We start from the raw sequence: 57169 nt of genomic DNA on the forward strand, positions 1-57169 counted from the left end.
CATGCAGCACCGGCCCGAACACCTCGCGCTCCAACTCCTCGATGCCCTTGACCCGAAAGACGTGCGGCGCAACGAAGCGGCCGTCCTTTGGCGCTTCGAGCTTGGCGATCAGCCGGCCCTGCAGGCCCATTTTGGTGCAATAGTCACGGATCGACGCTTGCGCCTCGTCATCGATGACCGGGCCGACATCGGTCGATATCCGCCACGGGTCGCCGAGGCTGAGCGCTTCCATCGCGCCTTTCAGCATCTCAAGCATCTTCTTCTCGACGTCCTTCTGCACATAGAGAATGCGCAATGCCGAGCAGCGCTGGCCGGCGCTCTGGAAGGCGGAGGCCAGGATGTCGCGCACCGCCTGTTCGGGCAGCGCAGTGGAATCGACAATCATGGCGTTCAGGCCGCCGGTCTCGGCGATCAGCATGGCGTCGGGCGCGGCGGTGTCGGCGAGCTGCTTTTCGATCAGCTTGGCGACCTCGGTCGAGCCGGTGAAGCAGACGCCGGCAATGCGCGGGTCAGCGGTCAGCGGGCCGCCGACCGAGGGGCCGTCGCCGGGCAGAAGCTGGATGACATCCTCCGGCACGCCGGCCTCGCGCAGCAACTGGACAGCGCGGAAGGCGATCAGCGGCGTCTGTTCGGCCGGCTTGGCGATCACCGAATTACCGGTGACGAGTGCCGCCGCGATCTGCCCGGTGAAGATGGCGAGCGGAAAATTCCACGGCGAGATGCAGGCGATGGCGCCGCGCGCCTCGGTGCCCGCCTCGGCATTGGCGGCCTCAGCCGCATAGTAGCGCAGGAAATCGACCGCCTCGCGCACTTCGGCGACGCCGTCGGCGAGCGATTTGCCGGCCTCGCGGGCGGAGAGTGCAAAGAACTCGACGGCGTTTGCTTCGTAGAGATCGGCCGCCCGGTTGAGGATGGCAGCGCGCTCGGCGACCGGCCGTCTTGCCCATGCCGGTTGTGCCTCGACGGCGATGCGCACGGCGGTCTCGACCTGCTTGGCGCCGGCCTCGCTGACCGTGCCGACCACTTCCGAAGGTTTCGCAGGATTGACCACCGGACGCTGCTTGCCATAGCCGGCAGCGCGGCTGACCGGCTTGGCGTGCCAGCGCTCCGGCCCGGCGAACTCGGCCCTCGCCTTGTCGATCGCAGCCAGCGTCAGCGTGTCGGTGATATCGAAGCCCTTGGAATTGCGCCGGCCTGGACCGAAGATTGCCGACGGCGGCACGATCGCTGGATTGGCGGCGGGACCTTGTTTCTCCACCGTTTCGAGCGGGTCGCGGGCAATGTCCTCGGGCTCGACTTCCTCGTCGGTGAGCTGGTGGACAAAGGAGGAATTGGCGCCGTTTTCGAGCAGCCGGCGGACCAGATAGGCGAGCAGGTCGGAATGCGCACCGACCGGCGCATAGATGCGGCAGCGCGTGCCTTCGGCCCGCCGCACCGTCTCATGCAGCGCCTCGCCCATGCCATGCAGCCGCTGGAACTCGAACGTATCGCGCTCCGTCGTCATCGACAGAATCGCGGCGACGGTGTGGGCGTTGTGGGTGGCGAATTGCGGATAGATGCGGTCGGTCATCGCCAACAGCTTCTTGGCGCAGGCCAGGTAGGAGACGTCGGTGTTGGCCTTGCGGGTAAAAACCGGATAGCCGTCGAGCCCGAGCGTCTGCGCGCGCTTGATCTCGGTGTCCCAATAGGCACCCTTGACCAGCCGCACCATGATGCTGCGGTCGTATTTCCTCGCCAGCTCGTAGAGCCAGTCGATGACGAAGGCCGCGCGCGGGCCATAGGCCTGCACGACGACGCCAAAACCGTTCCAGCCGGCAAGCTCCGGTTCGGCCAGCACCCGCTCGATGACGTCGAGCGACAAATCGAGGCGGTCGGCTTCCTCGGCGTCGATGTTGAGGCCCATGCGCGAATGGCGCGCCGCCAGCGCCAGCGACAACAGCCGCTCGGCCATGACGGGCAGCATCTTTTCCTTCTGCGTCACTTCATAACGCGGATGCAGCGCAGACAGTTTTACCGAGATGCCGTGGTTCTGGCGGATGTCGGGGCCGTTGGCGCCGGCATCGAGCGAAGAGATGGCATCGGCATATGCCTTGAGGTAGCGCAGCGCGTCGGCCTCGGTGCGGGCCGCCTCGCCCAGCATGTCGAAAGAATAGAGATAGCCCTTCTGCGTCATCGGTCGGCCGCGCCTGACCGCCTCGGCAATGGTACGGCCGAGCACGAACTGCTCGCCCATTTCGCGCATGGCGGCGGCGACGGCCTTGCGGATGACCGGCTCGCCAAGCCGGCGCACCATGGCGCGCAGCGTGCCTTCGATGCCGCCCTCGCCCTCGTCGAGCACGCGGCCGGTCAGCATCAGCGCCCAGGTCGACGCATTGATGAAGATCGAGCTCGAGCCGCCCGCATGCGCCGACCAGTCGTGCGGCGCGATCTTGTCGGCGATAAGGTCGTCCATCGTCTCGGTGTCTGGCACGCGCAGCAGCGCCTCGGCCAGGCACATCAGCGCCACGCCCTCCTTGGTCGACAGGCCATAGGCGGACAGGAACACCTCCATCAGCCGCGGATCGGACGAGCCGCGCACCGCGCGCACCAGATCGGCGGCACGCGCCGAAATCGCCTTGCGGTCTTGCGCGGACAGCCCGGCCGCCTCGGCCAGCCGCTTCACCGCCTGGTCTTCGTCGGGCAAATAATTGGCACGGATCTGCTGGCGGATGGTATCGAGCGCTGGCATGGCGGTCCTGTAGAGCGAGCATAAGGGAGCGGGCCGACGGTCACCGGACCGAACGGCGCAAGCTAACATAAGTAGGGATTGCAGTCGGTCCAAAGAAGTCGACAGAACAGATCGATCGATCTATCATTAGGACTGATCACCTCCAATTCGACCAGGAATTCAGTGACGGAAGACCAATTGGACCGCATCGACAGGAACATCCTGTCGGCTCTGGGCAGCAATGGCCGGCTTTCCATGTCGGAACTGGCGGCGAAAGTCGGCCTGTCGAAGACGCCGGTGCAGGCACGAGTCAAACGGCTGGAGAAGGACGGCTTCATCAGGGGCTACCAGGCGATCATCGACCGTGAGCGCATGGGCGAAGGCCATGTCGCCTTCGTCCAGGTGAAACTGTCCGACACCCGCTCGGCCGCGCTCGACGCCTTCAACCGCGCCGTGCAGGCGGTGCCGGAGATCGAGCAGTGCCACATGATGGCATCGAGCTTCGACTACCTGCTGAAGGTCCGCACCACCGACATCGCCGCCTACCGCCGCGTACTCGGCGAGCGCATCTCCGCCCTGCCGCACGTTGCCCAGACCTCGACGTTTGTCGCGATGGAGACGGTGAAGGATCGGTAGGAGAGCGCTGTTGTTGTCCCGCCACCCTCACTCCGCCAGTGTCTTCAAAAACGCCACCAGCGCCGCGCGTTCGCGGTCCGAAAGCTGCAGCGGGTGGATCTCGGATGTGCCCTCGACGCTTGCCGGTGCCTTCGAATAATGCGCCACCACCTCGTCGAGGGAGGAAAACTGCCCGGCGTGCATGTAGGGCGGCCGGGTGGCGGCACCCCGCAGCGACGGCGTCTTGTAGGCGCGGACGAGTTCCGGCCCGGTCTTGACCATGAAGCGCAACTCGCGGCAGGCGCTGGCATCGCCGTCGCGAAAGGCGCCGAAACAGTTGAACGGATCGGCCTCGACCTGCGCCACCGCGTCGACGCGGCCGCGATCCGGCGGCAGGCCCGCGACCGGCGGCACGCCGGTGTTGTGGAAGCTGCCGTCGGTAAAACGCGGGCCGTTATGGCAGGTCACGCAATTGGCCTTGCCGATGAACAGCTTCAGGCCGAGGATTTCCTCCGGCGAAAAGGCGGCGTCGCCTTTCGGCTCGGCGCCCGCAGCCAGGTCGATGGCGAAGCGGTCGAAGCGTGTCTGCGGCGGCGCGATCGAGCGCTCGAAGGCGGCGATCGCCTTGCCGATGTTGGCAAAGACGCGGTTGACCTCCTCGGCTTGACTGGCGGGCATGGCGTTCCAGGCCGCCTTCTCGGCATCGGTGCCGAGCGGGCCGGCATTGGCCGGCACGCCCGAAAGGTCCGGCAGCGGCCCGAAGATGCGCTCGTAGCGCTCGCCGAAGCGGGCCTTGATGTAATGCGCGAAGGCGGCGCGGTTGCCGGCCTGCTCCAGCGGATTTTCGAGCGGTGTCAGCGCTTGCGCCCACAGGCTGTCGCGCCGCCCGTCCCAGAAGAACCAGGGATCATGCGCGACGCCGGCCAACGGCATGGTACGACGGTTGGTGCGGCCGACGGCGACCGCTTGCGGCAAGTCGTCCTGGAATTGGCGGTCGATCTTGTGGCAGGTCGAGCACGATACCGTGCCGTCGCCGCTCATCCCGGTGTCGAAGAACAGCGTCGAGCCGAGTGCCGCGGCGGCCGGCACATCGGCGAAGCGATTGGTGGTGTCGGGCTTCAGCGGCGGCAGCTTGGATAGTGCCAGCGAGGCGATGGTCTGCTTTTCGGCATCGGAAAACTCCGGTCTGCCGCAGCCGGCAAGCAGGGCCACCACCACCAACGCGAGAAGACTGGGAAACCGGCTCATCAGTGGCTCACAGCACCACATTGAAGACGACAGTGTCCGAACCGGCCGCAGCGGAAATGGCAAAATGCAATTGCCACCACCCGCTCATCGTGAATTTGACGCCGTCGATGCGATAGCGCCCCGCGCCGAGGTAATCGGTCGCCTGCGGGCTGGTCGGCAGACCGTGCTTGTGCTGCGGCATGCCGCCGGAAATCGTTATCGCAGCACCTTCCACCGGCGCACCCTCGACGGTTTTGAGCGTGAGCAGCCAGGATTCCAGTTCGCCCTGCCGGATGACGCCTTTCTCGGGCTCGAAAGTCGCCACGAACAGCTTGTTCGCCGTCGTCTTGGAACGGCCGACGTCCGAACTTGGTTGGGGTGCATGCGGCGCCGTCAGATAGACGATTGCCAGCACGCCGGCGAGCAAGGCAGCCAGGCCGAGGCCTCCAAGAAGATAACGCCATAACGATGCCAAACCCATTCCTGTTCTGCGGATAACGTTTCGCTGGGCAGATCGCGTCCCACGCCCCTGTGGGAAATCGAGCCCAGTGCAAGAATCCGCCGTCGCCAAGCATGGCGCTGCCGGCTGCAAAAAGCTACAGCACCGCAATTGCAGGATGGAGGAGTGCTTCATGGCAGGAAACGGCATCGCCTCGATCGGCGAGTGCATGCTCGAGCTTTCGGGCCAGGCCGGGCCGAACTGGCGCATGGGCTTTGCCGGCGACACGTTCAACACGTTATGGGCGCTGCATGCCTTGAGCGGCGAGCGGCCGGCGACCTATGTGTCGGCCTTCGGCGACGACCCGTTCTCGCGCGACCAGATCAAGTTCCTGGCCGAGAGCGGCATCGGCATCGGCGCCAGCCCGGTGATAGCGGGCGCCCGCCCCGGCCTCTATGCGATCACGCTGACCGGCGCCGAACGTTCTTTCACCTATTGGCGGGCCGATGCGGCCGCAAGGCAGTTGGCTTCGGACCCAGCCGCATTGCAGAAAAGCCTTGAAAACCAAGCGCTTGTCTATTTTTCCGGTATAACTTTGGCAATCCTCGACGAGGCTCCACGCAAGGTACTGCTGACGGCCGTGGCCAAGGCGCGCGCGGCCGGCTCGCTGATTGCCTTCGACCCCAATTACCGGCCGAGGCTGTGGCGCCAAAGCGAGGAAGCGCAGGCCGCGATCCTCGAGGCGCTCGCCGTCGCCGACATCGCGCTACCGACCTTTCCCGACGAGCAGATGCTGTTTGGTGATACAACACCGCAGAAAACAGCTGAACGGCTGCGAAACCTGGTCGGCGAAGTCGTCGTCAAGAACGGCGAGGAACCGGCGCTGATCGCGCAAAACGGAACCTCGCAATCGGTGCCGGCGGTACACGTCGCCACCCCGGTCGACACCACCGGCGCCGGCGACTCCTTCAACGGCGCCTACCTCGCCGCCCGCCTTGCCGGCCATGCCCCGGCAAAAGCCGTGCTGCGCGCTCATCGCGTCGCCGCCGCCGTCGTGCAGGTGCGCGGCGCCCTGGCGCCGTTCGAGACGCTCAAGGCTGCGTTCGAGGCACCCGCTATCTGACCTTGATGACGACCTTGCCCTTGGCGCGTCCTGTTTCGACATAGGCCAGGGCGTCATTGGTCGCTTCGAATGGAAAGACCCGATCCACAACCGGGCGGATCGCGCCGGCTTCGATGAGAGCGGTGATTTTGCTCAGCTGATCGCCCTGCGCCCACATGAACAGGAACGAAAACTGCACGCCGCGGCGCTTGGCTTTGGCCCGAATTCCGCGACTCAGGAAGCGCAGCACCAGCCTCAGCATCAAGTTCAGTCCCTTTTCCCTGGCAAATTCGGCATCCGGTGGACCGGAGATGGAGATGAGCTTGCCACCCGGTTTCAGCACCCTCAGGGATTTTTCCAGTGTCTTGGCGTCCTGGCTGTTCAAAACGACATCGTAGCCCGACAGAACTTTCTCGAAGTCGTCTTTCCTGTAGTCGACGACGACATCGGCGCCGAGACTTTTGACCAGATCGGCACTTGCCGCGCTCGCGGTTGTCGCAACGGTCGCGCCGAGGTGCTTGGCCAACTGAATAGCAAATGTCCCGACGCCGCCGGAACCAGCCTGAATGAAGACCTTCTGTCCCTTCTTCAGGTTTGCCCGTTCGATGAGCGTCTGCCAGGCGGTGAGACCGACCAGGGGAATCGACGCCGCCTCTTCCATACTGAGATTCTCGGGCTTCAAGGCTACGTCGGCCTCATTCACGGCAATGAATTCGGCGAATGTCCCAATCCGGCCGTCGCGCGGCCGCGCATAGACCTCGTCGCCGGCCTTGAACTTGCTGACTTTCGATCCCACGCGGATAACCTTTCCAGCCACGTCGTGGCCCAGGATGAAGGGCCGCTGGTAGGACAGGATGAGCTTGAATTCTCCGGTTTTGACCTTGGAATCGAGCAGGTTCACCCCTGCGGCATGGACCTCGACCAAGACATCGCTGTCCTGGAGCTCCGGCTCCGGCATTTCGGCCAGCCGCAGGGCGCCCTTTTTATTATACTTATCGACAACGAATGCCTTCATGGCAGTTACTTTCCAAGAATGTCTGTTGCTGTTCGGGACGAAACAAGCCGAACGTTTTCAGCTGCATGGCCGCCCTGCGGCAAGGCCTCAGCCTCGAGGAAGGACAGCGCCTTCGGGACAAAAGCGGCGTGGTTCTGAAATACCCCGCCATGCCCGGCATCCGGATAGATGACCAGATGCGCCCCCGGGATACGCCCGGCGAGATCGTAGGTATTGCTGCTCGGCACCATCCTGTCCTGGTCGCCATTCGCAACCAAAGTGGGAATGCGGATGGTGCTCAGGTCTTGTGGCGCCTGGAGTCCGTAGGCCTTGATCGCCTTGAGTTGCGCGCCGAACGCGCTCAGCGATATCGCCTTGTCCCGGTTGTTCCGGCGCTCCTTCAGCCGTTCCAGAAATGCGTTTGCGGCGCGGCGCCCATTCGGCGTTCTTGTGAAGAAGAGATAGTACTTCGGATCCCGAAAAGTCAGCGCGCCCTTGATCATGTCCACGATCGTCAGCGGCGTCACCTTGTCGATGCCTTGCCCACCGGCCGGCCCCGTGCCAGCCAGGATGAGTTTGCGCACAAGCTTGGGCTCGGTCAGCACAATCTCTTGCGCCACGAAGCCGCCGAGTGAAAAGCCGAAGAGATCGACTTCTTCGAACCCCAGCGCCCGGACAAAGGCGATTGCATCCCGCGCCATGCCGGAAATGGTCGACGGAGTTTTGCCACCCGAAGCACCGATGCCGCGATTGTCGAAGGCAATTACCCGCCGGGTCGCAGCGAGGCCATCGACGATGCGCGGATCAAAATTGTCCAGCTGAGCAGCCAGATGGTTGAGCAGGATCACTGGCACGCCCGTCCTGGGCCCGAGTTCCCTGTACGCAAAAGCTATGCCGCCGACATCGACGGAGCGCGTTGGCGCGTCCTGGAACAACGCCGGTGAACGCGGCGACCGATTGGATCTATGTGTCATGCTTGGCGCCTCCGTTTCGTAGGGCCTGGCCAAATGTGTCGTAGTTGCTAGTCGCATGTGCGTGAAATCCTCTGCCTCGCCGTTGTTCAGACCGGCAAGCGGAACTGCTTGCGCAGGCTCTTGTCGAAAATCCCCGCGGGGGCAAAGCGGCGCAGCAGGCTGACCTGGCGCGCTGCGTTGCCAGCGGTATAGCGCCGTCGCGGGCGGGCATCGGTCGCTGCCTTGACAACCACATCCGCCACCACTTCCGGCCGATCGGCTTTGGGCATCACATCGCCCAGCAGCGCCTTGAGCCCGGCTCGAGCCCGATCGTATTCCTTCAACAGCGAATCCGGCTCGATGCCGTTCTGGTCGAAGACGGTGCGAACGAATGCCGGCTCGATGACGGAAACGCGGACGTTGAAGGCGCGCACCTCGTGGTCGAGCGATTCCGAATAGCCTTCGAGCGCGTGCTTGACCGCCGAGTAATGAGCTGAGTATGGCGCGGGTACCAGTCCCAGAATGGAGCCGATATTGATGATGCGCCCTTCGCCGCGCCGCCGCATCGACGGCAACACCGCATTGGTCATTCGCATGACGCCGAACAGATTGACGTCGAACAGGGCTTGTACCTGGGCGACCGAGGATTCCTCGGCGCCTCCTAGCAGACCGACACCGGCATTGTTGACCAGGAGGTCGATCCGGCCGGTCTGCGCGAGCACGGTGGCAACGAGCGCATTGACGGCCGCATCATCGGTCACGTCGCATGCCAGCATGGTCACTCCGCCCGGACCATTACTGGTCTTGCGGCGACTTGTCCCGAAGACAGTGAAACCCGCCCGCGCCAAGGCCTCGGCGCTGGCGCGGCCGATGCCGGAGGAGGCTCCGGTCACGATTGCGGTCTTTTCAGAATTCCCATTCATTTTTGATGTTCCAGGTTCGAGAGGTCTAGCTTATTTCCACGAGTTGAATTATGATCGTAATATCAGATTATGAGCATAATGCAATAGCAGGACAGGAAAGAAAGACCATGCGCTACGAAAAGGGCCGAAAAGACGCGTCACGCAGCCGGATCATGGAGGTCGCCGCCGAACGTTTTCGATCTGACGGCATCGCGGCGTCCGGGCTGGCAACCATCATGAGCGACGCCGGGCTGACGAACGGCGCCTTCTATCCGCACTTCCAGTCGAAGGCGGAGCTCGTCCGTGAAAGCGTGGCGGCGGCCTTGGACGCGCAGTCGCATGAAGTGCAGGAAGCATTGGCCGCCGGCGGTCCGGAAATGGCCATAGAGACGTATCTATCGGCCGAGCACCGGGACAATCCTGGAAAGGGTTGCGCTTCGGCCGCGTTGTTGCCGGAAATCGCGCGGCAGCCGCCTGAAACGCGAGCCCTCTATGCCGAGCGCGCTCAATCCCTGGTGCGCCAGATAGCTGAAGCTCTGCCGCAGACGAACGATCCCGAGGGCGCTGCGTTGGGCATGTTTGCAACGCTCATCGGCGCGCTTCAACTCGCGCGCGCCGTGGAAGGAACGGAATTATCGGATCGTATCCTAGCGGCGGGAGCAGCTGCCGCAAAGGCGCTGATCCGGCCGGTTCAAGACGAGGTGGCCTCCTGAGGGCAGCCCGGACTATTCGGCCGGCTCGAATCTGCCTTGCACCAAGACTGTCTCCACCGGCCCAAGCGGATTGATGATCCGGCTCTCCAGGACTTCGATAAGTTTGCGTCCAACACCCGCCATATCCACGGAATGAACTCCGATCTTTGCCGGCAGGAAGCGTGCCAGCCGCGTGCTGTCACGGGTGACAATGTGAACGTCGCGGCCTGGTGTGAGACCCCGCTTGCCGAGAGCGTGCAACGCTCCCAGAAGGCCCAGTTCGTTGGCGCACGCCAAGCCCGTTGGCGGATCTGATGACGCCAGCAAGCGATCGAACCAGCCTGCGCTCGATTCCATGGTGAACATGCCATGACCGATCAACGATTGGTCGATCGGAATACCAGCCTCGGCCATTGCCCTTCCATACCCGGAAAGACGCACGGCACTCGCCTGGTCCTCCGGAACGAGAAGTTGCAGCGCAATGCGTCGACAGCCCTTATCCATGAGCCGCCGGGTCGCCTCATAGGCAATCTGTTCATTGTCGACATCGACGTAAGGATACGCGATATCCAAGTCGGTTCTTCCAAACGCGACGAACGGCATGCGTTTATCCAGCAGCAGCTTGACGCGCGGATCAGCCGACACCAGGCGCGTGATGACCAGGCCGTCTGCGCTGTGCGCCTGAAGCTGCCGCTGCACACTCTCAACGGGATCGTCGTCGGGAGTGGTGGAATAGATGGACAGACTATAACCGGCTTGCCGCGCCGCCAGCGTCATGCCTTCGATTAAAGGAAGCTTTAATAGATCGGACAGATGGTCTCGTGTTTCCATCGGGAGTACTGCCGTCAGCGTCTGCGTTCGACCGGTTTTGAGCGCGCGACCATGATGATTTGGTAGATAGCCGACCCGCTTGGCCGCCTCCTTGACGCGGGCTATGGTCGAGGGCTGCACCTCCGGCCCATCCTTCAGAGCGCGGGATACCGTGGTCACCGACAGGGAAAGTTCAGCGGCGATCTGCTTTAGATTGGCCATTGTTCGCCCGACTTCATTTGCGAAAGCGCCGGCTGATTTGCTGACCGCCATAACGTTACCGAATTCGACATCCCGGTCAATCCAAACTCCCGCAGGAAGCAGCTTGACTCCGGCGCATTCAGATGCAATCGTAACGTTACGATTACAAAATAATGGCTCTTTCAAGCGATATTCCATAAAAGTTGGGGAGGAGAACCTATGTCCTGGCTACGCATTTCCTTAACAGCATTCGCAATCTCGGCTGCCCTGCCCGTGCATGCGCAGACGGTCACAATCACGACCGCGGGTGGCGACTATGGCAACGCCATGAAGGAGGCCATGTGGGCCCCTGCTGCAAAAGAGCTTGGCTATGATGTCCGCGAGGAGACCCTAAGCGACGGCCTGGCCGCCTTGAAGATGCAGGTCACCTCGGGTGCGGTCACGACCGACGTCATTCACCTGGGCTCACCGGAAGGTGCCCAGGCGGCCGCACAATCGCTGCTGGAGCCACTCGACTACAAGATCATCGATCCGAAATCCGTGCCGGAGGGTGCGAAGTCCGACTACTGCTATCCGTTTGACTCCTATGGCACCGTCATGTCGTGGAACACCAAGACCTATGGCGAGAACCCGCCGAAGACGTGGGCGGAATTCTGGGATGTTGCCAAATTTTCTGGCCGTCGCGCGTTGCGCGCCAATGCGCAAGACTCGATCGAGATCGCGCTTCTCTCCGATGGCGTGGCACCGGCGGACGTCTATTCCGTGCTCAGCACCCCGGAAGGGCTAGAGCGCGCCATCAAGCGGCTTGAAGCGATCAAACCAGATGTCGCCGTGTGGTGGACCTCGGGCGCCCAGTCGGCGCAGTTGCTGAAAGACGGCGAGGCGGATTTGGTCATTACCTGGAACGGACGCGCCCAAACCGTGAAAGCAGATGGCGGCGCGGCTGACTACACGTTCAAGGGTTCGGTCATCGGCACGGACTGTCTTGGGGTGCCGAAGGGAGCGCCGAACAAGGAAGCCGCGATGAAGCTCATCGCAGCGATGACGCAGCCCGCGCGGGTTGCCAAGCTGACCGATTTCATTGCCTACGGCCCAGTCAATCCTGCGGCATATGAGGGTGGCCTTATTCCCGAGGACCGTCTGAAGACCCTTGCGACCGCACCTGAAAATGCTGGCACTTCGGTGTTTTCCAATTCAGAATGGTGGGTCAAGAATGGCGAGGCTGCCCAAAGAGCCTTCGATGAAATGATGGCTCGCTGACTCTCAGCTCTGACGCATGTCGCGCAAAAATGTGCAGCGCGCGACAATGACATGCATGAAAACAAGAACCTAAAGCGCGTCGCGTGAAGCCGGTCGAACGCGACGCGCTTCAAGGCTGGAGCACATGATGAAGTCGCTCGCGATCACCGTCGAAAGCGTGCACAAGGCTTATGGGTCCTACGTCGCACTGGATGATGTTTCGCTCGACATTCAGGCTGGCGAATTCCTCACGCTGCTAGGGCCATCGGGATCGGGCAAGACCACGTTACTCATGGCTCTGGCCGGTTTCGTCCGGCCGGATTCCGGTAAACTTTTCTTGGGCGATCGAGACATCACCCGCCTGCCGCCCAATAAACGAGACATCGGCATAGTATTCCAGAATTACGCCTTGTTTCCCCACATGAATGTCCTGGCGAACGTCGCGTATCCGCTGGTGCTGCGCAAGGTACCGAGAGCGGAGGCGCGTCAGCGGGCGCTTGATACCTTGGCCCGCGTGAAGCTGGATGGTCTGGCGGAGCGCAATATTGCCGCATTATCCGGCGGCCAACGTCAACGGGTGGCATTGGCGCGGGCTATCGTCTTCGAACCGCGCGTGATGTTGATGGACGAGCCGCTGTCGGCGCTCGACAAGAACCTGCGCGAGACCATGCAGTATGAGATCCGGCGTCTGCATGATCATCTACGGATCACCACGATCTATGTAACCCACGACCAGCGCGAAGCGCTGATTATGTCTGACCGGATTGCGGTGATGAATTCTGGCCGCATCCAGCAGATAGATACGCCGCAGCGGATTTATGATCGTCCATCGACCCGCTTCGTCGCGGAGTTCATGGGCGAGGCCAACATTGTGGCCCCGGGCTCAGCGCGCAGAATCGACGGCGCCGAAGCATCACGCGAAACCCTGATGATCCGCGCCGAAAGCTTCCATCTTGATGCGAAGCTCGTCGGGGGAGACGGAGTGGCTCTCGAAGGAATACTGCGCGCCAAAGCGTTCCGCGGCGAGAACTGGCTTTTGACGCTGGCGCTTGACGGCGGGCAAGAGGTTCTTGTCTGCATTCCGGCAGCGCTGGCCGGCGGCTGCGCCGAGCTTGCCGCCGGTCAGCGGATGACCGCATATGCACCGGCAGCGAAGGTTCACGCGATACCGGGAGCGATGGCGTGACCGTCGTCCGAGACCCGGCGCTCGCGGCGGATGCGCGGCGCGAGCGGCGGTTTTTTCTTTCACTTTCGCTCCCGGCGCTGTTCATCGTTGGACTGGCGGCGATACTGCCCATCCTTTGGATCATCCGGCAATCCTTCCTGACCACCGGGGGTGAGTACACCGTCGGCAACTACCAGAAGGTCCTTTCGAGCGGACTGACGTGGTCGGCGCTCGTCACGACCCTCGAACTGTCCTTGGGTACGCTGGCGGGCTGCATACTCCTCGGTACTCCTCTGGCGCTGGCGCTGGCCAGCGTCAGACCAAGGCTGGCCAACGTGCTCATGGCGTTCGTCATGCTGCCGCTGTGGACCTCTATTCTGGTGCGTACCTATGGTTGGCTCGTGCTCTTGCGGCGCGACGGCCTGATCAACGCGGCTTTGACCGGTTCAGGCCTGACGGCGGAGCCATTGCCGCTGGTCTACAACTTCACGGGAACGCTCATCGGCATGGTGCACTACATGCTGCCACTTTTTCTGCTGCCTGTTTATGCTGCGATGCGCGATATCGACCCAAATCTCATTCGCGCGGCTGCGAGCATGGGAGCCACTCTCAGGCAGGTCATCCGCACAGTCATTATGCCGCTTTCGGCGGGCGGCATCTTCTCGGGTTCGATCATCGTCCTCATCTACGCCATAGGTTTTTTCATCACGCCGGCGGTGCTTGGCGGCGGCAAGGTAAATCCGCTCTCTACCCGGATCGAGCGTACACTATCGACCTTTCAGGACTGGGGGTCGGCAAGCGTCCTGGGCATTCTGCTCCTCGTTCTTATGGCGCTGATCGGTGTGATGTTGCTGGCGGCACGCCGTCTGGTGGCCCAGAACCCCGTGGAAGCCTCCCATGCTTGAAGCCTATCCGCAAAACAGGCTCGCCCGCATTTTGCTCTGGAGCTTTGCCGCTCTTGTCATGGCATTTCTGATGCTGCCGACGCTCGTGGTGGTGCCGCTTTCCTTTTCGGCGTCGAATCTCCTCGAGTTTCCGCCGCACGCCTACTCGTTGCGCTGGTACGAGAACTTCTTCGGCTCGGCAACGTGGATGGCCGCGCTGAGAACGAGTTTGATCCTTGGGACGTTGACGGCGTTGATCGCGGTGCCTTTCGCGCTGCTCGCCTGCATTTCAATGAATCGGCTGGGCGGAAAAACCGCTGCGGCCATCCAGAGCGTCCTGCTGACCCCCTCGATCACCCCCGGTATCCTGCTTGCGATCGGTCTCTTCTTTGTGTTGGCCGCACAACATCTGATCGGAACGCTATTCGGTGTGCTGGTCGGACATGTGGTGCTGGCCGTTCCGGTCGCCTGCATTGTGTTGCTACCCGCTCTCGCCCGCTTTGACTGGAACCAGGTTCAGGCGGCGCGCAGCCTCGGTGCAAACTGGGCCAGGTCCATTGGCGGAGTCATCGTTCCGCAACTTCGGATCAGCTTGCTGTCAGCGACATTGATGGCGTTCCTGACTTCGCTCGACGAGTCCGTGATTTCGATCTTCATCGCAAGCGGTCGCAACAGCACGATGCCGAAGCTTATGTTCCTGTCGCTGCGCGATCAGATCGATCCGACCATTGCGGCGATCTCGACATTGTGGACCGTCATCGTCGTGGCCGTGGTCCTGATTGTGACCCTTCGCCAAAAATCCTGACCGAGACTGGAAACATGCCCACCAATTATCATGCAGCCGACGATCTGACGGATCATTCGACGGACATCCCTCAGGTAGGGTTGGCCATCATCACCGGGTCGGCAAACTGGGGGCTTGCCTTCCCGGAAGATGTCGAATTCGATGGTGTGCGCACCTTGCGGCGCGACATGAGTTTTGAAACACCTTTCGGTCGCACCGACAACTGGAAGCTGCTCGAGTTCGATGCGTCGATCACAGCGGAAGGGAGAGCAAAACGCGCGCTGTGCATGTATTCGCACGGCAATCCCCGCGACCGTATCGACCATTCCTGCCATCGCCGCGCGTTCTGGGTATTGATGCGGGCGGGTGTACGGCAAGTTCTCGCCTGCTCGACTGTAGGCGCCGTCAACAAGGCGATCCAGCCGGGCGACATGGTGGTGACCGCCGATATCATTGAACTGACGCAGACCCCGTTTTCACTGCTTCCTGACCGTCAGAGCTTTGACTGTTCGGGCAAGCAAATCGTGTGTCCAAGATGTGCGGCGGTTCTGGTCGAAACGGCCCGCCGTCATTGGCCAGCCGAATGCCGCGTTTATGGCATCGAACAGCAGTTGGTGGCTGCCCATTGTTATGGGCCCCGGCTGACAACGCCTGCCGAAGCCTTGGCATATCGTGGCATGGGGGCGGATGTACTCAACCATTCCATCGCCCCTGAGGCGACCTTGTCGCGCGAGATCGGCGCGTGTTTCGTGCCTTGCGCGTTCGTGACGGCGGGCTTCAACGACTACATGGATCGCAATCGCCAGAAATTGCTGCAGGAGGACGTGCTGCCCAGTCTCTCCATGACAGCCTCGCGGGTCGCGCTGGAGACCGCCGCGCGACTTCCCGCTGATCCGGAATGCTCCTGTCACGGCTTGAAGTCGCCTCAGCCGAAAGAACGCTCCAGCCGGTTCTGAGACGACCTTGGTGCGCCGGATAGCTGAAGCTCTGCCACCGACCAACAATACCGAGGGCGCTGCATTGGGCGTGTTTGCGACGTTCGAAACGTTGAGGGCGGCGTTTGAGGATTAGGGTCAAAACTCAATCAGACTGGCTGCCGCCAATGGCCCAGATGGGCGGAACTTGCCGTTTGAATTAGTCGGCGGGAATGAGCACAGAGCGCCATGAGCGGAAGCTTAGCAGGGGTCACGCCAGCGCCCAGTTAGCGCTACGAAGCAGACCTTCAGCCTGTGCCGGAAGCGAGCCCCGGCTTACCAAGTGGCATATCCAGGAAGCGCGTCCCCCTCCTCAGCTAGGCACCGTTTTCGGCTCTACGCTATGCCTGCGCGACGAGCCCCTTCCTCAATCGCAGCGAGGGCCAGAGGATTGGTGACGGGATAGGTTCGGATGAAGTTCTCGACGGTGAACCTTGGAAACTCGACGGCAATCCGCCTGGCGATCGACTGCGCCTGCGCCGACTCTTCGAGCAGCGCGTGGCACAGGGCACGGAACATCAGAGTGACGGGAATATCCGGCGGACTTTGGCACAGCGACGACAGACTGTCGGCATAGCGACCGGCGACGAACCGCGCCCGGGCGAGCTGCGCGTAGTACCAACTCGGAGCCTGCGGATTGAGGCGAAGCGCCCGTTCGGCGAGAGCACAGCCTTCTTCCGGATTTCCACACACGAGAGCTCGGCTTGAGGCGAGCATCGACAGCACATCGGCGTCATTGGGTGCCAGGGCCAGCGCCCGGTCGTATTCCTCTGCGGCCCCGCTGATATCGCCGTCAATGGCGCGGAGAGCGCCCATGTAAAGGCGCGTCATCGGATCGGTAGGGTCGAGCGCCAGAGCCTTTTCCACGCATTCTCGCCAGCGCTCGACCGAAGCGGCTGAATCTGGCGTGAAGGCATTGAAGGCATCGACCGCATGTGCCAATCCCAACGTCATCCAGGCCCGCGCGAAGCCGGGGTCGAGTTCCACGGCGCGGGACAGCATGCGTATGGCTTCTGCCCTCGCATCGGTCGTGAATCTGTCGTGCAGTTCCACCCCGAGCAGATAGCAGTCGTAAGCACCCAGGCTCGAGGGAGGCTTCCGCCGAGCCACCTCACGCCCGAGATTGGCAAGCTTGCCGAAAGTGCCTGCCAGGGCGTTGATAACGTTCTGTGTGATGCTGTCCTGCATGAGAAAAAAATCATCGGTCGACTCGTCGAACCGCGCCGACCAAAGGTTGGCTCCGGTCCGGGTGTCGACCAGCTGCACCGCGACGCGGACACGCTGTCCGATCGCCTGGAGGGTGCCTTCCAGCAGGTAATCGGCGTTCAGTTCCCGTCCAACCGAGCGTGTGTCGCTCGCCCGTCCCCGATAGGACTGCATGGTCTGGCGCGAAATGACCGCAAGGTCGGGATAGCGCGCTAGGTCGCCGATCATGTCGGCCGACAGGCCGTCTGCCAGCCGCGTCCAGCCGTCGTCGGCGCTCAGGTTTTCGAACGGCAAAACCGCAATTACCGGCGGCTTACTGTCGTCGCCGGAAGAAAGGCGTGGTTTGGCACCGACGATCTTGCCCGCAGTAGCAGGGTCGATCAAGACACGGTACACGCGAACCGGTTCGGCGATACTTTTCATTTTCTGCACGCCGAGTGAGGCAAAGCCGATCGGCACCTTTCCCCTCACATGGTCGCAGGCGGTGGCGGAAATCGCGATTCCTCCAGGTTCCGCCAGCCCTTGCAGCCGATCGGCGATGTTCACCGCGTCACCGTGGATGTCGTCACCCTCAACGATAACATCGCCCAGATTGATGCCGATGCGGAAATCAAGCCGCCGTTCTGGCTGCGTGAAAACGTTCACCTCCGCCTTCTGTTGCTGGATTTCGACCGCGCAGCGTAGGGCGTCGACCACACTGTGGAACTCGACCAACATCCCATCTCCCATGGTTTTCACCAGTCGACCATGGTGCGCAGCGATCCTTGGCTTGAATACTTCGTTCAGGTCGGTTCGGAAAAGCGCACGCGTACCCTCGTCGTCGATCTGGCTCAAGCGGCCATAGCCGACGACATCGGCAATCAGGACGGCTGCGAGATGACGTTCCATCCCCCAATCCTTCGCGGATTGTTACCCGCTTTCCAAGCTTACAGCAGGTCGCAGGTTGATGCCATTGCCGCCGCCCCTGAAAGACAGCTTTTCAGGTCTGTGTACTTTGCTGCATGAGAGCCCGAATGTCGGATAAGGGTCAACTTGCGTCGTCAGGGCTCTCGGCGTCAAAGGTCCAAGAGAGTTCGAAGTCGGTCGTTCAGAGTGATTGCGTTTTGACTCCAGTGCGCCGCGCGTCATTGGACGCGCAAAGGACGCTATAACACTTTGAATTTTGCATGACCCTTTCCGAACCGGAGGTCAGCGCAGCAAAACCATGCCGGTTTCCGGGGGGTCCCGCCCTAAGGCAGCCTGAACCGGTATTCGGTCACGTGATGGTAGATCTGCCCGGGCCACAGCGTGGCTTGCGGGAAATACGGCCGGTTCGGCGCATCCGGCCAGATTTGCGGCTCCAGGCAAAAGCCCGAAAACGCCTTGTACTGGCGTCCGCCCAGTCCAGGCGAGGACGGCGCCAGATACTGGCCGGTATAGAGCTGGACGCCCGGCTCGGTCGTCCAGAGCTCCATCTCGACGCCGGAATTCGCGCCTTGCGCCCACGACGCCTGCTTCAGCGGCCCGCGCGTTGAGGCGAGGCAGAAATTCTGGTCATAGGGGAGCTGTTCGCCCTCGGTCTCCATGCGCAGCGGCCGCGCCTGGCGAAAGTCGAAAGGCGTGCCGTCGACCGGCTTTACCGTGCCTGTCGGAATGAGATCCGCGTCGACCGGCAGATAGGCGCCGGCATTCAGCATCAGCCGGTGATCGAGAATGTCGCCGGCGCCGCCGTCATCCAGGTTGAAATAGGAATGCTGGGTGAGGTTGCAGAGCGTCGGCTCCTCGCAGGTGGCGGTCAGTTCGACGCTGAGCGTGCCGGGGATCTTGAGCCGGTAGGTGCAGGTCACGTCGAGCGCGCCGGGAAAGCCCATCGTGCCGTCGGGGTCGTGCAGGGTCAGCGTGACAAAATCCCTGCCATGCAGCGAAACCGCCCAGGCCCGGCGCGAAAAACCTTGCGAACCGCCATGCAGCGTGTGCTTTTCGAGGAAATTGCGCTCGGTCTGATAGCGTTTGCCGGCAAGTGTGAAGCGGCCGTCGCGGATACGGTTGGCATAGCGCCCGACGACGGTGCCGAAGAAGGCGGTGTCCGTCTCATAGTGCTCGAAACGATCATAGCCGAGCACCAGCGGCGCGTCGTGCCCGGCCAGACGCAGATCCTGGATGATCGCACCCAGCCCGATGATGTTGGCGGTGAGGCCGCCGCCACGGATGGTGAAGCGGCGGACGGCCTCGCCCGCCTGCGTCGTGCCGAAAACCTCGCCGTCCTTCATTGCCATGCTCGCAAGTTCATTGATCGATGCCAGCCTGGCCTTTCGAAGCGGCTCAGGGTCTTCTTCGGTATTACCGCATCAGGCTTCTAGAGACCAAGTCCGCCGATGCAGACATATTTGGTGTCGAGATAATCCTCGATGCCCTGGTGGCCGCCTTCCTTGCCGAGGCCCGATTCCTTGACGCCGCCGAACGGCGCTTCAGGGGTGGTGATGAGCCCTTCATTGACGCCGACCATGCCATATTTGAGCCCTTCCATGACCCGGAATGCGCGGCCGAGATCGCCGGTGTAGAAGTAGCAGGCCAGCCCGAACTCGGTGTCGTTGGCGAGTGCCACGGCCTCTTCCTCGGTCTCGAACTTGAATACCGGCGCCACCGGGCCGAAGATTTCTTCCTTCATGAAGCGCATCTTCGGCGTCGCATTGGCGATCACCGTCGGCTCGAAGAACGAGCCGCCGAGCGCGTGGCGCTTGCCGCCGGCGACGACCTTGCCGCCCTTGGCGGTAGCGTCGGCAATCAGCTCCTCGACCTTCTCCACCGCCTTTTCGTCGATCAGCGGTCCCTGCTGGACACCTTCCTCGAGGCCGGAACCGACCTTCAGCCCGTTGCTCGCAGCAACCAGCTTTTCGACAAACTGGTCGTAGATGCCGGCCTGCACCAGGAAGCGGTTGGTGCAGACGCAGGTCTGGCCGGAATTGCGGTACTTGGCGGTGATGGCGCCGGCGACGGCCCGCTCGAGATCGGCGTCATCGAAGACGATGAACGGCGCATTGCCACCGAGCTCCATCGACACTTTCTTGACCGTCACCGACGACTTCTGGATCAGGATCTTGCCGACCTCGGTCGAGCCGGTGAAGGTGATCTTCTTGACCAGCGGGTTGGCACAGATCTCGTCGCCGATCTCGCCGGCAGCGCCGGTCAGGATATTGATCACGCCTTTGGGGAAGCCGACTTCCTCGGCAAGCGCGCCCCAGGCAAGGCCGGAGTAAGGCGTCTGCGACGCCGGCTTGACCACGGCGGTACAGCCGGCGGCAAGCGCCGGACCGAGCTTGCGGGCCAGCATCGAGGACGGGAAATTCCATGGCGTAATGGCGGCGATGACGCCGACCGGCTCCTTGGTCACCAGGATACGGCGGTCCGCCCAGGGCGACGGCACGACGTCGCCATAGGTGCGGCGGCCTTCTTCGGCGAACCACAATATGTAGGACGCGGCCGAGCCGATCTCGCCCTTCGATTCGAACAGCGACTTGCCCTGTTCGATGGTCAGCAGTTCGGCCAACACGTCCTGATTATCCATCATCGCGTCGTGCAGCTTGCGCAACAGCTTCGAGCGTTCGAGCGCGGTGGTCTTGCGCCATGTCTGGAAGGCCGCGTCGGCGGCTTCGATGGCGCGGCGGGTCTCGGCCTTGCCCGACTTCGGCACCGTGCCGATCTTGAGGCCGGTGGCAGGATTGTTGACGTCGACCGTCTGGCCTGAATCGGCCTGCACCCATTCGCCATTGATGAGATTGGCCTGCCGCATGAAATGGCTGGTCTTCTGAAGCATGATGTCGCCTCCGTTCGGCACCTGGCGGGCCGGTCGCTGATTTCGTGAATGGACGTGCGCGATAGCATCGCTAGAGCCACTGCTCTTAGCCCAGGGCAAGCCCCGCAAGCAATCACAAGATGGCATATAGGGTTTGGGCCAGCCAAAGCGAGAGGCGATGCAGCCGGGTTCTTATCCAAAAACCCGGATTCTTATCCAAAAAACCCGAGTTCTTATCCAAAAACCCGAGTTCTTATCCAAAAACATGGACGACCACTGTCAGCCAAAACGCAGTGGTCACGACCGCACAGGCGGTGGCGATGGTCATCTGGTTCGACGCCAGCGCCTGGCCGGTGTTGAACTGCACCGCGATGAGATAGGAATTGATGCCGGACGGCAACGCCGCAACCATGACCGCCACCTTGGCCGTCAATGGCGGCAGGCCGATCAGCCAGACCAGGCCGAGAACCAGCGCCGGCATCAGGAACAGTTTCAGCGCCGACAGCGCCAGCGCCGGCCTTACATTGCCAGAAATGCCGAAACGGCGCAGGCTGAGCCCCATGGCAAACAGCGCCACCGGGGCGGCCGTGCCGGCCAGCGCGTCGCTCAGCCGCGTCGCAAGCACCGGCAGCGGCGCACCGGTGAAGCGCCACGCCAGCCCGGCCAGTATGCCGATGATCAGCGGATTGATGAATACCCTCCTGAGAAAGCTCCTGACGACGCGGAGCGGATGCACCGGCTCGCTGCCGCCGCGGCCGAACATCTCGAACAGGATGATCGAGGCCATCATCATCACCGGCAGGTGAATGGAGACGAGCAGTGACAGCACTTCGAACCCGGCCGGCCCGAACACGCCGATGATGAAGGGCGCGCCGAGCAGGACAACGTTGGAGTAGGACGACGACACGCCGCCGACGACGCCGGCGCGGGCGTCCCGCCCGAAGATGCGCGTAATGACCAGATGGCCGGCAGCCCAGGTAAGCGCCACCGCCGCGAAATAGGCGCCCCACAGCGACCACGGCGCCACGCCGTGGAAATCAGCCTTTACCATGGTCTGGAACAGCAAAAGCGGCATTGCCACGTTGATGGCGAATTCGGATACGCCCTCGCCGCTCGCCGGCTTCAAATAGCCGGTCAGCCCGGCAAGATAGCCGAGCCCGACAAGACTGAAAACGAAGAGGACGGTTTCGGTAAGCGGAGACATTTTTCCCGTGATAGGCGAGGCTCGGCGGCGGCGCAATCGCCCTTCCCTCGCGAATGTACCGGCCAACAATCCGGCCGCTCGGATCTGCCCGAATTTGCTCATGGTTGGATGCCAGCGCTATACAGGGTTGTCGGGGGGGCACGCGGCGAATGGGCCTTGTCGGAAATCAGCACTTCTTGAAGCAGGCGTGGCTGACGGCTTTCGTCGGCGCCATGCTTTGCCTCGTGGTGACCTCGGCTCATGCCGCGGAGCCGGCGAGCCTCAAGGGCGTGGCGCTGATTGTCGGCCAGTCGAAATACCAGCACATAGCGGCTCTTCCCAACCCCGCCAACGACGCCCGCGACATCGCCAAGATGCTGACCGATCTCGGCTTCGACGCGCGCAGCGTCACCGACCGCGGCACGGCAAAGCTGAAGCGCGACCTCGAGCGTTTCGCCGAGGATGCAGAGGACGCCGACGTCGCCTTGATCTACTATTCCGGCCACGGCATCGAGGCCGGCGGCGAAAACTATCTGGTGCCTGTCGACGCCGACGTTTCTTCATTGAAGGACGCCGATCAGGCCCTGGTGCCGATCTCCGCCGTCATGGACGAATTGAAGACGACCGTGCCGGTAACGATCATGCTGCTCGATGCCTGCCGCACCAACCCGTTTCCGGCGGATGCGGTGCTGCGCCGGGCGCCGACGGCCTCGGCCTCGCCGATCAGCGCCGGCGGATTGGAGCCGGTGCGCGGTGCCAGGGCACTGGCAAACGCGACCGCGACGGAAAATCTGGGAACGGTGATCGGCTTTGCCGCCGAGCCGGGGCGGCCGGCACTCGACGGCATCGTCGGCGAAAACAGCCCCTACGCAGCGGCACTTCTGCGCCATCTCGCGGCGATGAAGGGCACCGAGTTCGGCTCGGTCATGCGCATGGTGACAGAGGAGGTCTATCTCGACACCAAGGCCAAGCAGCGGCCATGGGTCAATGAAAGCCTGCGCCGGCTGCTCTACTTCGGCGTAGCACCGCAGGAACCGACCGGCGACGACGGCCTGATCACCGGCGAGCGGCGGCAATTGCTGCTGACGATCGCTGAGTTGCCGGACCCTAAGCGGGCACAGGTGGAACTGGCCTCGCTGCAGGACGGCGTGCCGCTCGACGCGCTGTATGGCGTGCTGAAGGCGCTCGGCACCGAAAACATGCCGGAGGACCCCACCGACCTGCAAAAGCTGCTCGACGCCCAGGCCGAGCGTCTGAAGAAGTTGATCACCGAGCGCAACGCGCTGCGCACGGACGACCCCGAGATCAGCCGCCTCGTCGCCTCGGCCGACAAGGCGATCGGCCAGGGCGCCATCGTCACCGCGCGCAACTTCCTCGACCAGGCGGTGGGCCGGGTCGAGCAGGCCAGCGGCGTGGTCGATCGGGCGGAGGATCTGGTCAGGCAGAAGCGTCTTGCCGACGCGGCGATCTATGCCAGGCGCGCCGACGCTTCGGCGCTGGTCTTCGACTATCTGTCGGCCGCCAACGATTACGGCAAGGCCTTCTCGCTGGTCGAGAGATGGGACGACAGGCTGCGCTGGAACTACAAGAACCAGGAGGCGGAAGCGCTCAACGCGCATGGCAGCGCCACCGGCGACAGGCAAGCGCTGCAGCACGCCATCGATGCCTACCGCGTCATCCTGAACTTCATCCCCAATGGCGAGCAGAACCGCGACTGGGCGATCACCCGCAACAACATGGCGGTGGTGCTGCAGACGATCGGCGAGCGCGAGCGCGAAACCGACCGGCTGGAAGAGGCAGCGAAAATCTTTCGCGATTCGCTTGCCGTGTTCGAGCGCGAGAAGGATGATCTCAACTGGGCGGCCGCCCAGAACAACCTGGCCAATGTGCTGCTGAAGATCGGCGAACGCCAGAGCGACCCGAAACGCCTGAACGAGGCGGTGGTGGCGATGCGCGCCACGCTGGAGAAGCGGCCGCGCGACAAAGTCCCGCTGGACTGGGCCGCCTCGCAAAGCAACCTTGGCCTTGCGCTTTACGCGCTTTCGGAACGCGAACCGGGCGGCGCGCGCCTGACCGAGGCCGAGGCCGCCTACCGGCTGGCGCTTGAAGAATACACGCGCGAAAAGGCGCCCGTTCAGTGGGCGATGGTCCAGAACAATCTCGGCAACACCCTGGTGTCTCTCGGCACGCAACGCAACGACAAGGCGAAAATCGACGAGGCAGCCGCGGCATTCCGCGCCGCGCTCGAAATCCGCACCCGCGACACCTTCCCGCTCTCCTGGGCGAGCAGCCGTCTCAATCTGGGTAACGCGCTGAGCAGTGCTGCCCGTTTCGATCTCGGCACCGGCCTGCTCGAAGAGGCGGCTGCCGCCTATGGCGACGCGCTGACCATATTCACACGCCAGCGCTTTCCGACGGATTGGGCTTCAGCGGAGAACAATCTCGGCTCGATCTACCAGATGCTCGGCCAGCGCACGCGCGATCCTGTCAGGCTTGAGCAATCGGCTGCTGCATACCGGGCGGCACGGCGCGTCTATACCAAAAAGGAGTTTCCGCTCGACTGGGCGATGACCCACTACAATCTCGGCAACACGCTGCAACTGCTCGGCGGCGTGACCGACAAGCCGGTGCATTACGAGGCGGCGATCGAGGTCTATCGCGATGCACTGCGCGAATACAAGCGCGAGACGACGCCGCGGCAATGGGCACTGGCGCAGGCCGGCCTCGGCTCGGCGCTGCAATGGCTGAGCATGAGCGAGGCCGACCCCGGCAAACTGGCCGCATCGATCGCCGCGCGCCGGGCGGCGCTGGAGGTGCTGACCTTCGAGACCTCGCCCGTCGACTGGGCAAACGCGCAGAACGGCATCGGCATGAGCCTGATCAATCTCGGCAATCTCGAACGCACCGGCAAATATCTGGACGAAGCCGAAGCCGCTTTCGAGGCAACGCTCAAGGTCTTCACCCGCGAAAGCCAGCCGATGCAATGGGCCTTCGAGCAGAACAATCTCGGCGACGTCCACTGGAACCGCGGCAGCTATGGCGGTGGCAATGCCGAATACCAAAAGGCGATCGAATTCTTCGAAAACGCCAAGCAGGGCTTTACCGAAGCTGGCTACACACTCCCGATCCCGCTGACCGACCGCAAGATCGATCTGGTGAAGAAGCAGATAGCGAAGAAATAGGCGTTTCGGCCGCAGGTTGCACTCGGCTTGTCTTTCAGCCGGCTTTGCCGTCCCTATATGCCGGTCACCGGGGACCTGCCTGCCGGTCACCCGAAAAGGATGTCTGATGCTTCGATTTGTGCTGGCGCTGCTGTTGCTTGCCGTTTCCGCCACAGCCCATGCGACGGAAGCCGGCTGGGCGCTGCTGCGCGACGGCGGGCATGTGGTGCTGCTTCGTCATGCCATGGTCACCGGCACCACCGATGCGGCCAATTTCGACCTCGGCAAATGCGCCACCCAGGTCAATCTCTCTGAGCGTGGCAAGCAACAGGCGCGCAAGATCGGCGCGCTGTTTGGCGCCCGCGCGGCACCGGTCGAGCGCGTGCTGTCCAGCCGCTATTGCCGCTGCCTCGAGACCGCCCGCATCGCTTTCGAAAGCGAGCCGGAGCCGTTCGCACCGCTTGACCTGCTGAAGACCGACGAAAAGGAGAAAGCCGCTCAGATCGCGGCGATCCTGGCCGAGATCCGCGGCTATTCCGGCTCCGACAATCTGGTCATGGTCACGCATCTCGAAGACATCAAGGAATTGACCGGCATCTCGCCGCGTGAAGGCGAGGCCGTGGTCGTCGAGCCGCAGGGCGACGGCCTGCGGGTACTCGGCCGCGTTACTTTCTGACCGGGCCGGAGCCGGTTGAAGTGAAAATCTAGCGCTTGGTACCTTAAGCCGAATACCGGTTCCGACCCGCGATGAGGTCTTGGTCGAGTCCAAGGTCGACATTGACCTTAGTCAGGAGCAACGAGCGCTTTTAACGAAAGCGAATGCGATGCTACCGTCTCATCAGGACTTCCGAGCCGTGACAACGGGCAGGTTTTCGTCCTTACTTTGCCGGCCGGAGCCTCAGCGGCCGAAAAAAGGCCCGGATGTCCTCGACCAGGAGTTCGGGTTGCTCAATCGCCGCGAAATGTCCGCCTTTCGGCATGTCGGTCCAGCGCTCGACACGGAAGACTCGCTCGACCCAGGAGCGAGGTGGCATAGGAAGCTCTCGAGGGAAGACTGCAACGCCGAGGGGCGGTGTTATTCGCTCCCTTGGCCCGAAGATCAGGGGGCAGAGCCGGTTCTCTTTGTAAATCCGGAGTGAGGCCTCGATCGTGTTACCGAACCAGTAGAGCGAGATGTCGGTAAGCAGCGTGTCTAGAGGGATGGCGCGTTCGAGTTCGCCTTCGCAGTCGCTCCAACTGCGGAACTTCTCGGCAATCCATGCGGCTAGCCCGATTGGGGAATCTGTCAGTGCAAAGGCTAGCGTCTGGGGCTTGGTCCCCTGCAGAAAAGCGTAGGCCCCCTCCGTTGCGGCGAAATTCGCCGCACTGTCGAGGAATGCCTTCTCCTCCGGCGTGACAGGTGGGTCGTCGCGACCGAGGGTCGGGCGGAAACTGCCTGGAATGTAATTCAGGTGCAATCCGATAAGGTCGTCCGGGTAAAGCCGAGCGAGCCAGGTCGAGACGCCTGCGCCGATGTCGCCACCTTGTGCGGCGAAGCGATCATATCCCAGTTCGCGCATCAGCCCCCGCCACAGCTTCGCGACACGCTTTGAGCTAACGCCGGCCTGATGCGGCGGGGACGAGAAGCCGAAACCCGGAAGCGACGGTGCGACGATATCGAAGGCGTCCTCGGCATCCCCGCCGTATTTGGCAGGATCCGTGAGCAGCGGAATGACGTGCTCGAACTCGGCGAAGGAGCCGGGCCAGCCATGAGTGAGGATCAACGGCAAGGGTGCTGAACCCTTTCCTTTCTGATGAACGAAATGGATGTCGCACCCGTCTATCGTGACCCTAAACTGAGGCAACAGGTTCAGACGTTTTTCGTGATCGCGCCACCTGAAATCGTACTCCCAGTAACGTGAAAGCTTTCTGAGGAAATCAACGTCAGTACCGTCGTCCCATCCGTATGCGAAGATCGACGACGGCCATCTTGTCGATTGGATACGATGCTGTAGGTACTCGATCTGTTCATCCGGGATGTGGATGTGGAAGGAATGCATGGCCACGGGTGTTGCTCCGATCAGCGGCGAAGAATTGTCCCATCATCAAGGCACAGAACGCAGGAAACTTCACTGAGCGATCGCTTTGTCCGCTACTTGCTCGTTCCCATCTACGAGACGAAGGTAACATTCCACCCTTAGTGGCAATTCGTTTAAGTTACTTGGCGTCAGATTTTCACCGCTACCAGCCAAGCGTCGACACGGAGCTTCCATCCCTCGATCATGTCCGCGAACGCGTCCTCTGTAAGTTCGGACAGATAGGATGCTCCTGCCGGGCTCCAAGGCCGTGAACGCATAGGTAATCGACGTGCCTCCGTTAGTGGTCGGTCGGCAGGCCACCTCGACAAATCCGAAACGCGAATCCGCGTAACGCGAACATAGCGGATGCGATGCGCCAGCCGTCCACCCAAGGGTCTCTCCGATCGGCGTGAACAGCGGAAAGACGCGGTCGATCGGCCCCGAAAGCACAATGCTGTGGCTGCGCGCAAGATGGCTCGTCATCCGCCCTCCCCGCCGGTTTCCGCCGGACGGTGGCTGTCCGCTGCGGCAAGCTCCATTTCGTAGATGCGCTTCAATTGGCCGATTGTTTCCAGGGTCGCCGCGGAGAACGGCGTCCGGCCTTCGAAAGCATGCAGCACGATGCCCTCGATGAGGTCACCCAGGCTCATGTCGCGATGCTCAGCCAGGGCCTTGAGCACCTTCACCAATCGTTTTTCCAGGCGCACCCCGGTCTGCACGCGTTCTATGGTCATAGATCTTTGTACCATGGTACATTGGTACACCCAATGATCAGAGATGGGACGGTTTCGGCATATCGCCAGGGGTTGCCAGCGACCCCTATTGCTCTGCCTGGGCAGCAATCCCATCTGCGCGCGGCGTATCAGGCCTTTTCCTGCCCGGAAAAACCGATTAGACAGCCCAAAACACATGCGGACAGATTCCGCCCGCAATCGAAGGAAAAGCCCTTGTCCACCACGTTCGACAAAGTCGCCAAGATCATCGCCGACACCAGCGAGATCGACATCGAGACGATCACGCCCGAAAGCCACACCATCGACGATCTCGGCATCGACAGCCTCGACTTCCTCGACATCGTCTTTGCCATCGACAAGGAATTCGGCATCAAGGTGCCGTTGGAAAAGTGGACGCAGGAGGTCAATGACGGCAAGGCTTCGACCGACGACTATTTCGTCATGAAGAACCTGTGCGCCAAGATCGACGCGCTCGTCGCCGCCAAGAACGCCACGTGAATACAGCGCCTGACGCGCCCGACCCACAACAGCCTCCCATGAACCCCCACGACGTCGTCATATCAGGCATCGGCCTTGTCTCGTCACTGGGCGAGGGTCCGGATGCGCATTGGCAAAAGCTCGTCCAGCCACGGCTTGAGCCGGTTCTGGAGGCCTCGCGCTTCTCGCCCTATACGGTCCATCCGCTGCCGGAGATCGACTGGAACCTGCAGATCGCCAAGCGTGGCGACCAGCGGCAGATGGAGACCTGGCAGAGGCTCGGCACCTATGCGGCCGGCCTTGCGCTCGACGATGCCGGCATCAAGGGCAATGACGAACTCTGCGCGACGATGGACATGGTGGTGGCCGCCGGCGGCGGCGAGCGCGACGAGGCGGTCGATGCGGCCATTCTCGCGGCATCGGAAAGCCGCAATGACCGCGACGTGCTGCTCAACGAGAAGCTGACCACCGAATTGCGTCCGACGCTGTTTCTGGCACAGCTTTCCAACCTGCTCGCCGGCAACATCTCGATCGTCCACAAGGTGACGGGGTCGTCGCGCACCTTCATGGGCGAGGAAGGTGCGGGCGTTGCCGCCGTCGAGACCGCGGCCGCGCGCATCCGCTCCGGCCAGTCGACGCATATTCTGGTCGGCGGCGCTTTCCAGACCGAACATTCCGACATGCTGCTCGGCTATGAACTGGCCGGCTACCTGCATCGCGGTCCGTGGCGGCCGGTCTGGCAGAGGCAAGGTGCCGAAGGCGGCGGCGTGGTGACCGGATCCGGCGGCGCGTTTCTCGTCCTGGAGCAGCGCGAGCATGCGGAAAGCCGTGGCCGGAAGATCTATGCGGAACTCGGCCCGGTCCTGTCCGGTCGCGCCAGGCGCCGGCGGGACGAACTCGACGGCGAGATCGCCGTGCTGTTGAAGCAAGCCGCATTGCCGAATGGCGAGCTGCTCGCGATCTCCGGCGCTTCGGGCGCCCATGCCGCGACCGCCGCCGAGAAATCGGCGCTCGACGCCAATCCGGCGATCGCCGCACGCGGCTTTTCGACGCTGACTGGCCACATGAAGGAAGCGCAGTTCCCCTTTGCCGTGGCGCTGGCGGCGCTGGCTGTCGACCGCAAGGCCGCCTATCCTGTCTTCGACGCCACAGTCGAAAAACCGTTTGCCGGTGTCCCGAAGACCGTCCTTGCAACGGCGATCGGCTATCACCAATTCGAGGGCATGGCGCTGATCAAAGCCGCCTAGAGCATCGGACCGAAAAGTGTGGCGCGGTTTCGGGCGATCCGACGCTCCAAGAGAAACAGGTTTTTGGACAACAAATGGCCAATCTGAACGACCACATGGGCAGGCCCATCGTCGCCGTCACCGGCATCGGCGTGGTGACGTCGCTCGGTGTTGGCAAAACCGACAATTGGGCGGCACTTACCTCAGGCAAGTCCGGCATCCATCCGATCACCCGCTTCCCGGTCGATCATCTCAACACCCGCATCTCCGGCATGGTCGATTTCCTGCCGTCGAGCTCCAAGGGCGCCAGTCTCCTCACCTATGAGCTTGCCGAAACCGCCGCCCAGGAAGCGATGTCGGAGGCCGGCCTCGATGCCGGCGATTTCGGCGGACCGCTCTTCCTCGCTTCGCCGCCGGTCGAGCTCGACTGGAGCGAGCGCTTTTCGCTCTACAATTCCGACACGCCCAATAATTCAGACAGGCACGACACCGGTGCCGAGAGGCTGCTGCGGGTAGCGCGCGGCCTCAGGGAACTCGACATCTTCGAGACCACCCAGTTCGGCTCGATTGCCGACCGGCTTGCCGACCGCTTCGGCACACGCGGCCTGCCGATCACGCTGTCGACAGCCTGCGCTTCGGGCGCCACCGCGATCCAGCTCGGCGTCGAGGCGATCCGCCGCGGCGAATGCGACAGGGCGCTGTCGATCGGCGCCGACGGCTCGGCGACCGCCGAGGCGCTGATCCGCTTCTCGCTTCTGTCGGCGCTCTCCACCCATAACGACATCCCCGAAAAGGCCTCAAAACCCTTCTCCAAGGATCGCGACGGCTTCGTGCTGGCCGAAGGTTCGGGCGCCCTTGTGCTGGAATCGCTGGAGGCAGCACTTGCCCGCGGCGCCACCGTTCTCGGCATATTGCGCGGCTGCGGCGAAAAGGCCGACGACTTCCATCGCACCCGCTCCAAGCCGGACGGTTCGCCGGCGATCGCGGCGGTGCGCGCCGCTCTTGCCGATGCCGGCCTGAGCGAGGACGGGATCGATTATGTCAACGCCCATGGCACCTCGACGCCCGAAAACGACAAGATGGAGCATTTGTCGCTGTCGACGGTGTTCGGCGAGCGGATCTCGTCAATGCCGGTCTCGTCGAACAAGTCGATGATCGGCCATACCCTATCGGCTGCCGGTGCTGTCGAGGCCGCATTTTCGCTGATGACGATGCGCGAAAGCATCATTCCGCCGACCATCAACTACGACAATCCCGACCCGGCAATCGTGCTCGACGTGGTGCCGAACACCAAGCGCAACGCCGAGGTCGGCACCGTCCTGTCGAACTCCTTCGGCTTTGGCGGCCAGAACACCTGCCTTGTCATGGCGCGGGAACCGGTCTAAGCGACCGTTCCGCTCTAGCACTGTTGTCGTGCGCATGGTCCTTTCCGAAACGGTCATGCGCAACCTGGGATCTGGCATGCGCGCATTGCAACTTATCGAGGATCGCCGGCTTGAAACGGTGGACCTGCCGCCACCGCCGCCGCCTTTGCTCGGCGAGGTGACACTGCGCATCAAGGCCGTGGCGCTGAACCATATCGACGTCTGGGGCTGGCGCGGCATGGCCTTCGCCAAGCGCAAGCTGCCGCTGGTCGTCGGAGCCGAGGCCTCCGGCGAGGTCGAGGCGGTCGGCCCCGGCGTTTCCAGCCTCCTGCCCGGACAGTTGGTGTCGATCTATGGCGCCCGCACCTGCGGTCTTTGCCGCGCCTGCCGCGAAGGCCGTGACAATCTCTGCGAGCATGTCTCGGGCGTTCACGGCTTCCATCTCGACGGCTTTGCGCAGGAAAAGATCAACCTGCCGGCGCGCCTTCTGGTCCCCGCCCCGCCAGGCGTGAGCGAAATCGGCGCGGCGGTGGCGCCTGTCACCTTCGGCACGGTCGAGCACATGCTGTTCGACAATGCCCGGCTGCAACCCGGCGAGACGATACTGGTCCATGCCGGCGGCTCCGGCATCGGCTCCGCTGCTATTCAGCTGGCCAAGAAGATGGGCTGCACGGTCATCACCACCGTCGGCTCGAACGACAAGATCGACAAGGCCAAGGGGCTCGGCGCCGACCACGTAATCAATTATCGCGACGACCGCTTCGAAGGCATCGTGCGCAAGCTGACCAAGAAGAAGGGCGTCGACGTGGTGTTCGAGCATGTCGGGACCGACACCTTTGCCGCCTCGATGCTGTGCCTGAAGCGCGGCGGCCGGCTGGTCACCTGCGGCTCGACCTCCGGCGTGTCGACACAGATCAATTTGATGCAGTTGTTCCAGCAGCAGTTGAAGCTGCTCGGCTCGTTCGGCTGCCGCATGGAAAATATGGCCGACGCCATGCAGAAGATGGCCGCGGGCCTGGTCGCGCCGGTGATCGACACCGAGGTCGGCTTCGACGGCATCGATGCGGCGCTGAAGCGCATGGAAGGCCGCGACGTCTTCGGCAAGATCATCCTGCGCGTCGGCTGAAATGATCGGCAACGCCTTCAGGAAGATCCGCAGGGACGTGGGATTCCGCTATGGCAGGCGGCTTCGCCAGTTCAACTACTGGCTGGTCGCGCGCGTCGCGATGATCATCATCTCCGCGCTGCGCCTGCTGCCGCCCGACAGGGCGCTCAATTTCGCCGACCGCGCTGCCCGCCGCATCGGCCCTTGGGTAGCGCGCCATCAGGTTGCCGTCGACAATCTGCGCAAGGCCTATCCGGAAAAGAGCGATGCCGAGATCGAGGCGATCGCTTCCGACATGTGGGGCAACATGGCCCGCCTGGCCGCCGAATACATCTTTCTCGATGCTTTGTTCGACTACGATCCGGCTGCGACGAAGCCGGGCCGTGTCGAGGTCAAGGGCGTGGAGCATTTCGTGCGCATCGCGGGCGAGGACAAGCCGCATATCGTCTTCACCGGGCATCTCGGCAATTTCGAGCTGCTGCCGGTGGCTGCGGCGACCTTCGGCATGAACATCACGGCGCTGTTTCGCCCGCCCAACAACCCTTACCTCGCCGAGTACATCCTCTCGACCCGCCGCTCGAGCATGGGATCGCTGCTGCCGTCTTCGACCGGTGCCTCGTTCGCGCTTGCGGCCATCCTCGAGAAAGGCGGCAATATCGGCGTGCTGGTCGACCAAAAATTCACCGGCGGGCTCGAGACGACATTCTTCGGCCGCCCCTGCGAGAGCAACCGGGTCCTCGGCACCCTGGCGCGGCACTACGATTGCGATGTCTACCCGGCGCGCTGCGTACGCCTGCCGAACAACCGTTTCCGGCTCGAGATCGAGGACAAGCTCACCTTGCCGCGCACCGCCGGCGGCAGTGTCGACGTCCCCGCCACCACCCAGCTTCTCAACGACGTGGTCGAGCGCTGGGTGCGAGAAGACCCCGGCCAGTGGATGTGGTTCCACAAGCGCTGGGAGATCAGCGGCCGCAAAAAGCGTCGGCCGGCGACAGTGCGCGACAAAGCCGCCTGAGCGGAACGATCTTTTGGGCACAGGCCTTATTTTGTTCTTGCTTTGTGCCGGCAGCTATGCTACTAATTTCGCTATGGTGCTATTTGGCTCCGACGAACCCGCCGCTCCGGCGGGTTTTTTGTTGCGGGCCGAGGAGCAGACCCTAATTCGTCACGAGGATCCGCGTATTGCCGAAGCCGACTTTGCGCACCATCGAATAGAACGCGGCAGCGTTGCTGGGGTGGAGGCGCACACAGCCATGCGATGCCGGGCGCCCCAATTGCCGGATCGCGCCGGTGCCGTGGATAGCATAGCCGCCGCGGAAGAACACCGAATAGGGCATCGGCGACATGTCGTATTTGCGCGAATACCACATCCGGGCCGTCCGCTGTGGGCGATAGCTGCCGCGCGGCGTGATGTAGCCTTTGCGGGCGGTGGAAACGCTCCACCGGTAATACGAAAGCCCGTATCTTACCGTCATCGTCTGTGAGGAAATATCGATGTTCGCGACCAGGCTGGCCGCCCGGCTCTCGAACGACGAACCGAACAGCATCGCCATCAATGCCGCTGCCATGAGAACAGTGTTTGTCATGCAATCAAACCCCTTTGATGCCCCTTGCCTGCCTGCCCTCGCGCTGTTCTCCAGCGTTTTGATGGCAAGCCAGCGAGCTAACACCTACTCCCTGACGATTTCACCAATCCAAAGCAGCGAATTTGAACGATTTCCCGCAATAGTTGCCGTAACGACACGCAATCGCCTCGCAATTCGCCATCGGGCTTGCAAAACCGCCTCATCCGCTGCTCAATTCGCCGAATGAACGAACCGAACGAACGGCTCCTCAAGGCTATCGATGACCGAGCCGATGATCTGGTTGCCCTGACTGCGGATCTGATCCGCTTTCCGACCATCAATCCGCCCGGCGAAGCCTATCGGCCATGTGCCGAATATATCGGCGCGCGGCTGAAGAAGCGTGGTTTTGAGATCGAATTCATCCGTGCCGAGGGCACGCCCGGCGACACTGACCGTTACCCGCGCGTCAACGTCGTCGCCCGCTTCGATGGCCGGGCGCCGGGTGCTTGCGTGCACTTCAATTCGCATATCGACGTCGTCGAGCCCGGCGACGGCTGGAGCCTCGATCCGTTCGCCGGCATCGTCAGGGATGGCAAGGTCTATGGCCGCGGCGCATGCGACATGAAAGGCGGGCTTGCCGCCTCGATCATCGCCGCTGAAGCCTTCATGGAGGTGTTTCCCGATTTTCCCGGCGCCATCGAGATTTCAGGCACGGTCGACGAGGAGTCCGGCGGCTTCGGCGGCGTCGCGCATCTGGCCAAGCTCGGCTATTTCTCCAGGCCGAAGGTCGACCACGTCATCATTCCCGAGCCGCTCAACAAGGATCGCATCTGCCTTGGCCATCGCGGCGTCTGGTGGGCGGAAATTGAGACCAAGGGCGAGATCGCGCACGGCTCGATGCCGTTCCTCGGCGACAATGCGGTGCGCCATATGGGCGCCGTGCTGCGGGCCTTCGAGGATGAATTGTTTCCGGCGCTCGACAGCAAGATGACGCGCATGCCGGTCGTGCCCGAAGGCGCAAAACGCTCGACCATGAACATCAACTCGATCCATGGCGGCCAGACGGAGGATTTCCGGCCCGGCCTGCCCTCGCCCAACGTGCCCGATTCCTGCCGGCTGACCATCGACCGCCGCTTCCTGCTCGAAGAGGATCTCGCTGCGGTCAAGAGCGAGGTGACCGATATCCTCGAACGGCTGAAGCGCGAGCGCAAAAAGTTCGACTACGAAATCCGCGATCTGATGGAGGTGCTGCCGCTGATGACCGAGCGCGACGCGCCGGTGGTTAAGGCGGTCGCGCAAGGCATCATGGAGATATTCGACCGCGAACCGGATTACGTGATTTCGCCCGGCACCTACGACCAGAAGCACATCGCCCGTATCGGCCACATCTATGACTGCATCGCCTATGGCCCGGGCATCCTCGATCTCGCCCATCGGCCCGATGAATGGGTCGGCATTGCCGACATGCTGGACTCGGCAAAGGTGATGGCGATTGGCCTCGGCGTGCTGCTGAGGGGCGCCGGCCCGCCATGATCCGGCCATGGGCGGAAAAACATTCCTCCCGGCGTCGGCACACGGTACGAAACGCAATTTACTCGGGGGCGAATTCACGCTTCTATCCGCCCGGGTTTGAGCACGTGTTTTAGACATGGGGAGTTGCACGATGAAATTGTGGAAAACCATTCTGGCCGCCGCGGCGCTGGCGTTGGCCGCCGGGACCTCAGCGATGGCCGCGCGCACCGACCTGGTCATCGGCATTACGCTCGAACCCCCGCATCTCGACCCGACCGCGGGTGCCGCCGCGGCAATCGACGAGGTACTCTATGCCAATGTCTTCGAAGGCCTGACCCGCATCGGCCCGAACGGCGAGGTGCTGCCCGATCTCGCGCAAAGCTGGAGCATTTCCGACGACGGCAAGGTCTACACTTTCAAGCTGCATACAGGCGTGAAATTCCATGACGGCACCGACTTCAACGCCGACGACGTGAAATTCTCGCTCGACCGTGCCCGCGCCGACAATTCCGTCAACGCGCAAAAGGCCCTGTTTGCCGCCATCGACAAGGTCGAGGTCGTCGATCCCGCGACGGTGAAGGTCACGCTGAAGAACCCGCAAGGCTCGTTCCTCTACAATATGGGCTGGGGCGACGCGGTGATCGTGGCGCCTGAGACAGCCGACACCAACAAGGAAAAACCGATCGGCACCGGCCCGTTCAAGTTCCAGAACTGGGCCAAGGGCTCATCGATCACGCTGGTCAAGTCGGATAATTACTGGGGCGCCCCGGTATTTCTCGACAAGGCCGAGTTCCGCATCATTCCGGATGCCGCCGCCGCCGTTCCGGCGCTGCTTTCCGGCGACGTCCAGGCCTTTCCGTTCTTCGACCCCGACAGCGTCGCCCAGGTCAAGGACGATCCGCGCTTCAAGGTGGTGATCGGCTCGACCGAGGGTGAAACCATCCTGTCGATCAACAACAAGAAGCCGCCCTTCGACAAGCTGCAGGTCAGGCAGGCGATTTCCTTTGCGCTCGATCGCAAGGCGATCATCGACGGCGCCTCGGCCGGCCTAGGCGTGCCGATCGGCTCGCACATGTCGCCCGCCAGCAAGGCCTATGTCGACCTCACCGGCCTCTATCCGCACAATGTGGAGAAGGCCAAGGAGTTGCTGAAGGAAGCCGGCCTGGAGAATGGCTTCAAGGCGACGCTCAAGCTGCCGCCGCCCTCCTATGCGCGGCTTGGTGGCGAGATCATCGCCTCCGAGCTTCGCGAAATCGGCATCGATCTCGAGATTATCCCGGTCGAATGGGCGCAATGGCTGGACCAGGTCTTCACCAAGAAGGACTACGACCTGACCATCGTTTCCCATACCGAGCCTAACGACATCGATATCTATTCGCGTAAGGACTATTACTTCAACTACGACAATCCGGCCTTCGACAAGATCATCGACGAATTGAACCTTACCTCCGACGAGGCCAAGCGCACGACGCTGCTCGGCGAGGCGCAGAAGGTCCTGGCCGATGACGCCGTGGTCGGCTTCCTCTACGAATTGCCGAAGGTCGGCGTCTGGGACGCCAAACTGCAGGGCCTGTGGGAAAATGCCCCCATCCAGGCCAACGACCTGACCAACGTGAAGTGGACGGATTGAGCGGGTCGCTGACAGAAGGGCGAAAGTTGCACTCCGTCCCACCCCCCTCTGCCCTGCCGGGCACCTCCCCCTCAAGGGGGGAGATTGAGCCCTCACCGCCGCTTTCGCTAACCACTAGCGTTGCAGGGACAGTGCCGGCGTGGAAACTGCCAATCTCCCCCCTTGAGGGGGAGATGTCCGGCAGGACAGAGGGGGGTGGGCGGGAACGCAAGCTTCGCCCGGTTTTTGCGTCCGGCAACACAGCGGTTCCTCAACGTCCATGACCGCCTACCTCCTCAAGCGCCTCGCCATCGCCGTCGTCACGCTGGTTCTGGCCTCGATGGTGGTCTTTGCCGTGCTGGAGATCATTCCCGGCGACCCGGCGCGGCTGATGCTTGGCCTGAACGCCAGCGCCGACCAGATCGAATTGCTGCGCAACCAGATGGGTCTCAACGCTCCCGTCGTGCTGCGCTATCTGCATTGGGCCGGCGGCTTGCTGAGCCTCGATTTCGGCCGTTCCTATACCTATTCGGTGCCGGTCATCGATCTGGTCCGTGAGCGTCTCGTCGTCTCGCTGCCGCTGGCGCTGATGGCGCTGGCGCTGTCCACAGCCATTGCCATCCCGGTCGGGCTGTTTTCCGCCAGCCGGCGCGGCCGGGCCGGCGACACGGTTGCGATGGGCGCCGCCCAGCTTGGCGTCGCCGTGCCCAATTTCTGGTTTGCGCTGATGCTGATCTATCTGTTCGCCGTCTGGCTGCGGCTGGTGCCGGGCGGCGGTTTTCCCGGCTGGGGCGCCGGCGTCTGGCCGGCGCTGAAGTCGCTGCTCCTGCCGGCGGTCGCCCTCGCTCTGCCGCAGGCGGCGATCCTCGCCCGGGTCACCCGCTCGGCGCTGATTGAAGTGCTGAATGAGGATTACATCCGCACCGCCCGCGCCAAGGGCCTGCCCTATCGTCTTGTCTTGTGGCGGCATGCGCTGCGCAACGCCTTGATCCCGGTGGTCACCATTCTAGGCCTGCAATTCGCCTTCCTGCTTGCCGGCACCATCATCATCGAGAACGTCTTCTATTTGCCCGGCCTCGGCCGGCTGGTGTTCCAGGCAATCAACCAGCGTGACCTGATCGTGGTCGAGAGCGTCGTCATGCTGCTGGTTGCCGCCGTCATCATCGTCAATTTCGTTGTCGATCTCTCCTATGCGGTGGTCGATCCGCGCCTGAGAGGCAGGCAATGACGCTGCACATCGACATCCCCGACGAGAACCTTGCCGGCATCCTGGCCAAGGCGTTTCGAAACCGTTCGTTCCTCGCCGGCTTCGTCGTCACCGCACTGGTGGCTGCGGTCGCGATCCTCTCCTTCGTGTGGACGCCTTACGACGTCACCAGGCTGGTCATTTCCGACAAGACCCAGGCGCCGTCGCTGGCGCACTGGTTCGGCACCGACCATTTCGGTCGCGACATCCTGTCGATGATCATGGTTGGCGCCCGCAACTCGATTGCCGTGGCGCTGGTGGCGGTCGGCATCGGCATGGGCGTCGGCGTGCCGCTCGGCGCCTTTGCCGCGGCGCGTGGCGGCATCGCCGACGACGTGCTGATGCGGCTGAACGACCTGGTCTTCGCCTTTCCGGCGCTGCTTTCGGCAATCATGATCACCGCCATCTTCGGGCCCGGCGCGTTCAACGCCATCATTGCCATCGGCATCTTCAACATCCCGGTGTTCGCGCGCGTCGCCCGCGCCGGCGCCCTGGCGATCTGGCCGCGCGAATTCATCCTCGCCGCCCGCGCCGCCGGCAAAAGCAGGACGCTGATCAGCATCGAACATGTGCTGCCCAACATCGCCACGCTGCTGCTGGTGCAAGGCACCATCCAGTTCGCGCTGGGCATACTGGCCGAAGCGGGCTTGTCCTACGTCGGGCTGGGCACCCAGCCGCCGATGCCGAGCTGGGGCCGCATGCTGTTCGACGCCCAGACCCGCATGGTGGTGGCGCCGTGGATGGCGATCTTTCCGGGCATGGCGATCGTCATCACCGTGCTTGGCCTGAACCTGCTTGGCGACGGCATTGCCGACATTCTCGATCCGAAATCGCGGCGGCAGCGATGAGCCTGCTCGAAATCGAGAAGCTGTCGCTGACCATCGGCGGCACGCCCATCCTCAGGGACATCGAGCTGTCCGTCGCGCCCGGCGAAGTCATGGGGCTGGTCGGCGAATCCGGCTCCGGCAAGTCGATGACGGCGCTCACCGTGATGCAGCTCTTGCCCTGGGCGGCACGCGCCACGGGACGCGTTACCTTCGACGGCATCGATATTCTGGCGGCGAGCGAGGACCAGATGTGCGCGCTGCGCGGCGACGACATCGGCATGGTGTTCCAGGAGCCGATGACGGCGCTCAACCCGGTCAAGACCATTGGCGAGCAGGTCGCCGAAGGTATTCGCTGGCACACCAGGGCGAGCCGCGCCGACGCCGAGCAACGGGCGCGAAAAATGCTCGACCGGGTCGGCTTGCCGGCGGCGCAGTTCCCGCTGTCGCGTTATCCGCATGAGCTGTCCGGAGGCCAGCGCCAGCGCGTCGTCATCGCCATCGCCTGTGCGCTGAAGCCCAAGCTGCTGATCGCCGACGAGCCGACGACCGCGCTCGACGTGGTGCTGCAGGCGCAGATCCTCGACCTGCTGCGCGACCTCGTAGCGGAAAACCGCATGGGTCTTCTGCTGATCTCGCACGACCTCGCAGTGGTGACCGAGATGGCGGACCGCATCACCATCCTGCGCCATGGCGAGGTGATGGAAGCCGGCGATACCGCGCGCACGCTGTCCGAACAGCTTCATCCCTACACGCGACAGCTGGCGCAGGCCTCGATGCATGTGCCGGCGCGCGCAAGAACGCATGAGGTCGGATCGGCCAAACCGCTGCTGCAGGCAACGAGCGTGACGCGCGACTATCCGGCACGGCGCATTTCGCTTTTCAAGCGAGGGGCTCCCGTCCGCGCCGTCGACGATGTTTCCTTCTCCATGGCGCCCGGCCAGTCGGTGGCGCTGGTCGGGCGCTCCGGTTGCGGCAAGTCGACGCTGGCCCGCATGGTGCTGGCGCTGGACAGGCCGACATCAGGGACAATCCGCTTCCGCGGCGATACCCTCACCGGCAAGAGCGAGGCGGAGCTGAAGCCGGCGCGGCGCGACATGCAGGTCGTGTTCCAGGACCCGTACGGCTCGTTCGACCCACGCCAGAAGGTCGAGAGATTGGTGGCCGAGCCGCTGCATGTGCTGGAGAAGAAGCCGGCGCCCGCCGCGCGGCGCGAGATGGTGGCGCATGCGCTGCACGAGGTCGGCCTCTCACCAGGCGACATGGACAAGTATCCGCATGAGTTTTCGGGCGGCCAGCGCCAGCGCCTTTCGATCGCCCGCGCCATCATCACCCGGCCGAAACTGGTCGTCGCCGACGAGCCGGTCTCGGCGCTCGATGTCTCGATCCGCGCCCAGATCCTCGATCTGTTCGCCGACCTCAACCAGAAGCTCGGCATCGCCTATCTGTTCATCACCCATGATCTGACCGTCGCCCGCGCCATCACCGACGAGGTGATGGTCATGCATGACGGCAAGATCGTCGAGCGCGGCAGGACGAGCGAAGTGCTCGACCACCCGCAGTCCGAAGCGGCCAAGGCGCTGGTCACTGCTGCTCCCGATTTGCATCGGGCGATTGCAAAACGGCTGCACGAACAGGGCTGAGCGGACTCAGCCTTGCGGCTTGACCAAATCGGCCGGGCTGATGTCGAGCAGGTCGAGCGTGCGGCGCAACAGCTGCATCTCGCTCCCGGCAAGTTGCGAATCGGCCTTGGCGATCTCGGCCATGTGGCGGGCGAGCAGCTTGCGCCGTTCGACGTCGAGGTCGCGGAATTGGGCGACGGCCTGCGAGCTGTTGGTCTCGTAGCCGAAATCGTTGAGATATTCGATGACGCTGTCGACGCTGGTGTCGGGAATGCCGAAGGCGTCCCGGCAGATACGTCTGAAGGCGGTCATTTCGCTTTCGCTGACCGAACCGTCGGCCAGGATCATACGGAACAGCATCAGCAATTCCGCCGACAGCACCGGATCGTCCGCGACCTTGCGCACGCCGGGGTCGCCGTCGAAGATCGAGCGTATCTGGTCCAGCAATCCCATCGCCATCAGCCCCTTCCGATTCGTCGGGAAGGTAGCGCGGAATCGGCTTGGCGCAAACGGGTGCGAATGGTGGAACAGGGCAATCGGTTTTGAATTCGCCTCCTCACCCTTTTAGGGCGTTGGCGCTGCGCCTCACCTGCCTGCCGGCATCCCCCGTTTAGTGACGGGAGAGGGGCGCTCTCGTCACCGGTTTCGCCAATCGCAGGCGCTGCAAGAAAAGGCGCCGACGTTGCGACCAGCCCTTTCTCCCCGTCACTATGCGGGGAGAAATGCCCGGCAGGGCAATGAGGGGCGGCGGCGACATCGACAATTGGTGGTCTCCGCCACAATTTGGAAACTGTCATTCGTCCGAAGCGATTGCCCTTCGTGATCGAACGCGCCGCACCGTTCTGGCACTCCCATAAAACTGCCGGCCAATCCGGCGAACCCGCTGCGCTCATTGGTGTGTGACCGCGCGCCTGATACTATGCCGTTGTACGAATCATGTTGAGGAGGGACCGAACATGAATCTCAGTGCGCCTACCCAGCTTATTTTCATTATATCCCTTGTTATCGCCATTATCGGCGTTCTCGCCGCGCTTGGCGTCCTTGCGTTCATCCCTTTGGCTGCTGTGTGGATTGTTGTCATCGCTTACATCGTGCTGGCCGCCGGCTGCCTGATGCGCGGCGCCTAAACACGTCCAGACAATTCAGAATCTCAGGCAACTCGGAGCGCCCGGCCAAAAGCCGGGCGCTTTTGATTCCGGCGTATGGTCTGTTAAAGTCGCGTGGCGGAAGGAAAGCGCATGCCCGACAGCGAAGACGGCAGCCGCCACGAAAGCCCAGGCCTCGATCGGTTCGAGATGGTGCGGCGCGCGCCGAGCCATCGGCTTCAGGGCGTCGTCACCGACATGTGCGGCTTTCGCGAAACCATGCCAGGCCATTTCCGCGCCGTCGAATATGCCTCGCTGACCGTGCCGCTGGTCATCAGCTTTGCCGAACCCTTTGCCATTGGGCTCGGCCATGACCCGGGCGACAATGACCGCTTCGCCAGTTTTGCCGCCGGCCTTTATGCCGGGCCGGTAGTGATCGAATCCTTCGGCGGCGCCTGCTGTGTGCAGATCAATTTCACCCCGCTCGGCGCTCGTCGCTTCTTCGGCCGCCCGATGAGCGAACTGACCGACCGCATGGTCGGCCTGGATGACGTGCTCGGCGTCGAAGGCATCGCGCTTCGCGAAAGGCTTGGCAATGCGCCGGATTGGAGCACACGCTTTGCCATCGCCGAAGCCTTCGTCGGTGATCGGTTGGCAACCGCGGACCGCACTCAGACCGAAATGGTCTGGGTCTATGAGACGATCGTCTCGACGCGTGGGCGGATCCGCATCTCGACGCTGGCCGAAAAGCTTGGCTGGAGCCGCAAGCATCTTACCGGAAAATTTTCGGACGCTATCGGCACCGGCCCAAAAACGCTCTCGCGCATCGTCCGCTTCAATCATGCGCTTGGCCTGTCGAGACAGGCGAACAGCGCTTGGGCCGACATCGCCGCCGACTGCGGCTATGCCGACCAGGCGCATCTGGTACGCGAGTTTCGCGACCTGGCAGGCGTCGCGCCGACGGCGCTTGCCGCGAGGTAACATTTCTTCAAGACGCGCAACCGGCCGTCGCGCAGACTGGGTTGATCGACCAACCCGCTGAAGGAGATCAGCCATGCCGAACACCCCCGAACCACCGCGGCTTTATCCGGCGCTGCGCTACAGGAATGCCGGCAAGATGATCGACTGGCTGTGCGAGGCCTTCGGCTTCAGCGTTCGCGCCCGCTATGGCGAAGGCGACGTGGTGCACCACGCCGAACTCGCTTTCGGCTCTTCGATCGTCATGCTCGGCACGGCGCGCGACGACGCCTACGGCAAGATGGTCGGCGCGCCGGGTTCGGGTGGCGGCAAGTCGATCTACGTTGCGGTCGCTGACGCAGACGCGGCATACGCGCGGGCAAAGACCGCCGGCGCCGAGATTCTGGAAGAACTCACCGACCGCGACTATGGCAGCCGCGAATTCATCTGCCGCGATCCGGAAGGCAACGTCTGGTCGTTCGGCACCTACTGGCCGAAGGCTGACGAGAAAGCATGATCCCGAAAAGTGGAGACCGGTTTTCGGACAAGATCATGCTCAGGCAAAGTATCTAACGCGCCAGCCCAAAAATCGTGTCGCAGTCGAGGTGGGTTTCCAGTTCGGCTGCGATCTCGTCCAGTGCCCGTTCGACCTCGGCGCGGTAGTCGATGCCGCCGCCCTTGACGCCGAGGCTTTCGAGGAATTTCGCCCGGAAGGCGTCGGCGGAAAACAGCCCGTGCATATAGGTGCCCACCACCTTGCCGTCGGCCGAGATAGCGCCGTCATCGATACCGTTGATAACGGCGGACGGCCGCAGCGTGTCCGGACCTGTGGTGCGGCCGAGATGGATCTCGTAGCCCTCGAGCGGCAGGTCGAACGGCACCGAGCGCGCGCTGACGTTGCGCACCGTCTTTTCCGGCTCCATCACCGTTTCGACGTCGAGCAGCCCGAGGCCTTGCGTTTCTGTAACGCTGCCCTCGATGCCGTCGGGATCGCGCACGATATGACCAAGCATCTGGAAGCCGCCGCAAATGCCGACGATATGACCACCGCGTTTCCTATGCGCGGCAAGGTCGCGGTCCCAGCCGTTCTCGCGAAATTTCAGGAGATCGCCGATCGTCGACTTCGAGCCGGGAATGACCACCAGACCCGCATCTTCGGGCAAGCGCTCACCAGGCGGCACGAACACCACCTCAACCTGCGGTTCGGCCTTGAGCGGGTCGAGATCGTCGAAATTGGCGATGCGCGAGAGCACCGGCACGGCGATCTTCAGCGCTCGCTTCTCGCCGGACGCCAGTCGCTCGAGCACGACGGAATCTTCCGATGGCAGCCGCGCCGCCGCCTTCAGCCACGGCACGACGCCAAAACAGCGCCAGCCGGTGAATTTTTCGATCGCCTCGATGCCGTCTTCGAACAGCGAGACATCGCCGCGGAACTTGTTGATGAGGTAGCCGACGATCATGCGCCGGTCCTCCTCCGGCAGGATCAGATGGGTGCCGGCGACCGAGGCGATAACGCCGCCGCGATCGATATCGCCGACCAGGATCACCGGCACGCCGGCGCGCGTCGCAAAGCCCATATTGGCAATGTCGCGGCTCCTGAGATTGATCTCGGCCGGCGACCCGGCGCCCTCGACAATGACCAGATCGGCGCCCTCGCCGACCTTTGCCCAGGAGTCCAGCACCGCATCCATCAGCCGGCCCTTCAGCGCCTGGTAGTCGCGCGCCCGCGCCTCGCCGAACACCTTGCCCTGCACGACGACTTGAGCGCCGACATCGGTCTGCGGCTTGAGCAGCACCGGGTTCATGTGGACGGTCGGCGCTGCGCCGCAGGCGATCGCCTGCAGCCATTGGGCGCGGCCGATCTCGCCGCCGCCTGAATCGCCTGGAATATCGGCGACAGCGGCGTTGTTCGACATGTTCTGCGGCTTGAACGGCCGCACTTTCAAGCCGCGCTTCTTCGCCGCGCGGCACAGACCGGCGACGAGCACCGTCTTGCCGACATCCGAACCCGTGCCCTGCAGCATGATCGCCTTGGCCATATCAGTCCCTGCCCTGCGCAACGGTTGCGGTGATCGTCGACTTGGCCGCCAGTGGCCCGCCACGCCAGAGATAGAGCGCCAGCAGCGGCTCCTTGCCGGTGCGCATGGCGTGGTTGATGTCAGAGGCATGGTGGATCACTTCGCCCGCCGCTCGAAGGCGAAAACCGCCGTCGCCCATGCGCCATTCGGTGCCGCCGGTCAGCGGGATGTAGATCTCCTCCGCGACATGGTGGTGATCGGGGTAGACAATGTCGGGCCCAAGGATCAGCAGGCCGCCCGCGACCTCGTCATTGACGAAATGGCCGCGTGTGCCGAACACCTCCAGCCAGCCGTAATTGTCGATGAAAACCGTGCCGAAATCCGCCTCGCCATAGGTCTGGCCCCAGTGCAGATAGCCGCGACGCTCCGCAACCAGCCGCGCCAGCGACTTGGCCGCAGCGGGAGCGAGTTCGACGATCCGGTCGAGCTGGACGAGACAAGGCAGTGCATGCGGTTCGAGCGGCCGGCCCGGCATGTCCCAGCCGATCCGCGCCACAGCGTCCTGCACGAGCGCATCGTCGAACGTCTGGAGATAGGCATGGAAGCATCCAAGCAGTTCGTCGAAAGTTGTCGTCACACTTTGCTCCAAAGCGCATTCGCGCACAGCGGCTGCCCAGATGGTTGGATAGAGACGGTCGGGTTGCGCGGCGGCATCATTGGTCTAGATTGGACTGCGCGCAAAGCCAAAAACGACAGGCCAGCAGGCCGGAAACATCAGGGAGCACGCCATGGACGCCGCTGTCGATGCGGGCACCAGCCAGTTCGAACTCAACGAAGACCAGCGCGCCATCCAGGAGATGGCGCAAGCCTTCGCCGCCGACCGTGTGGCGCCGAACGCACTCGACTGGGATCGCAACAAGTATTTCCCCGCCGATGTGATCCGCGAGACAGGTCCGCTCGGCCTTGGCGGCATCTATGTCCGCGACGACGTCGGCGGCTCGGGGCTCGGCCGGCTCGACGCCGTGCTGATCTTCGAGGCGCTTTCGCGGGCCGATCCGGCGTTTTCCGCCTTCATCTCGATCCACAACATGGCGGCATCGATGATCGACCGCTTCGGCAGCGACGAGCAGCGCCGGCGCTTCCTGCCGAAGCTGACCTCGATGGAATGGCTGGCGAGCTATTGCCTGACCGAGCCCGGCTCGGGCTCGGATGCGGCGGCGCTGAAGACGCGCGCGGTCAAAAGCGGCGGCGATTATGTGCTGAACGGCGCCAAGCAGTTTATCTCCGGTGCCGGCGACAGCGACCTCTATGTCGTCATGGCGCGCACCGGCGCCGACGGGCCGAAAGGCATTTCCACCTTCGTCGTGCCGAACGATGCGCCCGGCCTTTCCTTCGGCGCCAACGAGCGCAAGATGGGCTGGCACATGCAGTCGACCCGCCAGGTCGTCTTCGAGGACTGCAAGGTGCCGGTCGAAAACCTGCTGTCGGTCGAGGGCGCCGGCTTCGGCATCGCCATGGCCGGGCTCGACGGCGGCCGGTTGAACATCGCCGCCTGTTCGCTCGGCGGCGCGCAATCGGCGTTCGACAAGGCGCTCGCCTACACCGCCGAGCGCAAGGCTTTCGGGTCGAAGATCAACCAGTTCCAGGCGCTGCAGTTCAAGCTTGCCGACATGGAGACCGAATTGCAGGCAGCGCGCGTCTTCCTCTACACCGCCGCCTCGAAGCTCGACCGCAACGCGCCGGATGCCTCGAAATGGTCGGCAATGGCCAAGCGCTTCGTCACCGACACCGGCTTCAATATCGCCAATGACGCCCTGCAGCTGCATGGCGGCTACGGCTATCTGCATGATTACGGCATCGAGAAGCTGGTGCGCGACCTGCGCGTCCACCAGATCCTCGAAGGCACCAACGAGATCATGCGCGTCATCATCGCACGCGCGCTGATCGGACGGTAAGGCAGTAGGCAGTAGGCAGTAGGCAGTAGGCAGTAGGCAGTAGGCAGAAAGATGACCGGCAAGATCAATTCGTACAAGGATCTTATCGTATGGCAGCAGGCGATGGATCTGGCCGTCACCACCTACTCCCTGACCAAGGCATGGCCAAAAGAGGAATTGTATGGGTTGACCAGCCAAATCCGCCGCTCAGCAACCTCTATTCCTGCAAACATCGCGGAAGGTTACGGTCGAGACAACAGAGGCTCCTATCAGCAATTTCTCAGGATTGCCCAGGGATCGCTGAAGGAGTTCGAGACACACCTCCAGATCGCTGAACGCATTGGCCTTGCTACGCATGATCAAGCTTATCACGTGCTTTTAGCGACCGAGGGCATCGGGAAAATGCTTCGCCAACTTATTAGCAAACTTGCGCCCGAATAGGTCGCTTACTGCTTGCTGCTTACTGCTTACTGCTTACTGCTTACTGCTTACTGCCTACTGCCTACTGCCTACCCAAACCACGGAGCGCCATTATGACCACCATCGCCTTCATCGGCCTCGGCAATATGGGCAATCCGATGGCCGCCAACCTGGTCAAGGCCGGATATGCCGTGCACGGCTTCGACCTGGTGCCGGAGAACCTCGTCATTGCCAGGGAGCACGGCGTCATCGTCATGGCCAATGCCGTTGCGGCGGTGAAAGACGCCGATGCGGTCATCACCATGCTGCCAGCCGGCAAGCATGTTCTGTCGGTTTACGCAGACATAGCGTCCAAGGCAAAAAAAGGCGCGCTGTTCATCGATTCCTCGACCATCGATGTCGAGTCGGCTCGAAAGGCCCATGCCATCGCCGCCAAGCACGGGTTGCTGTCGATCGACGCGCCGGTCTCCGGCGGCACGGGCGGTGCGGCGGCCGGCACGCTGACCTTCATGGCCGGCGGTTCGAAGGATGCCTTCGCCAAGGCCGAACCAATCCTCAAGCCGATGGCCGGCCGCATCGTTCATTGCGGCGACGACGGCGCCGGACAGGCGGCGAAGATCTGCAACAATATGATTTTGGGCATTTCGATGATCGGCGTTGCCGAGGCCTTCGTGCTGGCGGAAAAGCTCGGCCTGTCGCACCAGGCGCTGTTCGACGTCGCCTCGACGTCGTCCGGCCAGTGCTGGTCGCTGACCACCTATTGCCCGGTGCCCGGCCCGGTGCCGACATCGCCCGCCAACAATGGCTATAAGCCTGGCTTCGCGGCGGCACTGATGCTGAAGGACCTGAAACTGTCGCAGGAGGCCGCACAGAGCGTCGGTGCAGCAACGCCGCTCGGCGCCGAGGCAGCCCAGCTTTATGCGCTGTTCAACGCACAAGGGAATGCCGGCGCGGATTTTTCCGGCATCATTAATTTCCTCCGTGGTGACCCGGCGTAAGCTCCAAGTTCACAGGTTTTCGATCTGCCCAATGCGGAAAGCCGGCAAATTTAGGTTTGCTTAAGCTCTTGCTAACCCTGCAGTAACGATATGCGTTTAAAACGGATTGCGAGGCGGACATCCGCCCGGCGCTCCGGATCAGGTCTCGCGTACCGGAGCCCGTAAGTTTCGCCGTAAGTTTCGCAAGTGTATTGTTGGCGAAGCGCCATGCGTATCTGGCAAAGCCGCGTTCCGATGGAGCGCGGTTTTTGCGTTTCGCATTCTTCAAGGACAATGAGGCGATCGCCCTGGCGCGTCTCCAGATGATCGTCGGCGTCGTGGCTGCTGTCCTGAGCTACGTCGACCCACAGGTGGTCGCGCCCCAATCCCCCCAGCGCGTCGGTGCCATGGCTCATCGATCAGCTACGCTACTTGCGTGCGAGCACGACGTGGGCCTCTTGGGGGAACATCAGCTCCCCTTCAGTTGAATAGATTGCCAGCGAAAAATTTAGATCACCGGTGATCGCTGCGATGACTGCTTCCCGATGCCCGGCATCAATTCTGCTGACCAGCCCGGCCTGCGGAGTCGCTGCCAGCTGTAGCCGCACATATTCCCTAGACGAGGGAAATCGGATGTTTTGTGTCGTCGTGTGGATGGTCACCTGACGAAATCCCGCCTCGGCCACCAATCGGTAAAGCTCGTCCGCATCGGCGAGTGAATGCTCAGACCTTTTCGTTGCCGAAGCGCCTGGACCGAGGTGTCGATCCAAGGCATCCGCCAGCGCCTTCGCCGCAGGAGTGTGCTCAATAGCGCTGAAAACGTTTAAAGCCAGTCGGCCGTCAGGCACCAGAACCCGGAACATCTCACGGAGCGCACTAGATCGATCCGGAAAAAACTGCAGTCCGAGCTGGCAAAGAACCAGATCGAAGGCGGAGTCAGGGAACGGCATTTCGAGCGCGCTTCCCTCATGCCAGTCGATACGCGCTCCAGCGCCTCTCGGGAGCGACCGAGCAACGGCGAGCATGCCCGTATTGATGTCGAGGCCGACGACCTGCCCACTTCCCATACGCTCGGCCGCCGAGCGTGCCACCACGCCGGTGCCGCAAGCTACGTCCAAAATCCGCTCACCAGATTGAGGCGCAGCACGATCCATCAGGTCCGCAGCCCACAGGGCTGTGATTGCCGGGACCAGGTAGCGCTCGTAGAGGTCCGCGGCGCTGCCCTTCCAGCTGCCACTGCTCCTGCTGGGCCATAGTGTCCCTCCCGCACAACGATCTCGGGCAACGGGCCCGATCGGCGCTTCAGCAGCCATCATAAAGCGCGTGTCTGTCGACTAGCAACCGGGCAATGGAAACCGGCAGGGTGCTATTCTTCGCGTTCCGTATCACAACGGTCTTTGCACCATCCGCCCCAAGTAGAATCAAACTCGCATTCTACTGTGCACTCCACGCGCGGCATCTCGCCAATATTTACGAGGCCGATATCCACGAGTTTGTAGCGAGCGATCGCCTTTGGATATTTCCTGAAAACACCCTCAATTTCCGCCACGAAGTCCTTGTGCTCTTCTGGAGCCGGCCTTTTGAAAGGTGTTTTGGCGTCCTGCGCAAGAGATACAGTGATGACCGATTGCATAACCAAGGCTAGGATCAAAGAAATGGTGCGCATCAACTGTCTCCAATACGCCTTACGTGGAGAGATGTTTTGATGGTGGATGGCCGCAACTCCGGGACGGGGGGAAGGCCGTATCGAGGGTAGTCTGCGTCAAACATGGCCCACCATCGCCCGTGTAATCGTTGCACGGGCAGTTGCCGTGCGCCTCTATGTGCGCGTTGCAAGGGTTCCCGAACCCAAACCCATCATCAGGTAAAGTTACTCCCGCCCGCGCCAGTAGCGCCGCGGCTTCTTTCCGCGCGCTGATGATCAAGAACGCGGCCTTTTCCAGGGCTTCCGATTGTTCGCGCGTGAGAACCTCCCGAGACAGATATTTAAACATGTGTCACTCCCTCAGATTTGGATTCGCCAAATGCCTCAATTGGGAAGCAAGCATGCTTCAAATTTGCACACACCGCTCGACTTGTTCGCTCTTCAACGTGGCGCAATTCGTTGCGACGTGGCGCTAAGGACAGCTAGTCGCCCATTTTGGTCTCCTTGAACGAATGATCCCTTGCTGAAGTCGATCAGGCGACGTTGACAGGACCGGACTTACGGATGGCTTACGGAAGTCACGCTGATCGGCGGCAGGCGACAAGACGGGCGCCGTTCGCACGCTTGCCGCGCTCGGCATGGACGAGTTTTGCCAGCCGGGGAGTGAGGTAGGCTTGGCGCGCCAAAGCTGAATAGTCGGCAGTGCCTGGATGGGGCGCGTTTCCACCCGCAGCCGAATTCGAACTGACTTTGTCCACGTCCTCGACCATCTGCTCGGCGATCGACGCAGCGATCGCCGAGCGTCCGACTGCAGGTCGCCCGGCGATGGTTCTACCTTACCCCTTGCGCAAATCCGCTTGCGCCAGATCGAGCGCCGTGGCGATGCGGTCGCAGGCCATGTCGATCGTCTCGCGCGTCCAGATCAGCGGCGGCGACAGGATCATCGTGTCGCCGGTAGCGCGCAGCATCATGCCCTGGACAATCGCGTGGTCGCGAACCATCACCGCCGCGCTGCCGGCAGGCAGGAAGCGCTCCTTGGTCACCTTGTCCTTGACGATCTCGATCGCCCCCATCAGCCCGAACGAGCGCACCTCGCCGACCAGATCGTGCCCACCGAGACGTTCCTGCATGGCCCTGGCGAAGTAAGGCCCGGTGTCGTTCCTGACGCGCTCGACCAGGCCTTCACGCTCGATGATCTCGAGGTTCTTCAGCGCCACCGCGCAGGCCACCGGATGCCCGGCATAGGTGTAGCCGTGATAGAATTCGCCGCCCTTTTCGACCAGCGTCGCCGCGATGCGGTCGCCGACCAGCAGCGCCGACAGCGGCTGATAGCCGGAGGTCAGCGCCTTGGCCGTGGTGATGGTGTCGGGCTCGACATCGAAGGCTTGTGCGGCGAACCACTCGCCTGTGCGGCCATATCCGGTGATGACCTCGTCCAGCATCAGCAGGACATCGTATTTGCGGCAGATGCGCTGCACCTCCGGCCAATAGCTCATCGGCGGGATCTTCACCCCGCCTGCCCCCATCACCGGCTCGCCGATGAAGGCGGCCACCTTGTCGGCGCCGGCTTCGAGGATCGCGTCCTCGACCGCTTTTGCCGCGCGCAGGCCGAAATCATGGTCGCTTTCGCCGGGCAGTGCGAGCTCATAGGCATAGGGCATCATCACATGGACGATGTTGGGCACGGCGCCTCCGAGCTGCTTGTGCATCAAATCCATGCCGCCGAGCGAGGCGCCGGCGATGGTCGAGCCGTGATAGCCCATCTTGCGTGAGATGATGCGGTTCTTCTCGGGCCTGCCTTCCAGCACCCAATAGTGACGGACCAGGCGCAGCGCCGTGTCGTTGGCCTCCGAACCGGACGAGCCGTAGAACACCTGGTTGATGTGCCTTGGCGCGATCTCCGCCAGCTTTCTCGACAGCAGAACCGGCGTCGGCGTCGAGCATTTGAAGAAAGAGTTGTAGTAGGGCAACTCCTTCATCTGGGCGTAGGCGGCGTCGGCAAGCTCGTCGCGGCCATAGCCGACATTGACGCACCACAGCCCAGCCATGCCGTCGAGGATTTCCGTCCCTTCGGCATCATAGATGAACGGCCCGTTGGCGTGGGTGATGATGCGCGAGCCGGTCTCGCGCATCTCTTTGTGGTCGGTGAACGGATGAAGGTGATGCGCGGCATCGATCTGCTGAAGCTGCTTCAGCGAATAATTCTGGTAGGTCATGTCTGGTCTTTCCTCTTGAACCAATCCGGCAGCTTTCGCGCCGGGGCGGATTCGTCAGAGGACAGCGGGCGGCGAATAGCCGATGCGAGCGCAGAGCCGCAACAGCTCGGCGCGTAGCGTGCGCGACGACGGCGTCACCGCCACCCCAAATGCGCAACCCGATTTCGCCAGCCGAGCCATGCATGTACCTTAGGCTGCCTCGAGCCCTCAGTTCAAGCCGTGCCGGTCAAGCGACGCCGGTCAATTGGTGCCAGTCAATTGGTGCCAGTCAGGGCCCGCTGCAGGAAGACGTACTTCATCGCCGCCTGTGCGGCCTGCGGCCGCCGGTCGCCGCGTCCACCATGGCCGCCTTCGGTCTCCTCGAAGAACAGCGTCTTGCCGTGGCCGGCCGCCTGCAGCCGTGCCGCCATCTTGCGGGCATGGCCGGGATGGACGCGATCGTCGGCGGTCGAGGTCGTCAGCAACACCGGCGGATAGGCTGCATCCGTGTCTACATGCTGGTAGGGCGAATAGGCGGCGAGCCAGGCTGCCTCTTCCGGCTTCGCCGGATCGCCATACTCGGCCATCCATGACGCGCCGGGCGGCAGCTCGGTGTAACGCAGCATGTCGAGCAACGGCACGTCGATGATCACTGCACCGAACAATTCCGGGTGCTGGGTCAGCGAGACGCCGGTCAGCAAGCCACCATTCGATCCGCCCTGGATGCCCAGTGTGTCGGGCGTAGCGATGGCGCGTTTGATCAGATCTTGCGCGACGGCAGCGAAATCGTCGAAGGCATTCTGGCGATTGGCCTTGAGCGCTGCCTGGTGCCAGTTCGGGCCGAACTCGCCGCCGCCGCGGATGTTGGCCTGCACATAGGCATTGCCCTTCTCCAGCCACAGCCTGCCGCGCACGCCGGCATAGCCGGGCAGCAGCGGCACTTCGAAGCCGCCATAGCCGTAAAGCAATGTCGGCAAGGGTCCATGCAAGTCGCGCCTCCTGACGACGAAGTACGGGATCATCGTGCCATCCTTCGAGCGCGCCTCGAACTGTTCGGAGAGCAGGGACGACGCGTCGAAACGCGCCGGCTGCGATTTCACCGGTGCCAGCGTGGCAGCATTGTCGTCCGACCAGATGATCGAGCTCGGCGTCAGGAAATCGGTGAAGGAAAAGGAGACGCTGGAACCGAAATGCTCGGCATGGCTGATGCCGACATTGCCGTTTTCGGGCAACGCCACGGGCTTGAACTCCCAGCCGCTGTCGCTGCGCTCGCCGGCGACGACCTTGCCGCGCACATTGTCCATCAAATTGATGAACAGCCGGTCCTGCGTGCGGGCAATGCCGGCGATCGAGACGCGGTGCGCCGGCTCGAGCACGGTATCGAGGGATCCGAATATCCCGGTTTCGATCCAGCGCTCGAAATCGAGTGAATAGAGCCCGTCGGGCTTACACAGCGTGCCGTCCGGCGCAGTCCACGGGGTACGCACGCCGAAGACGAGCTGGCCCTTGAACAGCGCTGTATCGGTGACGTCGTCCGGCAACGGGATGCGCCTGTTCTCGCCGGAAGGCAGCCGCAGGAAACTGTGCGAGGCGAAGAAGTCGATGGTCCGGGCGAGGAAGACATGACGCTTGTCGCCGTCGAATTCGACTGACCCGCCGGCGGCAAGATCCTGCTTCAGCGCCTCGAAGATCGGCATCGCCGCTTCCAGTGGCGTGCCGCGCCGCCAAAGCTTGACCACGCGCGGATAACCGGACTGGGTCTTGTCGTCCTCCTCGAAGGCGGCGGAAACGATAACCGTGTCCTCGTCCAGCCAGCTAAAGCTCGACTTCGAGGCAGGAGCGCGAAAGCCGCCATCGACGAACGATCTGCTTTCGATATCGAATTCGCGCATCTCGCTGGCATCGCCGCCATCCGGCGACAGGTTGAGCAGGCAGCGGCTGAAGTCGGGGTAGAGCCGACTGGCGCCGCTGAACACCCATTTCACCCCCTCTTTCGCCGCCAGACTGTCGAAGTCGATGATCGTCTGCCATTCCGGCTTGTCGGTCTTGTAGGAGGCGACGGTGGTGCGCCGCCAAACGCCGAGTACGTTCGTCCGGTCCTGCCAGAAATTATAGACATAGCCGTTGATAGCGGCCCCAACGGCGATGTTATCCTCGGCTGTCATCAGGTGGAGCGCCGTCTCGAACGACGTCTGATAGGACGGATCACCCTGCAGCTCCCCGACCGTAACTGCATTTTGGTGATGCACCCAGTCGAGCGCCTGCTTGCCCCTCCTGTCCTCAAGCCAGAGAAACGGGTCTTCGGCCGCCGAACCCGGCTGGCCCTTGGTATTCGATTTGGTCATGAGGTCTCCGGTTGAGTCGGGTGGCGACATAGCCAAGATCGACATGGGGCCGCTTGCATTCAAGTCATTCGTCAAACGGCGGCTTTCTGGCATTCACACCATCCGTCTTCGAATGACCGTTACAACTGCCAGCGCCAGGCAAATGGCACCGAGCGTCATTGGCAGGCCGCCGGCGCCAACAACATCCATGGCGCTGCCCGCCAGCGGCGGCACGGCGATGCCGCCGACGCCCCACATCAGCGAGAAGGCGGCGTTGCCGGCGACCAGTGCCGAGCCGGTGAACCGCTCGCCGAGTTCAATGATCGACATCGTGTAAATGCCGTAGGAAACCGCGCCCCAGATGAAGACGCACGGCCAGATCAGCGGCGTCTCGATGAGAACCGGCAACAGAACGCATCCGAGCACCGTCATCGAAACACAGATGAACCGCACCAGCCGCGCTGTCAGTCGTTCCGCCAGCAGGCCGAGCGGCACCTGCATAGCGATGTTGCCGGCGATCATCACCGACAGCAGCGCCGACATGCGCGCTTCCGCAATGCCATAATGTGTTCCGTAGACCGGCAGCAAGGCGAGCACCGCCTGTTCGAAACCGGCGGCCACGACGACGGCCGATAACAACAGCCAAGCCTGCGGCACGAACCCCAGGACCGAAACCCGGTGCCCGCTCTCGTCGACCTTGGGCAGCCGTGCCAGCACCGAGGCGAGGCAGGTGCCGCAAAACAGGAATGCGGCAATGCCGACGACGAACGGTGGCCACCCCTCGGTGCCGACGGCAAGCAGGCAAAGCGGACCAGCCGCGAAACCCGCCGAAATGATCGTGGAATAGACGCCCATGACGCGGCCGCGGCGTGCCGGCGGCGCCAGTGCGATCACCCAGACTTCGCTCAGCACGTAGAGCGGGTTGGTGACGGCGCCGATCAAAAAGCGCAGCGGAAACCACAGGTAGACATTTTGCGTCCAGCCGATCAGCGCCAGCACCAGCGCCGAAAGTGCCGCGCAAGTAAGCGTGGTGCGCCCTGCCCCGAAACGTCGTGCCAGCGCCGGAACCAGCGGCGACGAGACGATGAAGCCGATCGGCGTCATTGCCGCCGACAGGCCGATCATGGCCGGCGAGACGCCCTGGCGCTGCAGGATGAAGCTCAACAGCGGATAGCTCAGCCCTTGCGCGATGGCGAACACCGAGACGGTGGCGATCACGCCGGTGATCGCCGCCCATTGCACTGTCTCGCCGCTGTCCTGTTCCGCCCGGTCCATGATGCAGGACTAGCGTTTCGCTTTCATCGCGGTAAGCACCGGCAACGAAAACCGCTTGCGCCAGCCGGAAGAGATAAGAGCCTGACGATCCCTCCGGCTGCCCTTCAGGCATGTCGCTTCCCTCGTCCTAGTGGTCGCCGCCTCCGCAATGGCCGGCCGGCCGGCAGTCCATTATGCCGCCGCATTGCCGCAGCGTACGAGGACTATCATGACCGCCGCCCTTCAGCCCGCCGAACCTGCATTGGCAAACGACCGCGCCCGTCGCGGCGGCCGCGCGGGAAAGCGTGCCGGCGGATCGGCGGCGTTCGAGCAGCCGCCGTTTCGGCAGTTGAAGAACCCGCTGGCGCCGACCCGGCTGGTTTCCGACGACGAGCTGGAATCTATCCACCTCGCCTCTCTGCGCGTGCTGCGGGAAATCGGCGTCGACGTGCTGCATGACGAAGCCCGGCGCATTATGAAGGCGCATGGCGCCGATGTCCGCGAAGGCAGCGAGCGGGTGCGCTTCGACAGTGACATGATCCTGGAACTGGTTGCGCACTGCCCGCCGGAATTCACCATCCACGCCCGCAACCCGGCGCACAACGTGCGCTTCGGCGGCGATAATCTGATCATCTCGATGATGGCGTCGGCGCCCAATTGCTCCGACGTCGACCGCGGCCGCCGGCCGGGCAACCAGCAGGACTACCGCAACTTCCTCAAGCTTGCGCAGATGCACAACATATTGAACTGCACGGGCGGCTATCCGGTCGAGCCGATCGACATCCATCCGTCCGTCCGCCACCTTGAATGCATACGTGACCTCGCCACGCTGACCGACAAGATGTTCCACATCTATTCGCTCGGCAAGGAGCGCAACGTCGACGGCATCGAGATCACCAGGATCGCACGTGGCATCAGCCATGAGCAGTTGCTTGCGGAGCCGTCGGTATTCACCATCATCAACACCAATTCGCCGCTCAAGCTCGACGTGCCGATGATGGAAGGCATCATCCAGATGTCGAGCAAGGGCCAGGTGGTCATCGTGACACCGTTCACCCTGTCCGGCGCTATGGCGCCGGTGACGATTGCCGGCGCGCTGGTGCAACAGAATGCCGAGGCGCTGTCCGGCATCGCCTTCGCGCAGATGGTGCGCAAGGGCGCGCCTGTCGGCTACGGCGGCTTCACCTCGAATGTGGACATGAAGTCCGGCGCGCCGGCCTTCGGCACGCCGGAATATATGAAGGCGCAGCTGGTCGGCGGGCAGCTCGCCCGCCGCTACAACATCCCCTACCGCACCTCCAACACCTGCGCAGCCAACACGGTCGACGCGCAGGCCGCCTATGAAAGTGTGTTCTCGCTGTGGGGCGCCATCCAGGGCGGCGGCAACCTGATGATGCATGCCGCCGGCTGGCTCGAAGGCGGCCTGCGCTGCTCCTATGAGAAGACCATCCTGGATATAGACCTGTTGCAGATGGTCGCAGAGTTCCTGACGCCGCTCGATCTTTCCGAGGAAGCACTCGGTTTCGACGCCATACAGTCCGTCGGCCCCGGCGGCCATTTCTTCGGCACCCAGCACACGCAGGACCGCTACAAGACCGCGTTCTATGCGCCTATTATCTCGGACTGGCGCAATTTCGAGAGTTGGGCGGAGGCCGGATCGCCGACGGCGCTCGAAAAGGCCAATCGCGTCTGGAAGGAACGGCTGGCCTCCTATGAAGAGCCTTACATGGATCCGGCAATCCGGGAGGAGCTCAACGCCTTCGTCGACAAGCGCCGGGCCGAAGGCGGCGCGCCGACCGATTTTTGATCATCTGATGAGTAGTCGACCCCCACTCCGTCTTGATGGCAGGCTGGCCCGAAACATCGCTGTATCCCATCTCCGCTTTGTTTTCGCGCCCCGCTCACTCGATTCAATCTCTTCAAAAACGGATCTATCTTCATGAAATCTCATGCAAAAGCGGTTGTCATCGGCGGCGGCGTCGTTGGCTGCTCGGTGCTCTATCATCTGG

General features: G+C 62.8%; 52 protein-coding genes (2 of these 52 running past the window's edge). 28 read left to right on the forward strand and 24 right to left on the reverse strand.

Going from position 1 to position 57169, the window contains the following annotated elements:
- Window positions 1-2728: the 5' portion of a bifunctional proline dehydrogenase/L-glutamate gamma-semialdehyde dehydrogenase PutA gene (gene putA, locus NKH30_RS10625; protein WP_352995292.1), read on the reverse strand. The gene continues 884 nt to the left of window position 1, outside the view; 2728 of the gene's 3612 nt are visible here — the first part of the coding sequence; the start codon lies at window positions 2726-2728; the stop codon falls past the left edge of the window.
- 162 nt (window positions 2729-2890) lie between these two features.
- Here putA and NKH30_RS10630 point away from each other — a divergent pair, with 162 nt between their 5' ends.
- Entirely contained in the window at window positions 2891-3343 is a 453-nt protein-coding gene (locus NKH30_RS10630; RefSeq protein WP_023676441.1) for an Lrp/AsnC family transcriptional regulator, read from the forward strand.
- A gap of 27 nt (window positions 3344-3370) precedes the next feature.
- On the opposite strand, the gene NKH30_RS10635 is transcribed toward NKH30_RS10630, so the two are convergent.
- Both NKH30_RS10635 and NKH30_RS10640 read right to left on the reverse strand, forming a co-directional pair.
- Entirely contained in the window at window positions 3371-4570 is a 1200-nt protein-coding gene (locus NKH30_RS10635) for a cytochrome-c peroxidase (RefSeq protein ID WP_352816925.1), read from the reverse strand.
- Window positions 4571-4577: 7 nt separating this feature from the next.
- A complete protein-coding gene (locus NKH30_RS10640) occupies window positions 4578-5024 on the reverse strand; it encodes a FixH family protein (protein WP_352470464.1) in 447 nt (148 codons plus the stop codon).
- A gap of 157 nt (window positions 5025-5181) precedes the next feature.
- On the opposite strand from NKH30_RS10640, the gene NKH30_RS10645 reads away from it, so the two are divergent.
- Window positions 5182-6111, forward strand: a complete 930-nt coding sequence (locus NKH30_RS10645; RefSeq protein WP_352995295.1) for a sugar kinase — start codon at window positions 5182-5184, stop codon at window positions 6109-6111.
- Here NKH30_RS10645 and NKH30_RS10650 read toward each other — a convergent pair.
- The 3 genes from NKH30_RS10650 to NKH30_RS10660 all read right to left on the reverse strand — a co-directional run bounded on the left by NKH30_RS10650 (window position 6104) and on the right by NKH30_RS10660 (window position 8960).
- A complete protein-coding gene (locus tag NKH30_RS10650; RefSeq protein ID WP_352995298.1) occupies window positions 6104-7105 on the reverse strand; it encodes an NADP-dependent oxidoreductase in 1002 nt (333 codons plus the stop codon). The two genes, NKH30_RS10645 and NKH30_RS10650, sit on opposite strands and share 8 nt — an antisense overlap.
- Before the next feature lie 5 nt (window positions 7106-7110).
- The gene (locus tag NKH30_RS10655) at window positions 7111-8058 is read right to left on the reverse strand and encodes an alpha/beta fold hydrolase (RefSeq protein WP_352995301.1); all 948 of its coding nucleotides are present in this window, start codon (window positions 8056-8058) and stop codon (window positions 7111-7113) included.
- An 86-nt stretch (window positions 8059-8144) separates the two neighbouring features.
- Entirely contained in the window at window positions 8145-8960 is an 816-nt protein-coding gene (locus NKH30_RS10660) for an oxidoreductase (protein WP_352451958.1), read from the reverse strand.
- A gap of 107 nt (window positions 8961-9067) precedes the next feature.
- Here NKH30_RS10660 and NKH30_RS10665 point away from each other — a divergent pair, with 107 nt between their 5' ends.
- Complete coding sequence (locus tag NKH30_RS10665; protein WP_352451959.1) at window positions 9068-9652, forward strand: TetR/AcrR family transcriptional regulator; 585 nt, start codon at window positions 9068-9070, stop codon at window positions 9650-9652.
- A gap of 12 nt (window positions 9653-9664) precedes the next feature.
- Here the strand turns inward: NKH30_RS10665 and NKH30_RS10670 are convergent, their stop codons facing one another.
- Window positions 9665-10828, reverse strand: a complete 1164-nt coding sequence (locus NKH30_RS10670; protein WP_352995304.1) for a LacI family DNA-binding transcriptional regulator — start codon at window positions 10826-10828, stop codon at window positions 9665-9667.
- A 33-nt stretch (window positions 10829-10861) separates the two neighbouring features.
- On the opposite strand from NKH30_RS10670, the gene NKH30_RS10675 reads away from it, so the two are divergent.
- The 5 genes from NKH30_RS10675 to NKH30_RS10695 all read left to right on the forward strand — a co-directional run bounded on the left by NKH30_RS10675 (window position 10862) and on the right by NKH30_RS10695 (window position 15670).
- The gene (locus tag NKH30_RS10675; RefSeq protein WP_352470335.1) at window positions 10862-11902 is read left to right on the forward strand and encodes an ABC transporter substrate-binding protein; all 1041 of its coding nucleotides are present in this window, start codon (window positions 10862-10864) and stop codon (window positions 11900-11902) included.
- Window positions 11903-12029: 127 nt separating this feature from the next.
- A complete protein-coding gene (locus NKH30_RS10680; RefSeq protein ID WP_352501102.1) occupies window positions 12030-13067 on the forward strand; it encodes an ABC transporter ATP-binding protein in 1038 nt (345 codons plus the stop codon).
- Window positions 13064-13951: an ABC transporter permease gene (locus NKH30_RS10685; protein WP_352995307.1), complete on the forward strand. Its 888-nt coding sequence runs from the start codon at window positions 13064-13066 to the stop codon at window positions 13949-13951. The genes NKH30_RS10680 and NKH30_RS10685 overlap by 4 nt, the downstream gene beginning before the upstream one ends.
- Window positions 13944-14735: an ABC transporter permease gene (locus tag NKH30_RS10690; RefSeq protein WP_352995310.1), complete on the forward strand. Its 792-nt coding sequence runs from the start codon at window positions 13944-13946 to the stop codon at window positions 14733-14735. Before NKH30_RS10685 ends, NKH30_RS10690 begins: the two co-directional genes overlap by 8 nt.
- Before the next feature lie 14 nt (window positions 14736-14749).
- Window positions 14750-15670 (forward strand): phosphorylase family protein, encoded by a 921-nt coding sequence (locus NKH30_RS10695; protein WP_023676454.1) that lies wholly within the window; start codon window positions 14750-14752, stop codon window positions 15668-15670.
- Window positions 15671-16024: 354 nt separating this feature from the next.
- On the opposite strand, the gene NKH30_RS10700 is transcribed toward NKH30_RS10695, so the two are convergent.
- The 4 genes from NKH30_RS10700 to NKH30_RS10715 all read right to left on the reverse strand — a co-directional run bounded on the left by NKH30_RS10700 (window position 16025) and on the right by NKH30_RS10715 (window position 21870).
- A complete protein-coding gene (locus tag NKH30_RS10700; RefSeq protein WP_352995313.1) occupies window positions 16025-17782 on the reverse strand; it encodes an adenylate/guanylate cyclase domain-containing protein in 1758 nt (585 codons plus the stop codon).
- Between the two features lie 341 nt (window positions 17783-18123).
- Window positions 18124-19149, reverse strand: coding sequence for an aldose epimerase family protein (locus NKH30_RS10705; protein ID WP_254818213.1), 1026 nt, complete (start codon window positions 19147-19149; stop codon window positions 18124-18126).
- An 80-nt stretch (window positions 19150-19229) separates the two neighbouring features.
- Window positions 19230-20687 (reverse strand): NAD-dependent succinate-semialdehyde dehydrogenase, encoded by a 1458-nt coding sequence (locus NKH30_RS10710; RefSeq protein WP_352995316.1) that lies wholly within the window; start codon window positions 20685-20687, stop codon window positions 19230-19232.
- 232 nt (window positions 20688-20919) lie between these two features.
- On the reverse strand, window positions 20920-21870 hold the full coding sequence (locus NKH30_RS10715; protein ID WP_352470327.1) for an AEC family transporter: 951 nt from the start codon (window positions 21868-21870) through the stop codon (window positions 20920-20922).
- A 176-nt stretch (window positions 21871-22046) separates the two neighbouring features.
- On the opposite strand from NKH30_RS10715, the gene NKH30_RS10720 reads away from it, so the two are divergent.
- Together NKH30_RS10720 and NKH30_RS10725 are read left to right on the forward strand one after the other, a co-directional pair.
- Window positions 22047-25031 (forward strand): caspase family protein, encoded by a 2985-nt coding sequence (locus tag NKH30_RS10720; RefSeq protein ID WP_352995319.1) that lies wholly within the window; start codon window positions 22047-22049, stop codon window positions 25029-25031.
- Window positions 25032-25137: 106 nt separating this feature from the next.
- Window positions 25138-25686: a histidine phosphatase family protein gene (locus tag NKH30_RS10725; protein WP_352454578.1), complete on the forward strand. Its 549-nt coding sequence runs from the start codon at window positions 25138-25140 to the stop codon at window positions 25684-25686.
- Window positions 25687-25888: 202 nt separating this feature from the next.
- Here NKH30_RS10725 and NKH30_RS10730 read toward each other — a convergent pair whose 3' ends face one another.
- Together NKH30_RS10730 and NKH30_RS10735 are read right to left on the reverse strand one after the other, a co-directional pair.
- Entirely contained in the window at window positions 25889-27049 is a 1161-nt protein-coding gene (locus tag NKH30_RS10730) for an epoxide hydrolase family protein (protein WP_352995411.1), read from the reverse strand.
- Window positions 27050-27546: 497 nt separating this feature from the next.
- Window positions 27547-27801 (reverse strand): ribbon-helix-helix domain-containing protein, encoded by a 255-nt coding sequence (locus NKH30_RS10735; RefSeq protein WP_352470324.1) that lies wholly within the window; start codon window positions 27799-27801, stop codon window positions 27547-27549.
- Window positions 27802-28014: 213 nt separating this feature from the next.
- Here NKH30_RS10735 and NKH30_RS10740 point away from each other — a divergent pair, with 213 nt between their 5' ends.
- The 5 genes from NKH30_RS10740 (at window position 28015) to NKH30_RS10760 (ending at window position 32988) form a co-directional block, all read left to right on the forward strand.
- The gene (locus NKH30_RS10740) at window positions 28015-28299 is read left to right on the forward strand and encodes an acyl carrier protein (RefSeq protein WP_023719977.1); all 285 of its coding nucleotides are present in this window, start codon (window positions 28015-28017) and stop codon (window positions 28297-28299) included.
- 38 nt (window positions 28300-28337) lie between these two features.
- Window positions 28338-29525 carry a beta-ketoacyl-ACP synthase gene (locus tag NKH30_RS10745; protein ID WP_352500919.1) on the forward strand — a complete coding sequence of 396 codons (1188 nt, stop codon included), beginning with the start codon at window positions 28338-28340 and terminating at the stop codon, window positions 29523-29525.
- Window positions 29526-29599: 74 nt separating this feature from the next.
- Window positions 29600-30889, forward strand: coding sequence for a beta-ketoacyl-ACP synthase (locus tag NKH30_RS10750; protein WP_352918983.1), 1290 nt, complete (start codon window positions 29600-29602; stop codon window positions 30887-30889).
- A 76-nt stretch (window positions 30890-30965) separates the two neighbouring features.
- Window positions 30966-31994 (forward strand): zinc-binding dehydrogenase, encoded by a 1029-nt coding sequence (locus NKH30_RS10755; RefSeq protein ID WP_352995323.1) that lies wholly within the window; start codon window positions 30966-30968, stop codon window positions 31992-31994.
- A gap of 1 nt (window position 31995) precedes the next feature.
- Window positions 31996-32988, forward strand: coding sequence for a lipid A biosynthesis lauroyl acyltransferase (locus NKH30_RS10760; RefSeq protein ID WP_352995326.1), 993 nt, complete (start codon window positions 31996-31998; stop codon window positions 32986-32988).
- Between the two features lie 142 nt (window positions 32989-33130).
- Here the strand turns inward: NKH30_RS10760 and NKH30_RS10765 are convergent, their stop codons facing one another.
- Window positions 33131-33559 (reverse strand): L,D-transpeptidase, encoded by a 429-nt coding sequence (locus tag NKH30_RS10765; RefSeq protein WP_352995329.1) that lies wholly within the window; start codon window positions 33557-33559, stop codon window positions 33131-33133.
- Window positions 33560-33781: 222 nt separating this feature from the next.
- Here NKH30_RS10765 and NKH30_RS10770 point away from each other — a divergent pair, with 222 nt between their 5' ends.
- From NKH30_RS10770 to NKH30_RS10790, 5 genes are all read left to right on the forward strand, one after another.
- On the forward strand, window positions 33782-35071 hold the full coding sequence (locus NKH30_RS10770; RefSeq protein ID WP_352831030.1) for an acetylornithine deacetylase/succinyl-diaminopimelate desuccinylase family protein: 1290 nt from the start codon (window positions 33782-33784) through the stop codon (window positions 35069-35071).
- 130 nt (window positions 35072-35201) lie between these two features.
- Window positions 35202-36680 (forward strand): ABC transporter substrate-binding protein, encoded by a 1479-nt coding sequence (locus NKH30_RS10775; protein WP_352470318.1) that lies wholly within the window; start codon window positions 35202-35204, stop codon window positions 36678-36680.
- 259 nt (window positions 36681-36939) lie between these two features.
- The gene (locus tag NKH30_RS10780) at window positions 36940-37887 is read left to right on the forward strand and encodes an ABC transporter permease (RefSeq protein ID WP_352995332.1); all 948 of its coding nucleotides are present in this window, start codon (window positions 36940-36942) and stop codon (window positions 37885-37887) included.
- Window positions 37884-38753, forward strand: a complete 870-nt coding sequence (locus NKH30_RS10785; RefSeq protein ID WP_352786969.1) for an ABC transporter permease — start codon at window positions 37884-37886, stop codon at window positions 38751-38753. Before NKH30_RS10780 ends, NKH30_RS10785 begins: the two co-directional genes overlap by 4 nt.
- On the forward strand, window positions 38750-40372 hold the full coding sequence (locus NKH30_RS10790; RefSeq protein WP_352995335.1) for an ABC transporter ATP-binding protein: 1623 nt from the start codon (window positions 38750-38752) through the stop codon (window positions 40370-40372). The genes NKH30_RS10785 and NKH30_RS10790 overlap by 4 nt, the downstream gene beginning before the upstream one ends.
- A gap of 6 nt (window positions 40373-40378) precedes the next feature.
- Here the strand turns inward: NKH30_RS10790 and NKH30_RS10795 are convergent, their stop codons facing one another.
- Window positions 40379-40810, reverse strand: coding sequence for a TerB family tellurite resistance protein (locus NKH30_RS10795; protein WP_352685127.1), 432 nt, complete (start codon window positions 40808-40810; stop codon window positions 40379-40381).
- A 497-nt stretch (window positions 40811-41307) separates the two neighbouring features.
- Between NKH30_RS10795 and NKH30_RS10800 the strand changes: the two genes are divergently transcribed.
- The 3 genes from NKH30_RS10800 (at window position 41308) to NKH30_RS10810 (ending at window position 42910) form a co-directional block, all read left to right on the forward strand.
- Window positions 41308-41478: a hypothetical protein gene (locus NKH30_RS10800; RefSeq protein ID WP_352451984.1), complete on the forward strand. Its 171-nt coding sequence runs from the start codon at window positions 41308-41310 to the stop codon at window positions 41476-41478.
- A gap of 111 nt (window positions 41479-41589) precedes the next feature.
- The gene (locus NKH30_RS10805; protein WP_352995338.1) at window positions 41590-42417 is read left to right on the forward strand and encodes a helix-turn-helix transcriptional regulator; all 828 of its coding nucleotides are present in this window, start codon (window positions 41590-41592) and stop codon (window positions 42415-42417) included.
- Between the two features lie 73 nt (window positions 42418-42490).
- Window positions 42491-42910, forward strand: a complete 420-nt coding sequence (locus NKH30_RS10810; protein WP_352451986.1) for a VOC family protein — start codon at window positions 42491-42493, stop codon at window positions 42908-42910.
- 52 nt (window positions 42911-42962) lie between these two features.
- Here NKH30_RS10810 and NKH30_RS10815 read toward each other — a convergent pair whose 3' ends face one another.
- Together NKH30_RS10815 and NKH30_RS10820 are read right to left on the reverse strand one after the other, a co-directional pair.
- Window positions 42963-44432: a cobyric acid synthase gene (locus NKH30_RS10815; RefSeq protein WP_352539676.1), complete on the reverse strand. Its 1470-nt coding sequence runs from the start codon at window positions 44430-44432 to the stop codon at window positions 42963-42965.
- A 1-nt stretch (window position 44433) separates the two neighbouring features.
- Window positions 44434-45048, reverse strand: coding sequence for a dimethylsulfonioproprionate lyase family protein (locus NKH30_RS10820; RefSeq protein ID WP_352681577.1), 615 nt, complete (start codon window positions 45046-45048; stop codon window positions 44434-44436).
- Between the two features lie 151 nt (window positions 45049-45199).
- Here NKH30_RS10820 and NKH30_RS10825 point away from each other — a divergent pair, with 151 nt between their 5' ends.
- The 3 genes from NKH30_RS10825 to mmsB all read left to right on the forward strand — a co-directional run bounded on the left by NKH30_RS10825 (window position 45200) and on the right by mmsB (window position 47763).
- Window positions 45200-46366, forward strand: a complete 1167-nt coding sequence (locus NKH30_RS10825; RefSeq protein WP_352995342.1) for an isobutyryl-CoA dehydrogenase — start codon at window positions 45200-45202, stop codon at window positions 46364-46366.
- 51 nt (window positions 46367-46417) lie between these two features.
- Entirely contained in the window at window positions 46418-46786 is a 369-nt protein-coding gene (locus tag NKH30_RS10830; protein WP_023719958.1) for a four helix bundle protein, read from the forward strand.
- A 92-nt stretch (window positions 46787-46878) separates the two neighbouring features.
- Window positions 46879-47763, forward strand: a complete 885-nt coding sequence (mmsB, locus tag NKH30_RS10835; protein WP_352681581.1) for a 3-hydroxyisobutyrate dehydrogenase — start codon at window positions 46879-46881, stop codon at window positions 47761-47763.
- Window positions 47764-47834: 71 nt separating this feature from the next.
- Here mmsB and NKH30_RS10840 read toward each other — a convergent pair whose 3' ends face one another.
- The 7 genes from NKH30_RS10840 to NKH30_RS10870 form a co-directional block, all read right to left on the reverse strand.
- Window positions 47835-48158, reverse strand: a complete 324-nt coding sequence (locus NKH30_RS10840) for a hypothetical protein (RefSeq protein WP_352995346.1) — start codon at window positions 48156-48158, stop codon at window positions 47835-47837.
- A 12-nt stretch (window positions 48159-48170) separates the two neighbouring features.
- Window positions 48171-48896: a methyltransferase domain-containing protein gene (locus NKH30_RS10845; RefSeq protein ID WP_352995349.1), complete on the reverse strand. Its 726-nt coding sequence runs from the start codon at window positions 48894-48896 to the stop codon at window positions 48171-48173.
- Window positions 48897-49108: 212 nt separating this feature from the next.
- Entirely contained in the window at window positions 49109-49408 is a 300-nt protein-coding gene (locus NKH30_RS10850) for a hypothetical protein (protein ID WP_352766893.1), read from the reverse strand.
- A 19-nt stretch (window positions 49409-49427) separates the two neighbouring features.
- Window positions 49428-49736 (reverse strand): DUF6422 family protein, encoded by a 309-nt coding sequence (locus NKH30_RS10855; RefSeq protein WP_352995352.1) that lies wholly within the window; start codon window positions 49734-49736, stop codon window positions 49428-49430.
- Window positions 49737-50223: 487 nt separating this feature from the next.
- Window positions 50224-51603, reverse strand: a complete 1380-nt coding sequence (locus tag NKH30_RS10860; protein ID WP_352995355.1) for an aspartate aminotransferase family protein — start codon at window positions 51601-51603, stop codon at window positions 50224-50226.
- 254 nt (window positions 51604-51857) lie between these two features.
- The gene (locus tag NKH30_RS10865; protein ID WP_352995358.1) at window positions 51858-53927 is read right to left on the reverse strand and encodes a prolyl oligopeptidase family serine peptidase; all 2070 of its coding nucleotides are present in this window, start codon (window positions 53925-53927) and stop codon (window positions 51858-51860) included.
- A gap of 93 nt (window positions 53928-54020) precedes the next feature.
- Window positions 54021-55181: an MFS transporter gene (locus NKH30_RS10870; RefSeq protein WP_352995361.1), complete on the reverse strand. Its 1161-nt coding sequence runs from the start codon at window positions 55179-55181 to the stop codon at window positions 54021-54023.
- 208 nt (window positions 55182-55389) lie between these two features.
- Between NKH30_RS10870 and NKH30_RS10875 the strand changes: the two genes are divergently transcribed.
- A complete protein-coding gene (locus NKH30_RS10875; protein WP_023676493.1) occupies window positions 55390-56967 on the forward strand; it encodes a trimethylamine methyltransferase family protein in 1578 nt (525 codons plus the stop codon).
- A gap of 132 nt (window positions 56968-57099) precedes the next feature.
- Window positions 57100-57169, forward strand: partial view of a GcvT family protein gene (locus NKH30_RS10880; RefSeq protein WP_352995363.1) — the 5' portion only. It continues 2516 nt past the right edge of the window; only the first 70 of its 2586 coding nucleotides appear in the window; it begins with the start codon at window positions 57100-57102; its stop codon lies beyond the right edge, outside the window.

Source organism: Mesorhizobium sp. M1273 (genome assembly GCF_040318195.1).
Classification (GTDB): Bacteria; Pseudomonadota; Alphaproteobacteria; order Rhizobiales; family Rhizobiaceae; genus Mesorhizobium.

Coding starts and splice junctions, on each gene's coding strand:
- NKH30_RS10810 (WP_352451986.1), top strand. CDS start 42,491: ATGCCGAACACCCCCGAACCACCGCGGCTTTATCCGGCGCTGCGCTAC.
- NKH30_RS10775 (WP_352470318.1), top strand. CDS start 35,202: ATGAAATTGTGGAAAACCATTCTGGCCGCCGCGGCGCTGGCGTTGGCC.
- NKH30_RS10715 (WP_352470327.1), bottom strand. CDS start 21,870: ATGTCTCCGCTTACCGAAACCGTCCTCTTCGTTTTCAGTCTTGTCGGG.
- NKH30_RS10785 (WP_352786969.1), top strand. CDS start 37,884: ATGACGCTGCACATCGACATCCCCGACGAGAACCTTGCCGGCATCCTG.
- NKH30_RS10665 (WP_352451959.1), top strand. CDS start 9,068: ATGCGCTACGAAAAGGGCCGAAAAGACGCGTCACGCAGCCGGATCATG.
- NKH30_RS10875 (WP_023676493.1), top strand. CDS start 55,390: ATGACCGCCGCCCTTCAGCCCGCCGAACCTGCATTGGCAAACGACCGC.
- NKH30_RS10710 (WP_352995316.1), bottom strand. CDS start 20,687: ATGCTTCAGAAGACCAGCCATTTCATGCGGCAGGCCAATCTCATCAAT.
- NKH30_RS10750 (WP_352918983.1), top strand. CDS start 29,600: ATGGCCAATCTGAACGACCACATGGGCAGGCCCATCGTCGCCGTCACC.
- NKH30_RS10645 (WP_352995295.1), top strand. CDS start 5,182: ATGGCAGGAAACGGCATCGCCTCGATCGGCGAGTGCATGCTCGAGCTT.
- NKH30_RS10730 (WP_352995411.1), bottom strand. CDS start 27,049: ATGCATTCCTTCCACATCCACATCCCGGATGAACAGATCGAGTACCTA.
- NKH30_RS10790 (WP_352995335.1), top strand. CDS start 38,750: ATGAGCCTGCTCGAAATCGAGAAGCTGTCGCTGACCATCGGCGGCACG.
- NKH30_RS10855 (WP_352995352.1), bottom strand. CDS start 49,736: ATGTTTAAATATCTGTCTCGGGAGGTTCTCACGCGCGAACAATCGGAA.
- NKH30_RS10635 (WP_352816925.1), bottom strand. CDS start 4,570: ATGAGCCGGTTTCCCAGTCTTCTCGCGTTGGTGGTGGTGGCCCTGCTT.
- NKH30_RS10860 (WP_352995355.1), bottom strand. CDS start 51,603: ATGACCTACCAGAATTATTCGCTGAAGCAGCTTCAGCAGATCGATGCC.
- NKH30_RS10845 (WP_352995349.1), bottom strand. CDS start 48,896: ATGGATCGTGCTGCGCCTCAATCTGGTGAGCGGATTTTGGACGTAGCT.
- NKH30_RS10695 (WP_023676454.1), top strand. CDS start 14,750: ATGCCCACCAATTATCATGCAGCCGACGATCTGACGGATCATTCGACG.
- NKH30_RS10735 (WP_352470324.1), bottom strand. CDS start 27,801: ATGACCATAGAACGCGTGCAGACCGGGGTGCGCCTGGAAAAACGATTG.
- NKH30_RS10805 (WP_352995338.1), top strand. CDS start 41,590: ATGCCCGACAGCGAAGACGGCAGCCGCCACGAAAGCCCAGGCCTCGAT.
- NKH30_RS10815 (WP_352539676.1), bottom strand. CDS start 44,432: ATGGCCAAGGCGATCATGCTGCAGGGCACGGGTTCGGATGTCGGCAAG.
- NKH30_RS10870 (WP_352995361.1), bottom strand. CDS start 55,181: ATGGACCGGGCGGAACAGGACAGCGGCGAGACAGTGCAATGGGCGGCG.
- NKH30_RS10840 (WP_352995346.1), bottom strand. CDS start 48,158: ATGAGCCATGGCACCGACGCGCTGGGGGGATTGGGGCGCGACCACCTG.
- NKH30_RS10690 (WP_352995310.1), top strand. CDS start 13,944: ATGCTTGAAGCCTATCCGCAAAACAGGCTCGCCCGCATTTTGCTCTGG.
- NKH30_RS10830 (WP_023719958.1), top strand. CDS start 46,418: ATGACCGGCAAGATCAATTCGTACAAGGATCTTATCGTATGGCAGCAG.
- NKH30_RS10760 (WP_352995326.1), top strand. CDS start 31,996: ATGATCGGCAACGCCTTCAGGAAGATCCGCAGGGACGTGGGATTCCGC.
- NKH30_RS10825 (WP_352995342.1), top strand. CDS start 45,200: ATGGACGCCGCTGTCGATGCGGGCACCAGCCAGTTCGAACTCAACGAA.
- mmsB (WP_352681581.1), top strand. CDS start 46,879: ATGACCACCATCGCCTTCATCGGCCTCGGCAATATGGGCAATCCGATG.
- NKH30_RS10795 (WP_352685127.1), bottom strand. CDS start 40,810: ATGGCGATGGGATTGCTGGACCAGATACGCTCGATCTTCGACGGCGAC.
- NKH30_RS10655 (WP_352995301.1), bottom strand. CDS start 8,058: ATGACACATAGATCCAATCGGTCGCCGCGTTCACCGGCGTTGTTCCAG.
- NKH30_RS10770 (WP_352831030.1), top strand. CDS start 33,782: ATGAACGAACCGAACGAACGGCTCCTCAAGGCTATCGATGACCGAGCC.
- NKH30_RS10700 (WP_352995313.1), bottom strand. CDS start 17,782: ATGGAACGTCATCTCGCAGCCGTCCTGATTGCCGATGTCGTCGGCTAT.
- NKH30_RS10705 (WP_254818213.1), bottom strand. CDS start 19,149: ATGGCAATGAAGGACGGCGAGGTTTTCGGCACGACGCAGGCGGGCGAG.
- NKH30_RS10660 (WP_352451958.1), bottom strand. CDS start 8,960: ATGAATGGGAATTCTGAAAAGACCGCAATCGTGACCGGAGCCTCCTCC.
- NKH30_RS10780 (WP_352995332.1), top strand. CDS start 36,940: ATGACCGCCTACCTCCTCAAGCGCCTCGCCATCGCCGTCGTCACGCTG.
- NKH30_RS10755 (WP_352995323.1), top strand. CDS start 30,966: ATGCGCGCATTGCAACTTATCGAGGATCGCCGGCTTGAAACGGTGGAC.
- NKH30_RS10765 (WP_352995329.1), bottom strand. CDS start 33,559: ATGACAAACACTGTTCTCATGGCAGCGGCATTGATGGCGATGCTGTTC.
- NKH30_RS10675 (WP_352470335.1), top strand. CDS start 10,862: ATGTCCTGGCTACGCATTTCCTTAACAGCATTCGCAATCTCGGCTGCC.
- NKH30_RS10680 (WP_352501102.1), top strand. CDS start 12,030: ATGAAGTCGCTCGCGATCACCGTCGAAAGCGTGCACAAGGCTTATGGG.
- NKH30_RS10725 (WP_352454578.1), top strand. CDS start 25,138: ATGCTTCGATTTGTGCTGGCGCTGCTGTTGCTTGCCGTTTCCGCCACA.
- NKH30_RS10745 (WP_352500919.1), top strand. CDS start 28,338: ATGAACCCCCACGACGTCGTCATATCAGGCATCGGCCTTGTCTCGTCA.
- NKH30_RS10850 (WP_352766893.1), bottom strand. CDS start 49,408: ATGCGCACCATTTCTTTGATCCTAGCCTTGGTTATGCAATCGGTCATC.
- NKH30_RS10800 (WP_352451984.1), top strand. CDS start 41,308: ATGAATCTCAGTGCGCCTACCCAGCTTATTTTCATTATATCCCTTGTT.
- NKH30_RS10865 (WP_352995358.1), bottom strand. CDS start 53,927: ATGACCAAATCGAATACCAAGGGCCAGCCGGGTTCGGCGGCCGAAGAC.
- NKH30_RS10650 (WP_352995298.1), bottom strand. CDS start 7,105: ATGAAGGCATTCGTTGTCGATAAGTATAATAAAAAGGGCGCCCTGCGG.